Origin of the sequence: Companilactobacillus crustorum JCM 15951 (assembly GCF_001434585.1) — a bacterium.
Lineage (GTDB): Bacteria > Bacillota > Bacilli > Lactobacillales > Lactobacillaceae > Companilactobacillus > Companilactobacillus crustorum.
Window position 1 is genome coordinate 57,672 of the sequence record NZ_AZDB01000004.1, and the last position, 48,692, is coordinate 106,363.

Here is a 48,692-nt window from a genome sequence, read left to right on the forward strand (position 1 = left end):
TATGCTCGAACCAGTATATCAAGAAAAAGTTATTGGTAACTTAACTGTCCGTGAAACATACAATGTTTCTAAGATTGGTACAATTGCCGGATGCTACGTCAACAGTGGTAAGATTCAACGTGATAGTGGCGTAAGACTTATTAGAGATGGTATTGTTATCACCGAAGGTAAGCTTGCTTCGCTTAAACGATTCAAAGACGATGTTAAGGAAGTTGGTTCAGGATTCGAATGTGGTATCACAATCGAAAACTACAACGATATTAAGATTGGCGATGAAGTCGAAGCTTACATTATGGAAGAAGTTCCAGTTAAATAAAGCAAAAAATAAAGTCATGGTGTTTGAAAAAAACATATGGCTTTATTTTTTTTTATCGCATTTTATTATTTCAATAATTACCTAGATAAAACCGGCTTTTGAATAAATAGATTTAAAGACAGATGTGATATAATCAAACAGTGATGAATAAAAAGATAGCAAGTAAAACTAGAAATAGTTTTTAAAAATAATGGGATTAACAATGGAGGTACAACATGGTAAAACATCGTATTGGTCGTGTTGAACAAGAAATTCAAAAAGAAGTTAATGAAATTCTTTTAAAACGTGTTCGTGACCCTAGAGTACAAGGTGTCACTGTAACAGGTGTTGAAATGACAGGCGATTTACAACAAGCAACGATTTACTACAGCATTTTATCTGAAAAAGCTAGTGATGCTGAGAAGACACAAGATGGTTTAGATAAGGCAACTGGCCTTATTCGCCGAGAATTAGGACAAAAATTAACTTTATATAAAGTGCCTGAATTGGAATTTAAGCAAGATCAATCAGTTCGCTATGGCGAAAAGATTGATAAATTGATTGCTAAGCTACATCAAGATGAAGCCAATCGTTAATAAGTCGAAAAATTTAAAGAGCCATGAAATCCATCATCAAAGGGATTTTATGGTTCTTTTTTAGGATTGAAGTAATTCAATATTTTACCGAAGTATATCTTTATCTTGTTTAAGAAGACTAGTAAAATTATTGATGATATTATGATGAGACGGAGATTATTATGGACGGAGTAATTCCATTAAATAAAGAAATTGGACAAACTAGTTCAGATTATGTTTATAAATTAAGAAAAGTGTTACATACTAGAAAAATTGGCCACACAGGGACATTAGACCCATTGGTAGACGGAGTTTTACCCATCTGTGTGGGACAAGCTACTAAGTTAGTAAACACTCTTACAGGCTCTCCTAAAGAGTATGAGGGTGAGATCACATTAGGCAGATCTACAACGACCGAAGATTGCGAGGGGGATACTGTTGAAGAAAAGAAGCTAAGTCAACCGATTGCTGTTGAAGATTTGAATCAAGTCTTTCAACAAATGACAGGTGATATTACTCAAATTCCCCCTATGTTTTCGGCAGTTAGGGTCAATGGTAAAAAGCTATATGAATATGCTCGTGCTGGGATTGAGGTAGAACGTCCTGAACGAACTATTCATATTTATGATTTTCATATCTTAGGTGAGCCAGTGTTTGATGAAGCAACTGGCTATCAGACAATTCGCTTTCATGTCAAATGTTCAAAGGGAACTTATGTTAGAACGTTGGCAGTGGAATTTGGCAGAATGTTAGATCTACCAGCTTTTATGTCGCAATTAACTCGTGTGAAAAGTGCAGGCTTTGCTATCGGAGAAACCTTTACGATTGGTCAAATTGAAACGATGTTAGATCAAAATGATTTGAGTTTTTTGAAATCAATCGATGATGTGTTGAAAGATGTTCCAGCTCATGAATTGACTGACGAAGAATGGGAAGTACGAGTTTTTCACGGTGGTTTCTTAGATTTACCTATAGCCGATAAAACTAAACTGCTACGAGTAATGCGTTCAGGGACCACGAAGGCACTTTACAAGTATGATAAGGTAAGAGATATGTGGATTCCTGATTTAATGTTATTGAATAATAAGTAGAAGAGAGTAAAAATGCAGATTATAAATGTAAAGCATCCGCTACTCAATGAACAACGACCACAGACTGATACAGTTTTAATCATGGGTTTCTTTGACGGCGTTCATTTGGGGCATCAAAAAGTAATTAAGACGGGCGTGAATTTGGCCAAAAAGCATAATTTAAAGTCAGTCTTGCTAACTTTTGATCGTTCGCCACGGACGGTTTATCAACATGAGGAAGATTTTAAATATTTATCAACCAATGAACGTAAGGCTGAATTATTAGAGGCTTTAGGAATTGATTATCTTTATTTTGTAGAATTCAGTGATTCATTCGCTAAACTTAAACCACAAGAATTTGTCGACCAGTACATGATTAATTTGCAAGCCAAATATGTCGTGGCTGGTTTTGACTATACTTATGGGAAAAAAGATATCGCTAATATGGCAACTTTACCCAATTATTCTCGGGAACAATTTACAACAGTGATGGTTCCTGAACAAATTATTGACGATCAAAAAATCGGTTCATCAGCGATTAAAGATTTTATTACTCACGGAAAGATTGAAGAGGCCAATAAATTTTTAGGCTATATTTATCAAAATCAAGGCGTAGTTATTCATGGATTGCAACGTGGACGTACTTTGGGATATCCGACGGCAAATCTATCAGTTGATGGCAATCAATTAATTCCTTCAATTGGCGTCTATGCAACTAGAATTAAGGTTGGAAATAAGTGGTACAAAGCAATGACATCAGTTGGTTACAATGTCACCTTCAAAGAGAATACTGGTGTAACAATTGAAACCAATATCTTTGACTTTGATCAGGATATTTATGGTCAAAAGGTGCAATTAGAATGGGTAAAATATTTGCGTGGCGAAGTTAAATTTGATGATGCAGATGGGTTAGTCAAACAGTTAAAGCTAGATAAGGAAAACTCCTTATTAGCTTTGAAATAATTAAATACGTACTGAATTATGTTTGTTTTAGGACATATTCAAGTGCGTATTTTTTATAAGTAAAAGATATTTGAAAATTATAGAAATAATTTCAAAAAATGAGCGTGCATACTTGACACTAATAGGATAGATTGTTATATTTTACATTGTTAGCACTCAGGTATGAATAGTGCTAAAAAGGAGGACGGTATAATGCTATCACAACGTCAAGATGCAATCTTGAGAGAAGTCGTGCGCATATTTACAGATACCGGCCAGCCGGTTGGTTCGAAGACATTGATGAATGAACTACCTTTTCATGTAAGTTCTGCGACAATCAGAAATGAAATGGCAATGCTTGAAGAAGTTGGTTACCTTGAAAAAACTCATCTTTCTTCGGGTAGAATTCCTTCAGCAATGGGATATCGTTATTATCTTGATCATCTGGTACAACCAACTAGTGTGCCACAAGATATTGCACAAAGAATTGATGATGATTTCGGTAAAACTTATCATCAGATTGATGATATTATCGAACAGTCAGCCAAAATTTTATCTCATTTAACAAGTTACACAGCAATCACTTTGGGTCCTGAGAGCAATTCAATTTTATTGACTGGATTTAGAATTGTCCCTCTGAACTCGCATCAACTTATGGCAATTATTGTCACTAGTGATAATAATGTCGAGAATAATATTTATACAGTCGACGATGATTTTGATACTTCTATGATTGAAAAAATTGTAAATATTGTAAATGATAAATTAGTCGGACAACCTTTACCAAGGGTTATTAAGATGTTGCATAGCGATGTGCCAGCAATTCTTTCCGAATATATGTATTCAACCGATGGTTTGTTAGATATGATGGATCAGCTATTTAAAAAAGCTAGTTCCGAGAAGTATTACGTCGACGGTCAATTGAATCTTTTGAATTATGCTAATAATAATGATTTATCACAAGTACAATCATTATTTTCAATAATCAACCAGAGTACTGATTTGAGAAAATTAATTGATCCAAGCATTACCGATGATGACATCAAAGTTCGATTGGGTAGTGAACTTGGAACGGATGCATTAAAGAATTACAGTATTATTACTGCTAATTATGACATAGGACATCATGGTAAGGGCGTTATTGCCTTACTTGGTCCAACGACAATGCATTATTCACAATTGATTGGTTTGTTAGGTGAGTTCAGAGTTGAATTGGCAAAAAGACTGATTGATTATTATTCAAGGTATGATGATTCTTGAAATTTAGGAGGAAGTAATGGCAGATAAAGAAAAAGATCAAGATTTGAAGACTGCTAAAGAGGCAGCTCAAAAGACTGATAAGAATGCTGATGAAAAATCAGCTAAAAAGGATGCTAAGATTGATCCCAAAGATCAAGAAATCAAGGATCTGAAAGCTAAGAACGAAGAAATTTCTGACAATCTTTTGAGAACACAAGCTGAGCTTCAAAATATGAATAAACGTCATAGTAAAGAAGTAGCCGGTATTCTTAAATACGATGGTCAAAAATTAGCAACTGAGATTCTACCCGTAATAGATAATCTTGAACGTGCCTTGAGTGTTGAAGCTGACGATGATGCTAGCAAACAACTGAAAAAGGGTATTGAGATGGTTCAACAGCACATGGTAAAGGCGTTAGAAAATAATCATGTAACTGCAATTGATAATGTTGGTGAAAAGTTTGATCCAACTTTTAGTCAAGCCGTTCAAACTGTACCTGCTGATGATAAGCATGAAAAAGATACAGTAGTTCAAGTATTGCAAAAGGGTTATAAGTTAGAAGATCGTGTTCTTCGTCCAGCAATGGTTGTTGTTGCTCAATAAAAAAGTAAATAATAAATTAAAAATTAAAAAAAGAGGTTTAGGTTTATGTCTAAAGTTATTGGTATTGATTTAGGTACTACAAACTCTGCTGTAGCCGTTCTTGAAGGTGGCTCTCCAAAGATTATTACTAATCCAGAAGGTGCAAGAACAACTCCTTCAGTTGTTGCTTTCAAAGATGGTGAAATTCAAGTTGGTGAAGTTGCTAAGAGACAAGCAATTACAAACCCTGATACAGTTTCATCAATTAAGCGTCACATGGGTGAAGCAGGTTACAAGGTTAATGTAGCCGGCAAATCATATACACCACAAGAAATTTCAGCTTTCATTTTGCAACATATTAAGAAGTTTTCTGAAGATTACTTAGGTGAAGAAGTTACAGATGCCGTTGTTACAGTTCCTGCATACTTCAATGATTCACAAAGACAAGCTACTAAAGATGCTGGTAAGATTGCTGGTTTAAACGTTCAACGTATCGTTAACGAACCAACAGCTTCAGCACTTGCTTATGGTCTTGATAATGATAAGGGTGATGAAAAGATCCTTGTTTATGACCTTGGTGGTGGTACATTTGATGTTTCTGTTCTTCAATTAGGTGACGGTGTCTTCGAAGTACTTTCAACAAATGGTGATACACATCTTGGTGGTGATGATTTTGATCAAAAGATCATCGACTGGTTAGTAGAACAATTTAAGGCTAAGAATGGCGTTGATTTGTCACAAGACAAGATGGCCCTTCAAAGATTAAAGGATGCTGCTGAAAAAGCTAAGAAAGACTTATCAGGTGTTGCTCAAACATCAATTAGTCTTCCATTTATTTCATCTGGTGCTAATGGTCCTCTTCACTTGGAAGAAACATTGACACGTGCTAAATTTGATGAATTGACAGCCGATCTTGTTGAAAGAACAAAGATCCCAGTTGACAACGCTTTGAAAGATGCTAATTTAACAAATTCTGATATTGACAAAGTTATCTTAAATGGTGGTTCAACACGTATTCCTGCTGTTCAAGATGCTGTTGCTAAGTGGACTGGCAAAGCCCCAGATCACTCAATTAACCCTGATGAAGCCGTAGCTCTTGGTGCTGCTATTCAAGGTGGTGTTATCTCTGGTGATGTTAAGGACGTTGTTTTGCTTGATGTTACACCATTGTCATTAGGTATTGAAACAATGGGTGGAGTATTTACTAAGTTGATTGATAGAAATACAACTATTCCAACAAGTAAATCACAAGTATTTTCAACTGCTGCTGATAACCAAAGTGCTGTTGATATCCATGTTCTTCAAGGCGAACGTTCAATGGCTGCTGATAATAAGACTTTGGGTCGTTTCCAATTGACAGATATTCCTGCTGCACCTCGTGGAGTACCTCAAATCCAAGTTACATTTGATATTGATAAGAACGGTATCGTAAATGTTTCTGCTAAAGATATGGGTACTAACAAGGAACAAAAGATCACTATCAAGAGTTCATCCGGTTTAAGTGATGAAGAAATTGATAAGATGATGAAGGAAGCTAAGGAACACGAAGAGGAAGATAACAAACGTAAGGAAGAGGTTGATGTTAAGAATGATGTTGAACAAACATTGTTTGCAACAGATAAGACTTTAAAAGACGTTAAAGGCAAAGTTTCTGATGATGAAATCAAGAAAGCTCAAGATGCTCGTGATGCTTTGAAGAAGGCTCAAGACTCTGGTGATCTTGAAGATATGAAGAAGAAACGTGACGATTTGAACAAGATCGTTCAAGATCTTTCTGTAAAACTTTATCAACAAGCTCAACAAGCACAACAACAAGCTGGTGGCGAAGGTGCTACTGGTACAGGCTCAACTGATGATAAGAAGTCAGGCGACGACAATACTGTTGATGGCGACTTTTCAGAAGTAGATCCTGATAAAGATAAGAAATAATTGTGATAAAGAGCAGTGGTTTAATTACTAAAACCTTAATGGTATAGTGATAACAATAACTGCTCTTTTGAGCGTTAAAAAGAAATAGGACGATTTTGTCCTGTTACATAAAGGTGATTTAATGGCAGATAAAAATCCATATGACGTACTTGGCGTTGACAAAAACGCTTCTGATGACGATATAAGAAAGGCATTCCGTAAACTTTCTAAGAAGTATCATCCGGACTTGAACAAAGCTCCTGATGCTGAAGAGAAATTTAAGGAAGTAAATGCAGCCTACGAAATATTAAAAGATCCGCAAAAACGTGCACAATATGATCAATATGGTTCTGCCGGCATGAATGGTGGACAAGGTGGATTTGGCGGCTTCGGAGGCGGAGCTGGTTCTGATCAGTTCGGTGGCTTCGAAGATATCTTTAGTCAATTCTTTGGTGGCGGCGGTGCCGCTCGTCAAAATCCTAACGCTCCCAGACAAGGTTCCGATCTTCAGTATCGAATGGATCTAACTTTTGAAGAAGGAGTTTTTGGTAAGAAAACTAATATTTCCTATAACCGTGAAGAAGAATGTTCAACTTGTGATGGTTCAGGTGCTAAACCCGGAACTCATCCAGAAACATGTTCGAAGTGTCATGGTTCAGGTTATGTTGAAGTTGATCGCCAAACTCCACTTGGCCGTATGCGTACAAGAGTTGTTTGTGATGTCTGCAATGGTACCGGTAAGGAAATTAAAGAAAAGTGCCCTACATGTCATGGTTCAGGTAAGATCAATGAGAAGCATGAACTTAAGGTTACTGTACCAGCTGGTGTAGAAGATGGACAACAAATGCGTTTGGATGGCCAAGGTGAAGCCGGAACTAACGGTGGACCTTATGGTGATTTGTACATCGTCTTTCACGTTGCTCCAAGCAAGGAGTTTAGACGTGACGGATCAACAATTTATGCATCAGTCAACATCAGTTTCCCACAAGCTACATTAGGCGATAAAATCAAAGTTAATACTGTACATGGACCTGTAGAATTGAATATCCCAAGTGGTACTCAGACAGGAACAACATTTAGATTACGTGGTAAAGGTGCTCCAGTTTTGAATAGTAAGAGTATCGGTGATGAAAAGGTAACAGTTAATATTGTTACACCTCGTAAGTTATCTAATGAACAGCGTAATGCTTTGAAACAATTTGCCGAAGCTGGTGGCGACAAAGTCAAAGAAAAAGATAGTAACTTTTTCAATAAAGTAAGAGATGCCTTTAAAGGCGAATAAGTTTAAAAAATCGTTTTTAACTTCAAATAGGAGTTAGAAACGATTTTTTTGATGAAATATTATGGTTTGTGGCTCACTGCCGATTCCGGGACCTGGAGGGAAAACCAATATGGACGCTGGAACGCTGTGGACACGACTTGAAGTCAATTGAAGTTCGCAATTATCTTCAAGCTCGGTCTTGTCCTAAGCAATAAATTGCCGAGGACAATTTCACAGCTGAGGTCCATATTGATTTCCCCGGGTCCCTCCATCTAGTTTTTTGTTAACTGGAATGTATAATATATTTAAGTTCTTAAGTGTTGATTATATTCCTAGTGGTTTGGTTACATAGTTAATAAAATAATTTCATTATCATTTTTTTAGTAGGACTAATTAAATTTAGAAAAAGTCGTGCCCGCTGCGTTTCAGTCCAATTTTCTTGTTGTGGAGGATGGCAAAATTAGACTACATCGGTCTTGAGTAAAAACTGAAATTTAATTAGAATCTTAAATTTTTTGCAGAATTTTGTTAGCTAGAACATCGGTGTAGAATAGTGTAAAATAGAAAGAATGATAATTTTCTGATAGAAGGGAATAATTTATGGATTTAGATCTCGATAAGTTAAAAGAAAGACAAAAAAGAATTCGTAATTTTTCTATCGTAGCGCATATCGATCATGGTAAATCAACGATTGCTGATCGAATTTTGGAAAGAACTAAAACAATTTCAAAACGTGAGATGAAAGCACAGATCTTGGATGATATGGATCTGGAACGTGAACGTGGAATTACTATTAAGTTAAATGCGGTAGAACTTGAATATGAAGCAAAAGATGGGGAGACTTACATCTTTCATTTGATTGATACTCCAGGACACGTAGACTTCTCTTATGAAGTTTCACGGTCTTTGGCTGCTTGTGAGGGGGCCTTGTTGGTAGTGGATGCTGCTCAAGGTGTCGAAGCTCAAACATTAGCTAATGCTTACTTAGCAATTGATAATGACTTGGAAATTGTTCCGGTTATTAATAAGATTGATTTACCTTCAGCTGAACCAGATAAGGTAAAAGAGGAAATTGAAGAAACAATCGGAATTGATGCAGAATCCTCAGTTTTAATGAGTGCTAAAACTGGGATAGGTGTTGATGAATTATTGGAAAGAATTGTTTCTGATGTTCCCGCTCCAGAAGGAGATTTGGATAAACCACTTAAAGCATTGATTTTTGATTCTGTGTACGATAGTTATCGTGGCGTTGTTTTAGATGTACGTGTTCGAGAAGGCGTTGTAAAGGTCGGAGACACAATTGAATTGATGAGTAACAAGAAGACCTTTGAAGTTACTGAAGTTGGTGTAATGTCTCCTAAGGCGGTTAAACGTGATTATCTGATGGCTGGGGATGTTGGCTATATTACTGCGGTCATTAAGACAGTTAAGGATACTCAAGTTGGTGATACAGTCACATTGGCTGATAATCCAACTGATGAACCTTTAACGGGTTATCGCAAGAGTACACCAATGGTTTATGCTGGACTTTATCCAGTTGATAATGCTAAGTATGAAGATTTGCATGAAGCTTTGGATAAGTTGCAACTTAACGATGCGGCTTTGGAATACGAACCTGAGACTTCTCAGGCTTTAGGATTTGGATTCCGTGTCGGGTTCCTAGGACTGTTGCATATGGATGTCGTTCAAGAACGGTTGGAACGTGATTTTGACCTTGACCTAATTACTACGTCACCATCCGTTGACTATCATGTGACTAAGACTGATGGTGAGGAAATAATTGTTGATAATCCAGCAGAATTACCTGATGCAGCTGACATTAAAGAAATACGTGAACCGTTTGTGAGAGCGGAAATTATGGTTCCTGAAGACTATGTGGGTCCAGTAATGGAGCTTTGTCAGCGTAAGCGTGGGGAATTTGTAACCATGGATTATTTGGATAAATATCGAGTCAATGTAGTTTATAAACTGCCATTGTTGGAAATTATCTTTGATTTCTTTGATGATCTAAAGTCTAATACTAAAGGTTATGCATCACTTGATTATGACGTCGATGATTATGAACCAAGTGAATTAGTTAAAATGGATATTTTGCTTAATGGCGAATCAGTTGATGCTTTGAGCTTTATTGTTCATAAAGACTTTGCTCAAAAACGAGGACGTGATATTGTTGCTCGCTTGAAAGAAGTTATTCCAAGACAAATGTTTGAAATTCCAATTCAGGCAGCTATTGGCAATAAGATCGTAGCGCGTTCAAATGTTAAGGCTTATCGAAAGGATGTTACTGCTAAGTTGTATGGTGGTGATAGAACTCGTCGAGATAAGCTGTTGAACAAACAAAAGGCTGGTAAGAAACGAATGAAGGAAGTTGGTAAGGTGTCTGTACCACAAGAAGCCTTCATGTCAGTCTTAGATCTTAATCGAGGCAAAGAAGACGGTAAAAACTAAATAAGTGTTTATAATGTAATTAGTCATTGCATTATAAACGCTTTTTTTATTTGGAGGGATTTTGACATGGAAAAATTTGATACGATCATTATAGGAGCTGGTCCAGCAGGGTTGGCTGCAGCCTATAATCTTAAAAGCAATAATCAGAAAGTAGCTGTTGTTGAAAATAATCTCTGGGGTGGAACATGCCCTAACCGTGGCTGTGACCCTAAAAAAGTTCTTTTGAGTGGCGTAGAAGCCCGTGACCGGATGGTTCAATTGCAAGGTAAAGGTTTTGATGAGGTGCCTTACGTTAATTGGAAAGAACTAGAAAGCTTTAAAGAAAAATTTACTGATCCAGTTTCCAAAAACAGTCGGGATGGAATAGTTAAAGGCGGGATTACTGCGATTGATGGTCAGCCAAAATTTGTTTCAGACAATGAGATTGTGGTTAATGGGCAGGATCATTATCAGGCTGACAAATTTATTATTGCTACAGGACAACGCCCAAGCTATTTGAACATTGAGGGTAAAGAACATTTGCTTTCAAGTACTGATTTTCTTTCATTAAAAAAAATGCCCAAGGATATAACAATTATCGGAGCGGGGTACATTGCTTTTGAATTGGCTACAATTGCTAACGCAACTGGGGCAAAAGTTCATATTATTCATCATAATGATCATCCTTTAAAAGAATTTGACCAAGAGTATGCTATGGAATTAGTCAAACAGCTAGAAAATAAGGGTGTTGATTTTAACTTCAATGTTGATACTAAAGAAATTGAACAACAATCGAATGGCCAATACCTTCTTAGAGGCACAGATTTTGAATTGACAACTGATTTGGTTATTGGTGCTACTGGTAGAATTGCTAATACTGATTTCTTAGATTTGGAAAAGGCTGATGTGAAGTATTCTCGCCACGGAATTCAAGTAAACGACAAGTTACAGTCCACTAATAGTAAAATTTATGCCATTGGCGATGTCGTTGATACTAAGCAGCCTAAATTGACACCAGTTGGCGGCTTTGAAGCAAGTTATGTCAGTGATGTTATTTTAGGAAAAACTACTCAAGCAATTGTTTATCCTTTAATTCCTACTGTAGTTTATGGTAGTCCTAAATTGGCTAAAGTCGGGGTACAAACAGGTGTTAAAGTCATAAACCAGGATGTAACTAGTTGGTTCACTTATAGTCATACTAATGAAAATAAGGCTAAAATTAGGATAGTACTTAATGAAAAGTCAGAAATTATCGGGGCAACAGTTTTGAGTAACGAAGCTGATAGCTTTATTAATCTTTTAACATTGGCAATTAAACAAAAGATGACGCATCAAGATATTGAAAAAGAAATATTTGCCTATCCTACTGCAGCTAGTGATTTAGAATATTTGATTTAAAATATGAAAAAATCTCATGATAAAATATCATGGGATTTTTCATTACCAGGAGTAAGATGTTCTAGTTCATAAAATAATTTTACGTAATATGATAATATTCTAATTAATTATATTATAAAAACACTGCTTAATATAACGGATTTTAATAGTCCAAAAGATTTCATTTTTTGGTAAAAATCAAGTATGATAGTATAAATTTAAATTTTGAGTTTTTAGTTAATTTCAAATAAAAATGGCAGCCAGTATCTGTCTTGATACTAACTGCTATTTTTATTAAAGATTATTAGTCTTCATAACCGTTTAAATGTTTTGACTTGAAGTTCCAAGCATCACTGATAACTTTTTCGACGTCATCATATTTAGGGCTCCACTTGAGAACAGTTCTAGCCTTAGTTGAGTCAGCAATCAAAGTACTAGGATCGCCGGCACGACGTGGACCAATTTTGGCAGGAATTTCTTTGCCGGTAGCTTTACGAGCTGCTTCAAGAATTTCCTTGTTAGAGAAGCCATTGGATGAGCCAAGATTGAAGACATCACTGTCATGTCCAGCACGTAAATATTCCATAGCTAAACGATGAGCTTCAGCTAGATCTTCAACATGGACATAGTCACGAACGTTAGTACCGTCTTTAGTATCGTAATCATCACCGAAGATAGTTAATTCGTCGCGTTGACCAGCTGCAACTTGTAAAACAACTGGAATTAAGTGGGTTTCAGGATTGTGATCCTCACCAATTGAACCATCAGATTTAGCACCTCCAACATTAAAGTATCTTAAAGCGACAAACTTGATACCATAGGCGACATCACACCAATGCATGATTTTTTCCATGGCTAGCTTGCTTTCACCATAGGGATTAGTTGGAACAGTAGGATCAGTTTCTTTAATTGGAATATGTTTAGGTTCGCCATAAGTCGCTGCAGTGGAAGAGAAGACGATATGCTTAGTTCCAAAGTTATGCATGACTTGTAGCAAAGAAATCATTCCTGAAGTATTATTATCAAAATACTTTAAAGGATCTTTCATCGATTCTGGAACGATTGAGAAAGCAGCAAAGTGAATAACATCAGTAATGTTTTCATTTTGGAATAATTTAATCAAAAATTCTTTATCACGGACATCACCTTGATAGAATTTGGCTTTGTGATTGATAGCTTGGACGTGACCTGTAGAAAGGTTGTCTGCCACGATTACATCATAACCTTGTTCACACAAATGATCGACCGTATGTGAACCGATATAACCGGCCCCACCTAAAACAAGAATGCTCATAAAATTACCTCCAGATTGATTTATAATTACATTATAGCTTATTTATATAGTATTAATTTTAGTAAAACTAGTAAAACTGTACAATAAATTAAAAACTTAACTTTTAACGGTAGTTGTTTTAAGATTAGTTTATATTGTAAATTCATTGAAATGGAATGAAAAAAATGAAGAAATTCTTTTCAATTTTTGGAACAGTCCTGCTGCTTCTAGTAGCATTAGTATTGATTTTTAATCAGCCGATCAAAGAATATGCTGTTAAACGTATTTCTCAAAGAAACTTAACAACGTTAACCGCCAAGAAGGCTCAGGAAAATGCTAAGAAGTCAGGACAATTTGATTTTAATAAAGTAAAACCTATTTCAGCTTCCCAGGTAGCTCAAGCGTCAGTTAAGAATGACGCTGCCGTAATCGGTAAGATGGCTGTACCTTCAGTTAATTTGCGCTTGCCAATTGTCGTTGGTTTGAGTGACAATGCTCTTTCAACCGGTGGTGGCACGATGAAAAAGGATGAGGAAATGGGAAAATCTAATTATGCTTTAGCTGGTCATTATATGACTAACCAAGGTGCATTATTTTCACCCTTAGAAAATGCTCAAATAGGTGATATGGCATATATTACCGATATGAAACGAGTTTATACATACAAGATTTACTTTAAGAAAATTGTTCCGCCAACAGCAGTTTATCTGCTTGATGATGTTAAAGGTCAAAGTATTTTAACATTGATCACTTGTGCTGACGGTGGTACTAACCGTTGGGCTTTGCAGGGTTCATTAGTCAGCAGTCAGCCGGCCAATAAAGGTACTCTAGCAGTCTTTTCTTAATGATTCCTTAAAAAGTTTTGAAATGTATTTGCAAATGATATTTCAAGGCTTTTTTTTTATGTTTGATAATTGATATAATTAACTAATTGTTAGTAGGTGATGGATTGACATTAATAAATTGGGAAAAGCGAAGTAATCCCACAAAAGAAGAGATAAATAAATTTGCTGAGGAAAAGCATCTTAGTCCAATTGTTGCTGAGTTGCTTTTAGAACGAGGGTTAACTGATCCAGCTGAAATTGAAACTTTCTTGCATAGCGATGCTAAAGAATTGCAAGATCCTTTTGGCTTGCATGATATGGATAAAGCCTTAGAGTTGATTGACGAGGCGGTTGAGTCTGACGCTAAGATCGCAATTTATGGCGATTATGATGCTGATGGCGTAACAAGTACTTCAATCATGAAATTAACTTTACAAAAATTGGGCAACAAACCAATTTTCTATATTCCAGATCGTTTTAAAGATGGCTATGGGCCTAATTTGGATCGCTATAAGTTTTTAGCGGACCAGGGTATTGATCTACTGATTACAGTTGATAATGGTGTTAGTGGTAAAGAACAAATTAAGTATATGAAGGACCGCGGTATTAAAGTTATCGTTACAGATCACCATGATTTACCTGCGGAATTGCCAGAAGCCGATGCTATCGTGCATCCGACGATTCCTGGTTCTGAGTATATTTGTCCTTATTTATCAGGTGCTGGTGTAGCCTTTAAGATAGCTGACGCTTTATTAGGCGACGAGGCAATGGATTTGATTGATTTGGCTGCTATTGGAACAATTGCTGATTCTGTGGCTCTCAAAGGCGAAAATCGAGTGATTGTAACTGAAGGTTTAAAACAGATGAAACAAGATCATCATGTTGGTCTGAGTGCTTTGCTTAAAAAATGCAAAGTGAAATTAAGTGGTCTTGATGAAGAAGAAATTGCCTTTAAAGTTGCACCTAGAATCAATGCTTTAGGTCGTTTGGAAAATGCTTCTTCTGGCGTGGAATTGTTAACCACTGGGGATGCCTCATTTGCTAAGGAAATTGTTGATGAAACCGAGGAAATTAACTCACGTCGTCAAGAGTTGGTTGCTGAAGCTTTTGCGGATGCCCAAACACAAATTGTCGCCCAAAAAGATAACGGAGTAATTGTTTTAAAAGGCAATGGATGGCATCAAGGCATTTTAGGGATTGTAGCCAGTCGGACAATGGATCAAGAGAATAAACCGGTATTGGCAACTCAATTTGATGAGAATAGCGGCGTAATGAAGGGCTCAGGTAGAAGCCCAGAAGGATTTAACTTATTCACAGCTTTAGATAAGCATCGCGACTTATTTACTGCTTTTGGAGGACATGCTCAAGCCTGTGGATTTTCAATTGAGGAAGAGCAATTGGATAAATTGACCGAGTTGTTGCAAGCAGAACCAGCTGAACAAGGATTCGATCCCCATGCACCGGTCGTTAAAAAGTATGATTTGGACTTAACAATCGCTAATCTAAATCTTGATTTAATTAAACAAATTCGACAATTAGCTCCGTTTGGAATGGGTAATCCTAAGCCAGTTATTAAGTTAAAAAATGTAGCTTTAACACAAGTTAAGTCGATCGGTAAAGATGGTTCTCACTTGAAAACTATGGTAGCTAATCAAGGTTATCAAATCGATGCGATTGGTTTTGGAATGTTTGAAAAAGCCCGTAGCCTTAATCCAGAGATTTGTGATGTGTATGGTGAACTTGGTATTAACGAATGGGCAGGGCGTAAAAATTTACAATTAATGCTAGATGATTTTCAAATTTCACCACAGGCAGCAAAGATTGAAAGCTTAAAGAAGATTTATCTCGATTATCGTGATAAGCGACTTTCAACCGAGATCATGAATCATTTTGATGATATTGTCTTCTTTAACGAAACATATTATCAAGCAGCTAAGCGATCCAATGTGAAAGCTAAATTGATTCGTTACGATGAAGAATGCGATGGAAATAATATTCTAATCTATGATCGACCTCACGATATTGAATTATTTAAGAATTTTATTAAAGAGAATAGAACTCAACATACGGCACTTTTTTTCCATACTGATTTGACAGCAAGATATCTTAAACCTGATATGGAAAAGATGAAAACCTTGTTGAAATATCTTTATACGCATCAAAATATCACTGAAGATGGCATGGATTTGGTAGCAAATTACTTAAATTTGCAAAAAACTGACGTTGATTTCTATTTAAAAGTGTTTTTTGAGTTAAATTTTGTTAAAATAGTAAATGGTTTTGTTGAAAAAGCTAATGCTTCACAACAACGTGAGTTGGCAGAATCTCCGACTTATTTGAAGAGATTACAACGCAATGATGTTGAAAAAATATTAATTGAATCCAACTTTGACGATCTTTTATCCTGGATGAGTGATTACGATTGCCACTGTTAGGTTGAATGGGGAATTTAAAAAATGGATATTGATTTTAAGAAATATGTTGCTAATGTTCAAGATTTTCCAGAACCTGGTGTACTATTTCGAGATATTTCACCATTAATGGCTGATGGTAAAGCATATGCTGCGGCAACCGATAAGATTGTTGAATATGCTAAGAGCCGTGGTGCAGAAATGATTGCAGGACCCGAAGCACGTGGTTTTATTGTTGGATGTCCAGTCGCATATAATATGGGAATTGGTTTTGCGCCTGCCCGTAAAAAAGGTAAGTTGCCTCGAGAAACAGTATCAGTTTCATATGATCTTGAGTATGGTCAAGCATCATTATATATGCAAAAAGATGCTATTAAACCAGGTCAAAAAGTTCTAGTTGTTGACGATTTAATGGCAACCGGCGGTACTTTGGCAGCAACAATTAAGTTGATTGAAAAATTAGGTGGTATCGTTGTCGGTACAGCCTTCTTGATTGAATTAACTGATTTGCACGGACGTGATAAAATAAAAGGGTATGATATGTTTACTCTTATGCAATATTAATTTAAAATAGACTTGAGTGATTCAAGTCTTATCTATGGTGAGTTGGCAGAGTGGTAATGCACCGGACTCGAAATCCGGCGAACCCGTTATACGCGGGCGCGCAGGTTCAAATCCTGTACTCACCTTATATAGCTAATTTTAGAACATCTGGTGATGTTCTATTTTTTTGCCTTAGAAGTTCTGATACATATTTAATCTGGAACACCTTTGAATAATAATAAGAGGCTAGAGTGTGTCTTAATCCGTTTAATGCAGTTTGTATCAGTTGAATTTTTTTGTTAATAGATTTAAAAACGGTATTTTCGGGATCACAATATTTATTTTTTAATTTCCATTCAATTGGCTTTTTTTATTGTTTCAAAATAACTGACAATTCGGGTAGTAAGGGGATTGTTCTAACTGAACTGGGAGTTTTGGTTGGCGAAACTATTTTTTAGTATCTTGATAATCATAAATAGTTTTGACGTGTATTTCTTGCTTTTTGAAGTTGACATTATTCCAATCAAATATTTAAATACGAAAATAGTTAATGACTTTTTGCATTATAGTCATTAGCTATTTTTATATAGATTTAAATTTTATTGTTGCTACAAACATAAGGTTAATAATATCAATTAATACACCAATCTGGAACGGAGCCAGGATAGTCTCAGCCATGAAATTATTCTTAGCTGGCGATTTTTGCCGGCTTAGAATAAGACTCGTTTTGGAAACAATTTGAACTTCAATTGATTTCAAACGACGTCCATGGCGTTCCAGACTATTCCTAGCGCAGTGGAAGATGGAATCCTTCAATCTCCACGTTTTAACCAAGTATAAATAAGGGCTATTCAAATTAATTTAAAATCACAACTCCTAAAGTTAAGTAAGTAGCAAATAAAATCCAAAGCATATATGGAATTAATAAATAACTAGCCAATTTACTAACTTTGTAAAATTCGACAATGCACAAAAGTACAATTAAATCTAAGAAGATAATAATTATCAATCCTATGAAATAAAATTGATTGAAGAATACGATTGACCAAATAAAATTTAAAAGTAACTGTAGCCAGAATAATAAAGTGGGATTAAATGAAAATTTTATGCGGGATTTATTAGAAATTATAATAATATACCCAGCAACAGCAATCATAAGATAGAGCAGGGGCCAGACAATTCCAAATAAATAGTCAGGCGGGGATAATGGTGGCAGATTTAAGGCATTGTACTTTAATTTTATATTGCCAGCAAAGACTGAGGATAGCATTCCTAACAGTTCAATCAGAACAATAAAGAAGATCAATTTGAGAGCATTGCTTTTAATAGATAATTTACCCATAACAAGTATCCTCCTTAATTAGTGATTTATTTAATTATATCCGGATACCAGTAAGATACTCAATTTTTTTGGTAATTTGGTAATATAATTCGATTTAGTGGCAAATGGATTAATTTGGTAAGTGATGGCGAAGAAGTAACTTATGGAAAATCGCCAAAAAAATCAGTAAATACTGGAGTAGTTACCACCAAGAATAGTTCTATGGTTTTCTTAGCCCAAGAGTATGTTCTGCATGATGCTTATAATCTCAGAACTTTATCAATGTTGAAATCGGAAGCTCAGAAAAAATTTGGCAACGATTTAGAGGGAGTTCGAAACATCTACTTCGATTAGAAACGGGGAATTATGATGCTAATTATTTTATTAGGTGCGATCATTATCGTTAATTTAATTTATATTTTTATGTTAGGTAAAGATCTTTGGAAACATAAAGATGAAGTTATGAAAGAACCGGCTAGTAATATTTGGACGCCAATTTCACAAATAGTAATTTATTTTTTATCCACGTTTGGTATTTCAGATTTTGCGATTTCGACAGCCTTGTATCCAAAGGCTAAATGGGTTTCTATGAAAAAATTACCAGGAACTTTAAATACTCAATGCGTTATTCCGGTGTTTGTCATGTCCTTAGCTTATATTACTAATATTTCTGTAGGAATTAAGACCTTATTAGTTTGTATAGTTTGTCAAGTTGTAGGTGCTTATATTGGACCACGTTTTGTTGTTAAATTATCGGAAAGAGTTATTAGAAATTTTGTGATAGTTGGTTTATTAGTTGCGACGGCGCTGATTTTGGGTGGTAAATTTGGTATTATTCCATCAAATGGAACGGCAACAGAACTTTATGGATGGAAATTAGTTTTGACAGGAATTTTGATGTTCGCTTATGGAGCATTGAATAATATTGGAATCGGTTCGTATGCTTTAACGATGGCTACCGTTTATGCAATGGGTTTAAATCCGGTTGCTGCTTTTCCTATTATGATGGGCGGAGCTACTTTTTCAGTTTCAATAGGTAGTATGCAATTTATTAAACTAAATGATTATTCAAGAAAAATTACAATGTTTTCAGTATTTGGAATTATCGGAGTATTAATTGCCGTCTTTTTAGTAAAGAGTTTAAATACGTCTGTATTGCAATGGATTGTTGTGCTGGTTCTATTATATTCAGCAGTATCACTTTATTTAGGAAATAAAACAGAAGCCAAGAAAACCGAGGAGATCTAGCTATGATTTATTTAACAAAAGATGATATAAAGAAAGTATTCTCAATGCGCGAGGCGCTTGATGCCGATAAAGAGGCCTTGAGCTGGTATTCTAAAGGCGAAGCAAATATTCCTTTAAGAACCAATATTGATATTCCTGAATATAATGGACAAAGTCTTTATATGCCGGGATATGTTGGTGGAGAAAATCCGGCTTTAGGAATGAAGATAGTTTCAGTTTATCCTGATAACATAAAACATGATTTGCCAAGTGTGCCCGCTACAATGGTAGTTTTAGATCCAAAGACAGGGATCGTTAAGGCTATCTTGGATGGAACCTATTTAACACAATTAAGAACTGGGGCATTCCAAGGATTAGCAACCGAATTATTATCAAATGAAGATGCTAAAACAGCATTGTTAATTGGTACGGGTGGTCAAGGTATGGCGCAGTTAGAGGCTATGCTAACGGTAAGAAATCTAGAAAAAGTATATGTTTTTGATATTGATAAATCTAGAGCAAAAGATTTTTGCGACCAAGCTCGGAATAACTTCAAAAATAAATTCAATACAATTTTTGAAAGCGTCGATAACGTTAATGATGTTTCAGAAATGGTTGATATTATTACTACGGTTACAACTTCAAGAAAAGCCACTTTTGATGGTTCTAAAATAAAAAAAGGCGTTCATATCAACGGAGTAGGAGCATATACACCAGAAATGTGTGAGATTCCTTCCTCAGCTTTGATTAATGCTGATGAAATCTATTTTGATACGATGGACGGAGTGCTAGCTGAGGCTGGAGATATTATTCAGCCAATGAATAAAAATCTTCTAAAAAACGATAATATTAATGGTGAATTAGGACAGTTAATTAATGGAAATATATCAGGAAGAAAAAGTGAAGATGATATTACCATTTTTAAAACGGTAGGTACAGCTGCGCTAGATGTTATAGTAGCTGATAGAATAGTAAAGCGAGCACTTGTTGAAAATAGCGTTGTAGAAATTTGATTTTTTCTATAATAATTATTGAATCAAGATATAGTAATTTTATATATTATTTTAAAAAAAATAAAAAATCCACTGGGTAGGTGGCTTTTTCGTGTTAGAAGGGTTAGTTAATAGAAGAATCGTACTAATGAGAATTTAGATACGTTTATTGCATATTTTGGGTTTCTTCTAACAAGCTTATTATATTACAATACTAATAAAAAAGTAGTGCTTTTTTTAAAAAAATTATATGAAAACGTTTTTGAATGATATATTAATTTTTTTCATGATGCTGATTTTCCTTTAGACGTTCGATTTCTTGTCGCAATTTATGGTTATCTTTTTCAAGATTATCAAGCTTAAGGATAATTTTATCCAGCTTATCATCGCTTTTAATAGTATTCTCACTCGTTACGTAACTAGTAATAGTACTAGTTAACGTACCGATAAAGCCAATTCCAATAATCATAAGGGAAATAGCAGCCAGACGACCCGCTAGTGTTTTAGGAGCGACATCGCCATATCCAACAGTTGAGGCAGTAACAATTGCCCACCAAAAAGAATTGCTTAGTGAAACGTCTTCGGCCAAAGAGTAAGTGATAGCTGCAGTTATTAAGACAATTCCCCAAATAATGATCAGATAAATAAAACCGTTTATTTTGAAGAACTTTTTAGCGTTCTTTTGCAGTTTACCGGCAGTACCAACGAATCTAATTAAAGTAAATACTTTAGCAAAGCGAATGACATTCATAACGCGAAAAATTCTAAAGGCATTAAAAATAGTGTTGAATGGTAGAATAGCTAGCAAATCTACGATGTTATGACGAAAGAATCGTGATTTATTTTTAGCTAAATAAAGTCTGCCAAAATAATCAAAGGCAAAGATTAAAAGTGTGATAATATCGATTTCAATATAAGGCGATCTGGTAACGTTAAAACCGGGTATATAATTGAGAACCAAAATCATTAATGAAGCTAGCCCGGCTAAAACAATTACTAAATAATAGCTGTTCGAATGTAAAAATTTATGAAATTTTTTCATTTTTTATCAATCCCATTAGTAAGATGTTTTAACTGTAATATAGCACTAACGGGGAAAGTTCGTTTCATTAAAAATATTTTAGCGTTTAGATTTTTGATAGCCAGCATTGATGGCATCTTGTTCAGAACTAAAGTAAACAGCATGGCTAGATTTTATATTGTAGCTTTGTTGCCCAGGAACATGATAAATCTTTGAAAGAGAGTTACCAATGATCCAACCTTTACTGGTAGTTGTATCGACAGTAGGCGTATCAACAGAAGTGGAAGGGGTAGTTGATGTTTTGAATGTATTAGTAGTTAAGTAATTAGAGCTGACCCATTCATTCGTAGCTACGCGATAATATGTGAATCCGTCATTACCGGAAATAGTTCTGTCGAAATACCATGAGCTATTGGGCGATAAAGCACGATTAGTTATGTTATATAGAATGTTTTCATTCAAACCTTTTAGGTAAGCAACCTGATTGGTAGTAACCGCACCTTGGGTACCATAATTTATTTTTCCGAGGGTTGTGGTATTAGCACTTGCAACTGTAGGGAAGATAGAACCTACTAATAAAAGGGCTGAAGTTAACACCCCAGAAATGAGACTTTTTTTCATATTTATTTCCTCCTAAAAACCTTTGTATAAATATAATTATATCAAAGAATCTTTTATTAACATGCTATTCTTGCGCATATGATAAACTATTTATCGATGATTCATTGTTGAAAGGGGCAAATATGAAAAAAATCGTAACGGGCATTGTGGCTCACGTCGATGCTGGCAAAACCACATTATCAGAAGCTTTGCTTTATCGGGCTGGCGAATTAAGAGAATTAGGTCGAGTAGATAAGGGCAATGCCTTTTTAGATCCTGATGCATTAGAGAAAAAACGAGGCATTACGATTTTTTCTCATCAAGCTAATTTGCAATTCAATGATTTAGACTTAACACTTTTGGACACTCCAGGACACGTTGATTTTGCTTCACAGACTGAACAAGTCATGGATGTTTTGGATTATGCGATCTTGGTTATTTCAGCAATCGATGGGGTCCAAGGTTATACAAGAACGCTTTGGCGTTTATTGAAACGCTATCAAGTTCCTACGTTCATTTTTGTCAATAAAATGGACGCAAATGGAGTTGATCAGGCAAAAGTTATTGAACAGATCCAATCAATTTTATCACCTGGCTGTATTGCCTTTGATAACGAAAAAATATCTGCAGGGTCATATGAAGAGATAGCAATGCAAAACGATGAAGTTTTAGAAAATTTTTTAGATACTGGTAAATTGGCTGATAATGTTATTCGTAAAATGATTAAAGAGCGTCAAATATTTCCTTGTTATTTTGGATCGGCTTTAAAAGTTTCAGGAATCGACGATTTTTTAGCAGGATTTTCTAAATGGACCCAAGAAAATGAATATGAAACTGAATTTGGGGCCAAAGTTTTTAAAATATCTCATGACGAAAATAATGAAAGATTAACGTGGCTTCGAGTAACTAACGGAACTTTACCCAATAAAAAAATTTTAATTAAAGATCAAAAGGCTAATCAATTGCGAATCTATGATGGTTCTAAATATGAATTGCGCCAAAAAGTTTCTTCAGGCGGAGTTTGTGCAGTTACTGGTTTGATTGATACATATCCAGGACAAGGATTGGGTAATCAAACTGATTCAGCCGATCCAACTTTACAACCAATCTTGAATTATGCGGTTGATCCTAAGAAAAATGATATTCATACTTGTCTAACTGCTTTACGACAATTGGAAGATGAAGATCCGCAATTACATGTTTCGTGGTCCAATCACTTAGAAGAAATTCGAATACAGATTATGGGAGAGGTTCAATTAGAGGTTATTCAGCAACTTTTGCTACAAAGATTTAATTTAGATGTAGCTTTTGGAAAGGGAAGTATCCTTTATAAGGAAACAATTACTCAAAAAGTTGAAGGAGTTGGTCACTTTGAACCTTTACGACATTATTCAGAAGTACATTTGTTGTTAGAACCAGCTTTGGCTAATAGTGGTTTAACCTTTGAGGCTGATTGTAACTTGGATATTCTTGCAAGCAATTGGCAGCATCAAGTTTTGAGCAACTTAGGATCAAAAGAACATTTAGGCGTTTTGATTGGCGCTCCTATAACTGATATGAAAATCAGCTTAATTGGTGGAAAGGCAAGCAATGTTCATTCAGTCGGAGGAGATTTTCGAGAAGCAACCTGGCGAGCAGTTCGACAAGGTTTAATGATGCTGAAAAAAATACAAGCCTGCCAGTTATTAGAACCTTGGTATCGTTTTCGCTTGGAATTGACACAAGATCAAGTGGGGCGTGCTATGAATGATGTGCAACAGATGCACGGAAGTTTTGAAACACCTGAAGTAGTTAATACTTCTGAAGGCGAATTGACTACATTGACTGGAACAGCACCAGTTTCAGAAATGCAAGGCTACGCACAAGAAGTTAACGCCTATACTCATGGTCAGGGTCATTTGGAATGTATTGTGGATGGCTATCGCCCTTGTCATAATGCAAAAAAAATTATTGAGAAGACTAATTATGATCCTGTTTCTGACTTAAAAAATACGCCGGATTCAGTTTTCTGTGCTCATGGCGCAGGTTATCCGGTAGCGTGGAATCAAGTACCTCAGATGGCACATGTACCTTATCGTTATCCAATAGAAAAATAATCAGTTACTTATAATAGTAGAAAAATTTTTTTATAATCCTGTTGAGAGGTATGTTATGGAAAAAATAATTATATATATGGTAATAATTATTTCTTCAAATACCATCGGAGCTATTTCGGGGATGGGGGGAGGCGTCATAATAAAACCAATTTTGGATGCTTTTAGCACTGACCCGTTAGTGGCTATAAATTTTTATTCAAGTTTTGCTGTTTTTATTATGTCGATAGTTTCTACCTTAAAAAATACTAAGGGAAATAATGTGAAAATCAGCTGGACAGAAATACTCTATCTTTCAGGTGGATCGCTTTTTGGTGGCAAGCTGGGAGATTGGCTATTTATGTTTTTAAAAGCGGAATTAAAAAACGATGCAGCCGTCAATTTAATTCAAATAGTTATTGTCATCCTTAGTTTGTTATTGGCATTGATATATTCCCAAAATAGCGGTTGGGTATTTTCAAAACAGACGAAAACAAGTTTATTTTTGTTAAGTGGAGTATTTCTAGGAACACTATCAACTTTTTTAGGTATTGGCGGTGGACCAATAAATGTAGCTTTATTGATTTTTGTCTTTAACTTTGATGCTAAAAAGGCAGCTATTTATTCTATTGCCTCAATATTCTTTTCTCAATTCATGAAATTAGTTTCTTTGGTTCCCTCGATTCATAAATTGCCAATTGATCTTCATTTATTGCCCTTTATTTTGATTTCGGCGTTGATAGGTGGATATTTAGGATCAACTATCAGTAGTAGAGTCTCCAATAAATTTGTACTGTGGCTTTATAAATTAGTAGTTGTTTTTGTAATTGGTTTAAATGTTTATAATGGAGTAATGATAATTGGACGGTTATAAAATTAAGTAATATTGTGGGATTACAACAAATAAGCACTAATGACCATTGTGAAGAAGGCCATTAGTGTTTATATTAATTTTGCAGAAGCTTTTTTAGTAAATTCAATAATAATTTACAATGAATTATTAATGGAGTACTCATTGCCAGCTTGATTTAACATTTCTTGCCAAGAGGTAAAGATAGTTGATTGTTGAACTTTTTGATCCCAATTATTAATAGATAAATTTTCCAACGTTGCTTGACTAGTTACTCCTAAGCTTTCTAGAAACTCTTCAATACTGAAAAATTGGGTATTCTTCTCCATAAATTGATTGGAAAAATAATGTGTAAATTGAATTTGCTTGAGATTAGTTCTAATTTGACACTCTTGTTCAATAAGTTCCAGTCGACGATTGGCTTGCATAATAACTATTCCCCTAAAAGTTATTTATTATCCATTTTCAGTATAACAAATATAAGGATGTTTAATTAGCTAATAAGTAACATAATTTACATTAAATTGGTAAAATTTAGTTATAAGTATAAGCAAGGGGGTATTAGCTTATGTATAAAAAAATTCTTGTAGCAATCGATGGTAGTCAAAGTGCCTATAATGCTTTAAATTCGGCAATTGATTTAGCTAAACAGTTTGGATCAGAACTATATTTAGTATCGGTAGTCAATACAGCAAATTTGCCAATGAATGTTGGCGTTTCTTACGCACCTGGGTTAACTAAGGATTTGCAGGAAAGTGCTAAAAAAGATTTGAAAAAGGCTGTCGATTTAGTAAAAGAAAAAGGATTAACTTACCAAGTTCAACTGTTAGATGGTGAACCAAGAGAACAATTGACTAGATTCCCTAAGGAAAACGATATTGATTTGATTGTAATGGGTAAGACAGGTACAAGTGCTTTTACTCGAGTTTTTGTCGGTTCAGTAACACGTTATGTTTCTGAGCACAGTGATATTAATATCTTAATCGTAGTTTAAATTGAGTATAAAAAAGATCAGTACATGACTTTTAAAAGTCATCGTACTGATCTTTTTTTATTGATTGCAAGTTAGTTTTCTTTAGCTAAAAGTCGTTTAACTTCACGTTCATTGTGAGCTAGCCATCCACAAGCGGCAGCAGCTATTGCTCCTACTAGATCATCCAAAAAGACATTTATTTTACCAGTTGATTTGTCATTTAGCTTACCTAAGATACCGTGTTTTAATTTATCGACATAACCATAGTTGGTAACAGAAACGGAACCATAGAGACTGGCTAAAGTAATGGCCAGATTTTCATCAATACCATAAGTTGATTCATCTGTCTTCATAATTCTTTGCATTGGAGCCGACAATAAATTCTTTTCAGCCAAAACATCTAATTCGATTCCGGTCATGATAGCGTTTTGAGCCTCACGTTTATGGAGAACCTTGTTGATGGCATATATTGAAACTTCTTCATCTAACCCGGGAACATAGTCCTTTTCCAAGAAAATAACAATTTCTGCAATGTCTTTTAACTCAACACCACGATTCTTTAAATTTCTAATAATGTGATCATAATATTGTTTGTCTTGTTCTTCATATGAAACCAAAATAATTGCTTCCTTTCAAAGTTTATCTATTAATATCCCATTCGTTTTTAAATTCATCAAGAAAATTGATCATATACTGCTGACGCCCTGCAGCAATTTTTTTAGCGGTAGGAGTATTCATCATAGCAGCCAATTTCAATAATTTTTCATAAAAATGATTGATGATTGTTTCATTTTTAAGATTTCTATATTCAGATTTATTCATATTTTGACGAGGTTTAATATTGGTGTCATAAATAGTTTCTGAATGAGCGCCACCATAATAAATTGCCCTTGTAATTCCAATAGCGCCAATGGCATCTAGTCGATCAGCATCCTGAACTATTTGACCAGCTAATGGCAATTCAGGGGGATTATTACTGAGCGATTTGCTAAAGGATAAATTATGTGTGATGAAAATAACTTCAGATATCTGTTCGGTAGTAAAATCAATTTCTTTTAAGAAATCTTTGATTTCAAGTTCCAATGCAGCGGGGTCAGCTACTAATTTGTCATCTGCGACATCATGTAAATAGGCAGCAGCCAAAGTTATTAAAGGATCAGCAGATTCAGTCGTTAAAATTTTTTTAGCTGTTTTAACAACTCTTTCAATATGATCAAAATTATGACCAGTAGCGTCCGTTCTCATTTTTTGATATGAATAGTCTTTAATAGCAGACAATTGTTCCTCGTAAGTCATAAAATCAAATCCTTCGCAATATAATAAATACATTGTGTCACAAATTGCTGATAATTTAAAATCAAACTCTTTATGAATGAGTATTCTATTGGAATTATAGAAAAAATGAGATACAATTAAAATATAACTTAGGGAGGCCTAATAAGATGAACTATATTAATAAAGAAATACCAGATTTCAATGTTAATGCATATCAAAAAGGCGAATTAAAGACGGTTAGCAAGAATGACTTACTAGGTAAGTGGTCTATACTTTTCTTTTATCCAGCTGATTTCTCGTTTGTTTGTCCAACTGAGTTGAGTGACTTGGAAGATGCTTATGATGATTTTAAGGCTGCTAACGCAGAGATTTATTCAGTTTCAGTTGATAGCCAGTTTGCTCATATGTCTTGGGCACAAACTACTAAGACAATTGGTAAAGTAGAGTATCCGATGTTATCCGATCAAAAGCATCAATTAACTGATTTCTTTAATATTTTGGATGAAGAAAGCGGCCAAGCCTATCGAGGGGTCTTTATTATTGATCCTGAAGGAATTATTAAGTCTTATACTATTAATGCTATGGGGATCGGCCGTAATGCTCAGGAAATTTTGAGAACTTTACAAGCTGCTCAATTTGTTGAGGAGAATGGCGACGACGTTTGTCCTGCTAACTGGCATCCTGGTGAAAAAACTATAAAACCTAGTGGTAAATTAGTTGGTAAAATTTAATAATAATAATTAAGGAACTTATAATAGTCTTTCTATGTTTATTGATGAGGATAAAGATTCATCTCTAAATATGGAAGGATTTTTTAGTTTTACCCTGATATGATGATTTGTTAAAAAAGTTCTTGTTCGTTATAACAATATATAGTAATTACAAAAGAAAAAAATCTATATATTGTATCAAATGATAAATTACCCATATAGCAGGCAAGTAAAGCGCTTTACACCGATATGCTGTCCGTATGATTGAAATTGTCATTACCAAAATTAATCGAATTGGTGGTATGATTTTAGCTGTCGGTTAAATTGATATTTTTCATAAATTCAATTTGAGGGATAAATAAATTACGGTTGATTCAAAATATAATTACCACAATATATATTTTGTTTTTGATCTAAGAGGAGAAGATTCAAATGAGTATTTTTAATCCAAAATGGTATGTTGAACAGATGAAACATTGGAGTTTCAGAAGTTACATGCTATTGATGTTTGGTTTGGGAGCAATTACAGCATCAACTTTGTCACATTCAATTACCGGTATTGCAATCTGGACATGGTTAGCTGGTACTTTAGGTTTTACATGTACTGTAGCTATTACAAATGCTAAGCCATTAAATGGTGTTTTGGGATTGGTTTCCGCACTTATTTATATTTATGTTGCTATCAATGCTAAGAACTTCTCAGATGTTGTTCTTCAATTAAGTTACATTGTTTTACTAGATATTCCTGTTTTAATCAGTCCACAATGGGCTAAAGATGCCGAAAAGCATATCCATGGTTTGACAGGTGTTAAGTGGCTTTTGACAGCTGTATTCTTTTTTGTAGCATGGGGACTACTTTATTTAATGGATACACATCTATTCATCAGTCCACGTCCAGTTATTGATTCAGTTTCTGCAGCTATTGGATTTACCGGCGCTCTTCTATGTACATTGCGTTTCCGTGAACAATATTATTTCTGGACTGTTCAAGGCGTTATGTCAATTATTCTTTGGGGCGTTACAGCTACACAAGGTGATGCCAGTCCAGTATTATTCCTAACATACATTATGTACTTTATGAACGATATGATTGCATTCTTTGATTCACATATTCACTGGTTCCATAAAGATGCTACTGAAAATCGTATTCGTGATGAGAAATTGTCACAAGAACAAGCTTAATTTATTTAGTTGCAATTGATTTGCCAATTAGCTTATGATTATTGTCTAAAGATAATAGTAATTTTAAGTAGGGTAGATTATGAAATTGAAAAAGTATCTTAAAGTAATTCTTTTAGTTGTGGTAGGAGTGGCCTTAATAGGCGATATAGCGGCTGGGGGCTATATGTTTAATTATGCTTTCAGCAAGAGTGGTTATAGCAGTCAAACTAAGGGCCATATGAGTAAGAATGATAAGTGGTTCGTTGATCAAAAACAAACGACTTGGGAACAGACTACCAAAGATCATCTTAAACTGAAGGCACGTTATTTACCAGCTACTCATAAGACCAATAAAACGGTCGTTGTAGTGCATGGTTATGGAAGTGCTAGTAAGTACATGGGTTCCTATGTCAAGATGTTTCATAACGCTGGCTATAACGTTCTAGCTCCAGATAATCGTTCCTTTGGAATGAGTCAAGGAAAGTATGCTGGGTATGGTTGGAAAGATCGAACGGATTTATTAAACTGGATTAAATTAGTCAATCGAAGGATTGGTTCGAATTCACAAATTGGACTGTTCGGCGTCAGCATGGGGGCTGCCACCGTTATGTATACGTTAGGTGAACAACCTAAGAATGTCCGATTTGCAATTGAGGATTGTGGTTATTCGACCATTTCTGGAGAATTAGATTATCAGTTAAAAGAAATGTTTGGTTTGCCAAGTTTTCCTATTGTACCAACGGCTAGTTTGTACGCTGATGTATTAGCTGGTTATAATTTTTATCAGGCTAGCACTAAGGAGACTTTGAAGAAGAGTAAAGTACCGCTTTATGTAATTCATGGTTCCAAAGATACATTTGTGCCCACAAAGAACGCTTATAAAAATTATAATTATGCTCAAGGACCTAAGAAATTATGGATAGTCCAGGGTGCAGGTCATGCTGAATCAATGAAAGTCGCTGGGAACAAGTACGCTGATAATACTATTAACTTTGCTAAAGAATATTTTAAATAATATAGTTCTTCATTTTAAATACTAAAAACAGAAACAGCCAATGACTTTTTATATTATAGTCATTGGCTGTTTTTTCATTTATTTTAGGATTTGTTCTAAGGATTTTCGTGGCACATTAGTTTTCTCTACTTTTTGCCACGATATAACCTGTTGATGTTTGTCATTATAGGTAACTTTTAGGTAGTTGTTAGCTTTAATTGGACGCCCTAGGGTACTATTAAATTTGAGTAATTTTTCATTGCCATTTTTATCATAGGATTTTTGATTGTAATAGTATTCACGGTAGTCGTTGCCCGAATCATCTTTTTCAATAATTTCTTTATAGGAATTACCTACAAAAGTATAGTAGTCATCGCCAGAATAATTAGGAACGTACCAGAATTCGTAACCAAACAATGGTATTAATAAAATAATAATTATTATAAAGCTTACCCAAATTTTTTTACCCATATTGCCCTCCATAGTTCACTTGGAAATAATAGCATAGAGCGAGGAGCTTTTGTCCTAACGGTTTTGTAAGGTTTGTAAGTAGGTAAGCTGAAAAGGGTCTGGATCAATCTATTGATAAGTTTAAATTGTTAGTTTGAGATTTCAAAATTGCCTTGATAATTGTTGAATTGATCATGATAATTAATTGCTATGTTAGTTGAAGCCGAATTATTATTTAAAGAATAAAAAATTATTTGTCCCTGATAGATAAACTGACCATGGACTGAATCTGAACTTAAACCAGTTATTGAATCAATAATGGCAGGCGTTTGTCCAATATTTCGTATTTCTAACCGATTTTGATTTTTTTGACAAAAGATATATGGTCGGCTTGTTTGTTGCAATAAATAGTTACGTTGTTTTAGAACACGATGAATTTTGAAAAGGGCAATGGATATTAAAGTCACGCCCACGATAAGTATGACTGCAATAGAAAGACTAGCAATGTTTAAGATTATTTGATTAGTGAAATTCATGAATTTATTACTCCAGTTTCTGCAGATTTAAAGTATCTTACAATTTTGTAATATGAAACTAACGTTTCAGTTATAAATACGATTAGTTATTTACATTTAACTTGTCAGCAGTGATAATTATACACGATAGATGCCAGTGGTATTTATCAAATAAAAAAAGTACATGCAATAGTTATGTTGACTCCGTAGCTATAATGCACCGTTATGCAGGTAAGTGTAGCGGTATGTAAAAAGGCTCCTATATCATATGATATGGGAGTCTTTTTTGTTCTAATCTTTTTGGAATCATAAAATTTATTTCTAGAATTCAGAAAATAATTGATTGCTTTAATCATTACTTAAGATATTCTATTTAGAACAATGCAATATATAAACCAAGAAGCAATGCAATAATATAAACACCCATTTTTTTAGTTAAAAAACTTGTTCCAAATTGTTTTGAATTGCTGATAAAGCCCACGATTGCTACGATAACAACAAGTACTAAGGCCCAGCCAAGTAGTTTGATAATCATAATAAAATCTCTATCTTGAATGTAGTTATAGTTCTAAATTTTTTGGCACCGAATTACATATTCATAATAATTTCAGTATTATTATTACCATCGTCATTTTGGGGACCATCTTTTTTTACTTGATAAAGATTAAGACCCTTAGCATGTTGTTGAAATAACGAATCAACATAGAAGCTGGTAGATGCTTTTAAAAGTGAATTAGGATATTTTTTCAAATATTTATTTCCAATTTTTAAGTTGGCTGCTTTATTTATTTTATAGGTTGCCATAAATTGATGATCAAAAGTCATTTGAGCAAAACCAATCCCAGCGACAGAGTAATTTTTAGCAGCCTTTATGATTTTATATTCATTCTGCATAAAAGTTAAATACTGCTTTTCATTATTGAATTTATAGCCCTTAATACCAATGATTTTGTATCCGTTTGGCATGGTTTGGAGTTTTGTTACATGCTTAGATCCAAGGATTTTTTTGTTCATGGCAAGATATGTATCGTCATTACTGTTGGCCTTAAAATCAGATGTTGTACTGGCAGATACTGATGTGGTTCTTAAACTAATTAAAGCGATCCCTAATATGATGGTTAATAATAGTAGTAATTGTTTGTTTTTCATAATTCCCCCTATAACAGCTTTTAGCGTCATCCGTATGTTGGACGTTTATAAAACCTAATTTAACAGTTAAAAATTAAAATAAAAAAAATTCAATTTCAGATTCATGATTCCTAGTTTTCATTCATACGGTCAATTTTTGATTCTAATTTTTGAATATCTTCGTGAAGTGATTTATTTTCTTTTGTAAGATCATTTAGTTTGGACAGTATTTCATCACTATTATCATTATCGGATGAATGATTTTGAATAAAATAGGAACTAATAGAACTTGTAAGAGTTCCAATGAAGCCTACACCAACAAACATGAGAATAATTGATGCAATACGACCAATTAAAGTGTGTGGTGATATATCACCGTACCCAACTGTAGTAGCAGTAACGATAGCCCACCAAAGCGAATCGCTCAAAGATATTCCCTCAGATAGTGAATAAAGAATGGCCGAAATAATTAGTGCTAGTATGCTTATTACTATTAAATAAACAAGTCCGTTAATCTTTAAGAACTTTAGAATATTCTTTCTAAATTTTCCTGATACTCCAATAAATCTAATGAACATGAATACTCTGGATAACCGTAGTACCCTCAATATCCTGAACATTCTAAAGACACGAAATGTTGAGAATATTGAGTTGAATGGAATAATTGCTAATAAATCAACAATATTATGTGTGAAAAAGTTCCATTTATTTTTTGAATAGGCAAGTCTTCCAAGATAATCAATTGTAAAAATTGTTAGAGTTAAATCATCTATATAAAGAAATGGCGGTTTATTTATATCAATTCCATGAACGAATCCTAAGAACAAGGTTACCAGTGATAAAATACCTGCAAGTATAATTACAAAATAATATCCAGATTTAACTTTTTGATTTGACAGTATTTTCTCCATATTAATCTCTCAAATCAGCACATATATTAGGAAAATGACTATTTTCTTCTATGATAATCGGCCTCTTTCCACAAAAGAATCGAGAGTTTCAGAATTTCTTCCGGCTGTAAAAAAGAGTTTATAAGATTATTTGTCAGTACCATATTTTTCAGTTCTCTTCCTTTCTTTTTGACGTTTTTCCCAAAATATTTGCGTCATAGCAAGCTTTAGGCGTTCAGCTTGCTCACGAGTTAGATTATCGCCGTCATAATTCATATTTGTATTTAAGTTGCCATCTAAAAGTGTTTTTAGATCAATTGAATCTTTTGGGGAGATACATTTAGAAGTTTGATCTATTCCTAAAAAATAATCTGAAGATTTATTAAAGAACTTGGAAAGTATTGTTAACTCATCTGTAGAAACCTTCCGTTTTCCATTTTCTAAGCGACTTATTGAGCTGCGATCAACATTTAAGCGTTTAGCTAGTTCCTCTTGACTGATTTTGTTTTTTAGACGTAAATTGCTGACTCTACTACCAATATCCATGGAGGGTGGTGTTAATTTACTCATGATAGAGCCTCCTTAGATTCTATGTACTAATATTATCATGTGCAAATAATGCACACAATAATATATTGAAAAAAAGCATTTTTACAACTAATCGTGTGAAAACAGCACGATATAATGTGCTTATTAAGTGAGATATTAGCAAAGAACGTGATGAGAACATTGAAGCGTAAAAAAGGAATTTCATTGAGAAGAAACGGTATTTTATTCAAGTAATCAAAATAGCTAATTTAGGCTTTGTTTTAATGAAATTGCTATTGTCCAAACCTACAAAAGAACCGTCCATTATGTATGGACGGTTCTTTTGCTACTCTTGAAACTCCATGCAATAATGCAGGGCAAAAGGAGTGGTAAGAATGAAAATAAGTGGTTTTTTTAAACAGATTTTAGTGAACATTTTTATACCGCGATATTTAGTAGAATTAATAATTGTATCTTTAGCAATTAGTTTAATTATTATTTGGATTTTAAATAAAAATCAATGATTTTAAAGGCGACTGGTTTTATTCCATACTCGTTGACCAATTATTTCATGATATCCCGAAATTAATAGACTAAAGAATAGAACTAAATATATATAGGATAAAATACCGACAGTAAGGATCGATTTACGAACAGACATGGTTTGATTTTGTAGATTTGATTCCATACTGTCTATTTTTGTTTGAGTAACTAGGCGTAATTCATGTCGATAAATTATCGTAAAACAGGTTCCAAAGATCATACCGATCAAGGACAAAAAGATTGAAGTTATTATGAAAAATTCAGGATGGAATTCAAATTTAAATATAAATTTGATAGTTAGATAAAGAATACTGAAGTCGGCTAAAATATTGATTAATGGTTGAACTAGGAAGAAATAAGTATCGAATTTTTGGGAAATTAACATTTCTCGAGAATGAATAATCTTTTGAAGATAATGCCAGCAGTTAAATCCTCCTTGAGACCAACGAGCTCGTTGGAGAATTAAATCTTTAAATTTTACCAGTGCTTCTTGGGTAACGTATGCTTCATCGAGATATCTAATATTCAGACCACGTAATTCAAATTTTAAAGTTAATTCATAATCCTCCAATAAAGCGTTGCCCCAAGGTTTTAATCCTAATTTTTGATGGACTGATGAAAAGCGAAAGAACTGGCCGTTGCCACATAATGCAACTGCATGTAATCTTTGACGGATCAATTGCGTGAGGCGGTTAATAGTAAAGAATTCAATGTCTTGAAACGTTTGAAGAACAGTTAATGGCTGTTTCATTTTAATACGTAATTGGACTGCATCGGTACGGTGATTGGCAAACAATCTATTTAATTGATAAATGCTGTTGTTACTCAAAACGCCATCGGCATCAATAACGCCAACAATACAGTTTTGAGGCTGAAGATGCTTTTCTTTAATAAGATGTTTGATTAAGGGTATAGCATTATTTAAAGAATCTCCTTTACCGGTTCTAGCATTTGGCAAATACCTTTGTAAAATGCTAATAGGTCCTGAAACGGCTTTAACTTGAATTAAAGTGTCGTCAATTGAGTCATCATCAATTACTATAATTTGCTTTTGTCCTTTTAAATTCACAAGCTTTTGAAGGGTATTTTTAATTACTTTTCCTTCATTTAAGCAGGGTATTAAAATAAAATAGAAAAACTCTTTATTATCATGGGGTAGGACAGAAGCGGGTTTTAATTTTGGTTTGTTTAAAAAGTACGTGTAATACATGAGCCAACATTGGATCATAAAAATCGTAGCAGCTATAAGATAAATAAGCATAAATAACGACCCCCTATAAATTAGAATATGATTTGTCTAAATAAATACGCTCATTTTAAGATATGTTCAAACAAATAGCATACTTTGATATTTTTAAATATAATTAATATAGTTTTATAAACATGACAAAATGAAAAATATAAATTTATAAAATTAAAGTTGTAAGGGCTTAATCATTGTTATAATGTCTTTGTGGTATATGGAGGGGATAGGACATGACGACTTTGGTTGATGTGGCAAAAAAAGCCAATGTTTCTAAAATGACTGTGTCACGGGTAATTAATCATCCTGATAAAGTTACTGATGAGTTAAAGCAATTAGTTTATCAAGCTATGCGAGAATTGGATTATCATCCCAATATGATTGCTAAAGCATTGGTGGACAAGAGTACTAGAATTATAAAGCTCTGTATTTTAGAAGATATTGATACAACTGAGCCATATTATATGAATTTGATGTTGGGGATTGCTAAGACTTTAGATTTGCATCAATACTCATTACAGTTGGTTACACGTAAAAATTTTGATATAGGTAATTGCGATGGGTACGTAATTACTGGGATGCGTGAACAAGATGTCGAATGGATCAAAAAACTCAAGAAACCGGTTATTATTTTTGGCGAAAATCGTTATGGCTTAGATTACGTTGATACTAATAATAAGGCGGGAACTTATTTATTAGCACAATTAGCCCTGAAGAAGGGATATGAACGATTAATCTATGTCGGGATCGATAGTAAGGAATCTTTTGAGTATTCTCGTGAATCGGGTTATTTGCAGCAGGTTCAAGAAAAAAGAATGGTACCGGAATTGCATCGTTTTGAAAATCATAGTCATTTAGCAGAACAGTTCGTATATGATAATTGGAATAAGATAACTCAAAATACTGCCTTTATATGTGCCTCCGATCGTTTAGCAATTGGAGTTGAACGAGGTATTGTGCGTCGTGGCGGTAAAATTCCTGAAGGATTTGGAGTTACAGGATTTGATGGAGTCTTTTTAAATCAGGTCGCTTCACCCAAGATTACTACTATTAAACAGTCTATTATTGAAATGGGAAGTGCCTGTGGTGAAAATTTGCTGGATAAAATCGATAGCAATCAAAGTCAGGGTTCCCTGATTTTTGAGCCTAAAATTAGTTTGGGCGGGACTTTGCGCTCTTAAATATGTTACCGATAACATCAGAGATAGCCTTGCTTAGGTAGGGCTTACTTTTTTATACTGGTGTGTAAGGGTTTACACAAGGGGGCAACTATTGTGAATTGGTATAATAAGGCAATTGTTTATCAAATTTATCCTAAGAGTTTTCAAGATACAAATGATGATGGAATTGGTGATTTAAAGGGGATTATCAAACATTTGAATTACATTAAAGATATGGGCTTTAATACAATATGGTTGAATCCTATCTTTGTTTCACCCCAAATTGATAATGGTTATGATGTTTCAAATTATTTTGCAATTGATCCTGTTTTAGGGAATATGGATGATTTTTCAAAATTAATGGCGAAGGCCCATCAGTTAAATTTACATATCATATTAGATTTACCAATTAATCACACTTCGGATCAACATCCTTGGTTTAAAGATGCAATCAATAATAAAAATAGTATTTTTAAGGACTATTATATTTGGCACGATCAAGTTAATGGACATGAGCCTAATAATTGGGGATCATTTTTTGGCGGCAGCGTTTGGGAAAAATCACCTCAAAATTCTAAAGGATATTATTTTCACTTATTTGATAAAAGAATGCCAGATTTAAATTGGAAAAATCCGGAAGTCCAAAAATCGATGGCTGATATAGCTAAGTTTTGGTTAGAAAAGGGAGTTGATGGATTTCGATTGGATGCTTTTATTCACATTGCTAAAGCTAATCTAGATCAAAATTCTTTGCTTACTGGCGCAGATTTTCCAATTGATGATACTTTTTATGCTAAGTTGCCGGCTGTTAAAGATTATCTGGCTAGTTTTATTAAAGAAATAAAGGCGGTTAAACCAGATGCATTTATATTTGGTGAGGCATCCTCGGCAAAGGTTCGAGATGCGGCCGAATATACAAGACCTGATGGTAACTGCTGTGACGTAGTGGTCAATTCCGACAATTATGGTGAAGTGTATGATGATAGCAATCCAGATATTCCAAAGTTCTTTCAACCACGGAAGTTATCTTTAGATGTTCTGAAAGAAACTTATGTGACTTGGGAAAGCGTTTTGGCGGATATCAGTTTACCTACTTTAACATGGGGCAATCATGATATTAGCCGAGTGTTAGATCGATTGAACTTACCAATCCAAACAAATCAGATTACTAAACTGTTGGCAATGCTCTTATTTTTGCAACGAGGAGTACCCGTGATTTATTATGGAGAGGAAATAGGAATGCATGGTCTAAAGTATAAACAAGTTTCAGATTTCACTGATCAAAGAGCAATTGACTTAATCAGACAGCTTCGTTCTAAATCAATGCCTGATTCCCAAATTTTGCAATTGTTGAACGATCAAGATGAAATGACGGCTCGTGGTCCTATGCAATGGGACTCTTCTAAATATCGTGGCTTTTCGAAAGTTAAACCTTGGAATTGGGCGCTTACTGATGCTACAAATGTTGATCAGGAAATGCAACAGCCAGAAAGTATCATGGCTTTTTATAGAGAACTATTACAGTTGAAAAAGCATGCCTGTTTTACAGTGGGCAACTATCAACTTTTAATAACTAATCCAAAGATTTATGCATACTTAAGAATGACAGCAAGTAAACAAGGCTTAGTAGTGGCCAATTTTTCCGATCAAAAGCAAATTTTCGATTTGCCTAAGGCTAAATGGCAAAAGGTGTTAGCTAACGATGGTGTAAAAATAACGGCTTCAACAATAGAATTAAGTCCTTGGGGATGCTGTGCTTTGGAATCAAAAAGATAGAGGGGTAGGAAAAATGGCAAGTCAAACGGATATTAAGTTAAGAAAGATGCAGATTTACAGCATTTTCGTAAGAAATCATACAAAAAAAGGAACACTCAAAGCACTTGAACCTGATTTAGATCGAATCAAGGAATTAGGAACGGATTGTATTTGGCTCATGCCAATTTTTCCTATCGGACGCAAAGATCGTAAAGGAAAGTTAGGCTCGCCATATTCGATTAAGGGTTATCGTGCGATAGATCCTAAATTGGGGACTTGGCAGGACTTTTTACATTTGGTAGAGGCAATTCATGATCACGGTATGAAGGTAATGTTAGATATTGTCTATAATCATACGTCTCGTGATTCAGTCTTGCTCCAGGTTCACCCAGAGTGGTTCTTGCGTGATCGTGACGGCAATTTGAAGAATAAGAATGAAGATTGGACTGATGTTGCCGAATTAGACTATACCCACAAAGCTTTGTGGAATTATCAAATAGAAACTTTAAAACGTTTTGCTAAAATTGTTGATGGCTTCAGATGTGACGTGGCTCCTCAAGTTCCAATCGAATTTTGGAAAGAAGCTCGAAAAGAAGTAGCAAAGGTAAATCCTAAAACAATTTGGCTGGCTGAATCAACAAGTAAGGATTATATTAAAGCTTTAGCCGAGAAGGGTTATCACGCTTCATCTGATTCGGAATTATACAGTGCTTTTGATATGACTTACGATTATGATATTGATTCAATTTGGAGAAGTTATGTTAAGGGCGATATACCTTTGAAAAAGTATGTTGAGGCCTTAAATACTCAGGGAGTAATTTATCCTGCTAATTATATTAAGATGCGCGCTTTGGAGAATCATGATCAACCAAGAGCACACGCACTTTTTATTAATGAAAATGATGTTTATAATTGGACTGCCTTTTCAGAATTTCAACAAGGGTCAACGCTAGTTTATGCAGGTCAAGAAGTAGGTATGCAACATACCCCTAGTTTATTTGATCAAGATAAACTTAATTGGGATGATCCTAAGATGAACTTGAGTGTTTTGATGTTAAAGATGCATCAGCTTAGCCAAGATGATATTCAAGTAAAGGGTGCTTATAAAGTGACACCTATTGAAAATGATGTAATTGAAGTAACTTATCGTTTGGGCGAATTGATTAGAATTGGTATCTTTAGTTTGAAGGGAATGTCAGCTGAAGTGCCAGTAGCTTTACCAAGCGATAGTTACACAAATATGATCAATAATTCACTGATTCATGTACAAGATGGCCTTGTAACGCTGGATTATGATCCTATTATTATTCAGGGAAAGACTAATGCATAGGCATTTATAGCATAAAAGAGTAGTTGATTCGTTTGTGAATTGACTACTCTTTTTTTGGACAATTTTGAAACGTGTTATCGGTAACATTGAGAAAGCGGTTGCAAAGTAGGCGCTTTCGAACAATAATGGAAATTGTAATAAAAAACTTATATTTTTATAGGGGGCTTTGGTAATGAAGAAGAACTTCTGGAAGCGTTTAGGAAAACGTGTCGCAGTTGTTGCATTAGCAGCTGGCGCAGCATTTACGCTGGCAGCTTGCAGTAACAGTTCATCCTCAGGCAAGGATGTAAAAATCACAATTCTTCAAGGAAAGGTTGAAAATAATAAGCAATTTAAACAAATTGCTAAAGAGTATGAAAAGAGTCATCCACATGTAAAAATCGAAGTTACATCAATCGGTGGCGGTACTCAATACGATCCAGTTTTGAAGACTAGAATTTCATCTGGTAATGCACCAACAATCTTTAGTTTGGCTGGTCCAGCTGATGTACAACAATTTAAGGCACACGAAGCCGACTTGTCAGATACTAAAGCAGCTAAGGCAGCTCAACCAGGAACTTTGGATGCTGTTAAGACTGGTGGTAAGATCGTTGGTTTACCATTTAACGTTGAAGGTTATGGATTTGTCTATAACAAGAAAGTCTTTGAAAAGGCTGGAATTGATCCAAACAGTTTAACAACAGTCGACAAATTAGAAGCAGCTGTTAAGCAATTGGATTCACAAAAGGAACAATTAGGTATTAAAGGCGTCTTTGCATTACCTGGTAAGGAAGCTTGGATCATGTCTGATCACTTGCTTAACCCTTATGTAGCTCAAGACTACAATGGCAATGCTTTGAAACTTTACAAGTCAAAGAAGATGGCATTTTCAAAGAATGCTGATATGAAGACTATGCTTGATTTACAAAAAGATTATTCAATCAAGCCAGTTATGCAAATGGATTATTCCGCACAAGTTAACCAATACTTCTCACAAGGAAAAGCCGCTATGATTCAACAAGGTGACTGGATCTATCCTACAGTTGAAGGTATTGATAAGAACTTTGCTAAGAACGATATTGGTATGATTCCTATTCCTGTACCTGGTGAAGAAGGTAAATTACCAGTTGGTACATCACTTTATTGGGCTGTTAATAGTCAAAAATCTACAGCAGAACAAAAAGCTGCTAAGAACTTCTTAGATTGGCTATACACATCTAAAGCTGGTAAGAAGGACGTTGTTAATACATTGCACTTTGTACCTGCATACAAGGGTTATGATAACTACAAGATGAGTGATCCTTTGACATCAGTAGTCTTCAATTACTCACAAAAGCATCAAACAACTGGCTGGGCATTCCCAGGTTACACAGGTACTTCATGGGATCCAGATGTTGCACAACCAAATCTACAAAAGTACTTATCTGGCAAACAAAGCTGGGATAAGACCGTTAAGAATATGACCGACGGTTGGGCTAAACAACAAAATAAGTAAAAAGTAACAAAAGAGGGCAATGAATATGAAAAATAGAAGTCTTTCGTTTTGGTTGTTTTTAACACCAACCCTCGTTGCGTTAGCTTTGGTAGTATTTATTCCGGTAATTGAAGGATTGTTTTATTCATTTACTAATTGGGACGGTTTGACTTTTACCAAGATGGTAGGATTTCAAAATTACATAACATTGTTCCACGATAAGGCGTTTATTAACGCCTTTTGGTTTACAGTGGGGTTTGTAATTGTCACTGTCATTATGCTGAACGTAATAGGCTTGGGCTTAGCATTATTAGTTACACAAAAATTTAAGGGAAATAATTTCTTACGTACTGTTTTCTTTATGCCAAATATGATTGGTGGTTTAATTTTAGGTTTCATCTGGCAATTCATTTTCACACAAGGTTTTCAAGCTTTAGGTGATGCTTTACATATGAATTGGCTTCAGAACTGGTTGACGAATGAAACAACTGGTTTTTGGGGATTAGTTATCGTTACTGTCTGGCAAATGAGTGGTTATATTATGATCATTTATATTGCATACTTACAAAATATCCCTAATGAAATTATTGAAGCAGCAAAGATTGACGGAGCTTCAGCATGGCAACGTTTCACTAAGATTACGTTCCCAATGATTGCTCCAGCATTTACAGTTTGCATGTTTTTAACATTATCAAACGGTTTTAAGATTTATGATCAAAACTTGTCATTAACAAATGGTGGTCCTTACAATTCAACACAAATGTTAGCAATGGATATTGTTAATACGGCTTACAATTCAGCCAACTTCTCATTGTCAGAAGCAAAGGCCATTGTATTCTTCGTTATTGTTGCTGCTATTTCCTTAGTCCAAGTTGCTTATAACCGTAAGAGAGAGGAGGATCTCTAATGGGTAAGACTAGTAAAAAAGTTATTGGTATCGTTGGGCTCTTACTAGGTATTTTATGGTTGTTTCCATTTTACTTGATCGTAACAAACTCATTTAAAACGCCAAAAGGGATCTTCGCTTCAGTTCTCTCATTGCCACATCCAAGTACAGGTGCCAATTATGTTAATTCGTTCAAGGCTTTGGATTTCATTACATCCTTGACTAATTCATTAATTATTACTATCTGTAGTGTTCTATTGATTATCTTAGCTTCTTCAATGGCTGCATATGCTTTGCAAAGAAATCATAGTAAGTTGAGCAGTGGGTTATTAATGCTCTTCATCTCAGCTATGTTGATTCCTTTCCAATCAGTTATGATTCCATTGACAGCTAACTTTGGTGCTGTGCATTTTCTAAATATGTGGGGCTTGGTCATCATGTACCTAGGTTTTGACTGTAGTTTATCAGTCTTCTTGTATCAAGGTACTTTGGCAAGTATTCCTATTGCAATGGATGAATCAGCTGAACTTGAAGGAGCTAGTCGTTGGCAGATCTTTACTAAAGTAATCTTCCCAATGCTCAGTCCCATCACAGTTACCGTAGCAATTCTTAATATCATTGCTATCTGGAACGATTATCTATTGCCATCACTAGTATTGCCACAAGCTCAATATACAATTCCACTTCAGATGTTTAATTTCTTTGGTGAATATACTAAACAATGGCACTTGGCTTTGGCTGGTATTACTATTTCCATCATTCCTGTTATTCTCTTCTATCTATTTGCTCAAAAATGGATTATCAAGGGTGTTACAGATGGTGCTGTTAAATAATTAAAGAAGGGACGGATCATTGTGATTAATTTAAAAACGAAAAATGGTCAAAGATTAATAGCTAGTGGAAATTGGCTCTGGTCATTGTTTACAATTAACTTTTCATTTTTTATGATTAATTTTCCGGTTATCTTGACTGCAATAATCCTGTTCAATTTAAAATTTTCTACAACTTATAGTTTTCTCTTAATTATTCTTTGGTTAATGCTTTCAGTTTTTACTATTCCTAGTTTAATTGCTGCTTATGCAACAGTTCAGGAATGGCAGGTAAATGGTAGTGTGAGTTTCTTTAAATACTTTTTTCAAAAATGGTTTGATTTTCAGAAAAACTACCGGCTCAATTTTGGATTAGGTTTTGTTGCTAGTATTTTTATTCTGTTAAATAAATTTACTGTGGGCAATCCTCAATGGCATATGGCCGTACTGATATTAACATTTGTTTATTTGATGTCTTTGGTAGCGACAAGTTTCCAATTAGCGACTCAAAAATTTGAAAATATTTTGACCTTATTCATTGAAAAACCTTTTCCAATTATTATCTCAGTAATAGTATTTTTAATCTTGATCTTAATGAATTTCATTTTGCAATTGGCCTTTCTAAGCGTGGTATGCAGCGTGTCGTTAGCAACATATATTTCATACAGATTACTAGGTGGTCAAATGGCTAAAAAGGATTGACTTTGGGTGTGGTGGACACATCTAGATTGATTAGTAAGATTAAACTTATTAGTTAACTGGAAGTCAAAAAATAAAAGGAGCGTTAAAAATGGTAAAAATAAATTTGGAACACATTTACAAACGCTATCAAGGTAATACTGACTATTCAGTTAGTGATTTCAACCTAGACATTAAAGATGGTGAGTTTATTGTCTTCGTTGGACCTTCCGGATGTGGTAAATCCACCACATTGCGTATGATAGCGGGTTTGGAGGATATTAGTAAAGGCGACTTTAAGATGGATGGCAAGGTCATGAACAAGGTATCGCCAAAAGATCGTGATATTGCGATGGTTTTCCAAAATTATGCTTTGTATCCACATATGTCCGTCTTTGATAATATGGCTTTCGGATTAAATATTCGAAAGAACGATAAGGAAGATACTAAGAAACGTGTTGACAATGCTGCTAAGATTCTTGGATTGACGCCTTATCTAAAACGTAAGCCTGCTGCCTTATCTGGTGGACAAAGACAACGTGTTGCCTTAGGTCGTGCTATTGTTCGTGATGCAAACTTGTTCTTGCTTGATGAACCATTATCAAACTTGGATGCTAAGTTGAGAGTTCAAATGCGGACTGAAATTGCTCAATTGCATCAACGTTTAGGACGTAATTTCATTTATGTTACTCATGATCAAGTCGAAGCTATGACTATGGCTGATCGTATCGTTATCATGAATGATGGAATGATTCAACAAGTTGGTACACCATCAGAACTTTACAGCAAACCAGCTAACAAATTTGTTGCCGGATTCATTGGATCTCCTGCAACTAACTTCTTTGATGTCAAACTTGAAGATGGAAGAATCGTTAACGATCAAGGTTTAAATATTGCTGTTCCTGAAGGACAGATGAAAGTATTGAAACAAAAAGGTTATGTTGGTAAAGAAATTACCTTTGGTATCCGTCCAGAAGACGTTCATGCTGAAGAGGTTGCAATTCAAGCTTTCCCTGATGCAATTATTGATGCTAAAATCAAGGTTTCTGAATTACTAGGTGCAGAATCAATTCTTTATTCTAATGTTGGTGGCACTGATTTTATTGCTAAAGTTGATTCACGTGATCATCATCAACCTGGCGATGACGTTCAAATGGCTTTTGAAATGACAAAGGCTCATTATTTTGACAAAGATACAGACGAAACAATTCTTTAAGGATTATAAAAGGTAATTAGGTATATTTACCTAATTACCTTTTTTTATAGGAGGTATTGCAAATGCAAAGAATTTTTGAGGTTAGTCCTTGGAATGTTTTAACTCACAAATTAGACAAAAAAAATAAACGACTTCAAGAGAGCTTAACCAGTTTGGGCAATGGCTATATGGGTATGAGAGGCAACTTTGAGGAAGATTATTCTGGAGATAGCCTTCCAGGTATTTATTTAGCCGGTATTTGGTACCCAGACAAGACTCGTGTTGGTTGGTGGAAGAATGGCTATCCTAAATATTTTGGAAAAGTTATTAATGCTGTCAATTTTATAAAAATGAACTTTTTGATCAATGATTCTAAATTAGATTTAAATAAAGATACCATTAGTGATTTTACTTTAGACTTAAATATGAAAAATGCTACTTTAACCCGCTCTTTTGTAGTAGATAAGGATGGCAGCAAAGTTAAATTCAATTTTGAAAGATTCTTAAGTGGTGCTCAAAAGGAACTGTCAGTTCAAAAAGTTACCTTTGAAAATCTTTCTGCACAACCAGTTGAAATTAAAGTTATTTCCTCCCTAGATGCTAATGTTAAAAATGAAGATGCCAATTATGATGAACATTTTTGGAAAGTATTGGAAATAACTGATGATAGTATTATTGCTGAAACTAAACCAAATGATTTTGGTACGCCTAGGTTTACTTCCGGAATGCAGGTACATTACGTTACTGCATTGCCAGAAATCGAACGCAAGGTTGATAAATTAGAAACTAGTCGAACATTTGCAACAACTTTAAAGTCACAAGAAACTGGCACAATTGAAAAACGAGTTGTTGTTGTAACTTCACGTGATTATAAAGTTGTTGATGATTTACGCGATGCAATGGAAGATATTAATGCTAAGGCTTCTCAAGTTTCATATACCGATTTATTAACGGCACATGAACAAGTTTGGAATCAGCGTTGGAATCAATCAGATATTAAGATTGATGGCGACGATGAAGCTCAGCAAGGAATGCGTTTTAATCTCTTTGGTTTGTTCACGACTTATTCGGGTGAAGATTCACGCTTGAATATTGGTCCTAAAGGATTTACTGGTGAAAAGTATGGTGGGGCCACCTATTGGGATACCGAAGCCTTTTGTATTCCTGTTTATCTAGGTGTGTCTAGTCCAGAAGTTTCTAGAAATCTATTAATGTATCGTTACAATCAATTGAGCGGTGCTTATGTAAATGCTAAAGAACAAGGCTTGAAGGGTGCTTTATTCCCAATGGTGACATTTAACGGAATTGAATGTCATAACGAATGGGAAATAACCTTTGAAGAAATTCACCGTAACGGCGATATAGCTTTTGCAATTTATAACTATACTCGTTATACCGGTGATAAATCTTTTGTATTAAATGAAGGTAGTGAGATATTGACAGAAATTTCTCGATTCTGGGCCGATCGGGTTCACTTTAGCAAGCGGAATGGAGAATATATGATCCACGGCGTTACAGGTCCGGATGAATATGAAAATAATGTCGATAATAATTGGTATACTAATTTTCTTGCCAAATGGACTTTGAAATACACACTTCAAATTTTAGGCGAAGTATCTAAGGAACAATATGAAGAATTAAATGTTTCAGATGCTGAAATAAAACAATGGCAAGATATTGTAGACAAAATGTATTTACCATACGATGAAGACTTGGGAATATTTGTTCAACACGATGGATTTTTGGATAAAGACATTGAACCAGTTAGCTCAATTCCTAAGGATCAATTGCCTATCAATCAGCATTGGTCATGGGATAAAATCCTCCGTTCGCCTTATATTAAACAAGGCGATGTCTTACAAGGTATTTGGGACTTTATCGATGATTTTTCTGAGAGAGAAAAGAAACGCAATTTTGATTTTTATGAACCATTAACGGTTCATGAGTCAAGTTTGTCGCCTGCAATTCATTCTGTTTTGGCGGCTGATTTACATTACGAAGAGAAAGCGGTTGCATTATATGAAAGAACCGCTAGACTAGACTTAGACAATTATAATAATGACACTGCGGATGGCTTACATATTACTTCAATGACCGGTGGCTGGCTTGCAATGGTTCAAGGATTTGCAGGAATGCGGGTTCATGACGATGGATCATTGAGCTATAAACCATTCTTGCCCAAGAAATGGAATAGTTATTCATTCAGACAAGTATTTCGAGATCGAGTAATTGAAATTTCTGTTGAAAAAGATGGATCGCATTTCAAACTTATTTCTGGAAAACCACTTCAAATTAAGGTTTATGATGAACCACTTATGTTGAAATAATTGTAAAATACAGATGCCTGAATAGTAAATTTCAGGCATCTTTTCATCAAGAAGGAGCGCTAACTAAAAATGGTTGATTTCGAACAGATTAAAGGTTTTGTATTTGATTTAGATGGAGTAATTGCTAATACTTCGGCTTATCATGCAAAAGCATGGCATCAATTGGCCGATGAATTAGGCGTTGAATGGACCGATGATTTGGCTAACCAACTAAAAGGTGTTGGTCGAATGGATTCATTGAATCTTATTTTAAAATCCGGTGGCAAAGAAAATGACTATACAGAAGATGAAAAGAAAAAATTTGCTGCTGAAAAGAATGATAACTACTTAAAACTGTTGGAAACTCTTGATTCATCAGAGATTCTCCCAGGCATGGGCGAATTTATAAAGGATATTTCTGAGCGTCATTATTTAATTTCATTAGCATCATCATCCAAAAACTCACCAAGAGTTCTTGAAAAGTTGAATTTAGCTAAATATTTTAATGAACGTGTTGATCCGGCAACATTGAAACATGGGAAACCAGATCCAGAAATTTATCGTCGCGGTGCCGAAATATTAAATTTGAAGCCAGAAGAATGCATTGGTTTAGAGGATGCTATTGCGGGCGTTAAATCAATTAATGGTGCAGGTGAAACTTCACTTGGTATTGGGGATTCTAAATTATTGCATGAAGCGGATATTATTTTCAAAGATACTTCTCAAGTTACTTTGGAAAATATTAAAAATGCAATGCTGATTCCCAGCAGATAAAGAAACTTTTTACAAAGAGATGGGCAAAAAAATGGTAGTTGAAAAGAGTGGTTTTGGGAAAATTGGTACACAACCAGTTTATCTTTACAAAATAACTAATAAAAATAAAACAAGTATTAGCATATTAAGTTATGCTGCTACGTGGCAAAATTTTGAAGTTGTTGAAGACGGCGTCAAACATTCATTGGTAGAACATTTTGATAATTTAGAGGATTATATCAAAACTCCTTATCAAGTTGGTAAAACAATTGGACGTGTTGCTGGAAGAATCAAGGATGCTAAGTTTGAAATAAATGGTGTTAAATACCAATTGAAACCTAATGATGGCAGAAATTTATTGCATTGTGGAAATCAGGGATTGCAATATCAAAATTTTGATGCTGCGATTGATTCTGATAATTCAGTTGTTTTGAGTCATACAATTGAAGGCGAAGATGGGTTTCCCGGTACGATGAAGGTCAATATCCGATACAGCCTCAATGATGACGATGAGGTATCTATTACTTACAAGGCTCAAACTGATCATGATACTTTATTCAATCCAACTTGCCACGTCTACTTTGATATTGGCAGTGAAAATATTCGTCAACAGCAATTAAAAATTAACGCTAAGAAGTTTGTTGATGTGGATGAAGATAAAATCCCAACTGGCAAATTTTTATCGACATCGAATGCTTATGATTTTAGAAACTTCAAAAAAATAGGCCAAGGTCTCAAACAATTGAAACCATTGGATAAATTTGAATTTGATAATGCCTTTGTCGTAGGTAATAAGGCGGCCACTATCAAGTCGAATGAGCGTGCGATTGACCTTTATACTGATCGCAGGGGATTAGTTATTTTTACAGCTAATCCTAAAGATGTTCAAAAGTCAGATCAACATGATTACAGTTCTTTAGCAATGGAATTACAATCATTGCCGGATGCCATTAATCATGATGACTTTGGCAACACAGTTTTGAATGCTGGACAAAGTGTCAGTTATACAAATAAATATAAATATCGAAAATTATAAGATTAGAGGGGTTTTATGAGGATAGAACATGTCGGTCTATTTGTAAGAGATATCAATAAAACAGTCGAGTTTTACGAAACATTGGTAGCGTCAAGAATCTTGTGTAAATG

At 34.6% G+C, this 48,692-nt stretch carries 47 protein-coding genes and 1 tRNA gene (1 of these 48 only partly in view); 34 read left to right on the forward strand and 14 right to left on the reverse strand.

Going from position 1 to position 48,692, the window contains the following annotated elements; all coding sequences use genetic code 11:
• From infB to FD26_RS02150, 10 genes are all read left to right on the forward strand, one after another.
• Positions 1 to 316 carry the 3' end of a translation initiation factor IF-2 gene (gene infB / locus FD26_RS02105; protein WP_057866785.1) on the forward strand. Its footprint begins 2,597 nt before the window's first position, so the window shows 316 of its 2,913 coding nt (coding positions 2,598-2,913); the start codon falls outside the window, past its left edge; the stop codon is at positions 314 to 316.
• 215 nt (positions 317 to 531) lie between these two features.
• On the forward strand, positions 532 to 891 hold the full coding sequence (gene rbfA / locus FD26_RS02110) for a 30S ribosome-binding factor RbfA (RefSeq protein ID WP_057866786.1): 360 nt from the start codon (positions 532 to 534) through the stop codon (positions 889 to 891).
• 161 nt (positions 892 to 1,052) lie between these two features.
• The gene (gene truB / locus FD26_RS02115; protein WP_057866787.1) at positions 1,053 to 1,961 is read left to right on the forward strand and encodes a tRNA pseudouridine(55) synthase TruB; all 909 of its coding nucleotides are present in this window, start codon (positions 1,053 to 1,055) and stop codon (positions 1,959 to 1,961) included.
• A gap of 12 nt (positions 1,962 to 1,973) precedes the next feature.
• Positions 1,974 to 2,903, forward strand: coding sequence for a bifunctional riboflavin kinase/FAD synthetase (locus tag FD26_RS02120; protein ID WP_057866788.1), 930 nt, complete (start codon positions 1,974 to 1,976; stop codon positions 2,901 to 2,903).
• A 192-nt stretch (positions 2,904 to 3,095) separates the two neighbouring features.
• Entirely contained in the window at positions 3,096 to 4,142 is a 1,047-nt protein-coding gene (hrcA, locus tag FD26_RS02125) for a heat-inducible transcriptional repressor HrcA (protein WP_057866789.1), read from the forward strand.
• 16 nt (positions 4,143 to 4,158) lie between these two features.
• Positions 4,159 to 4,725 (forward strand): nucleotide exchange factor GrpE, encoded by a 567-nt coding sequence (gene grpE / locus FD26_RS02130; RefSeq protein WP_057866790.1) that lies wholly within the window; start codon positions 4,159 to 4,161, stop codon positions 4,723 to 4,725.
• Between the two features lie 45 nt (positions 4,726 to 4,770).
• Positions 4,771 to 6,633 carry a molecular chaperone DnaK gene (gene dnaK, locus FD26_RS02135; RefSeq protein ID WP_057866791.1) on the forward strand — a complete coding sequence of 621 codons (1,863 nt, stop codon included), beginning with the start codon at positions 4,771 to 4,773 and terminating at the stop codon, positions 6,631 to 6,633.
• Positions 6,634 to 6,754: 121 nt separating this feature from the next.
• Entirely contained in the window at positions 6,755 to 7,894 is a 1,140-nt protein-coding gene (gene dnaJ / locus FD26_RS02140) for a molecular chaperone DnaJ (RefSeq protein WP_057866792.1), read from the forward strand.
• A gap of 579 nt (positions 7,895 to 8,473) precedes the next feature.
• A complete protein-coding gene (lepA, locus tag FD26_RS02145) occupies positions 8,474 to 10,321 on the forward strand; it encodes a translation elongation factor 4 (protein ID WP_057866793.1) in 1,848 nt (615 codons plus the stop codon).
• Positions 10,322 to 10,387: 66 nt separating this feature from the next.
• A complete protein-coding gene (locus FD26_RS02150) occupies positions 10,388 to 11,698 on the forward strand; it encodes a dihydrolipoyl dehydrogenase family protein (protein ID WP_057866794.1) in 1,311 nt (436 codons plus the stop codon).
• 283 nt (positions 11,699 to 11,981) lie between these two features.
• On the opposite strand, the gene galE is transcribed toward FD26_RS02150, so the two are convergent.
• On the reverse strand, positions 11,982 to 12,971 hold the full coding sequence (gene galE, locus FD26_RS02155) for a UDP-glucose 4-epimerase GalE (protein ID WP_057866795.1): 990 nt from the start codon (positions 12,969 to 12,971) through the stop codon (positions 11,982 to 11,984).
• 164 nt (positions 12,972 to 13,135) lie between these two features.
• On the opposite strand from galE, the gene FD26_RS02160 reads away from it, so the two are divergent.
• From FD26_RS02160 to FD26_RS02175, 4 genes are all read left to right on the forward strand, one after another.
• The gene (locus tag FD26_RS02160) at positions 13,136 to 13,795 is read left to right on the forward strand and encodes a class A sortase (RefSeq protein WP_103429318.1); all 660 of its coding nucleotides are present in this window, start codon (positions 13,136 to 13,138) and stop codon (positions 13,793 to 13,795) included.
• A 104-nt stretch (positions 13,796 to 13,899) separates the two neighbouring features.
• Complete coding sequence (recJ, locus tag FD26_RS02165; protein WP_057866797.1) at positions 13,900 to 16,209, forward strand: single-stranded-DNA-specific exonuclease RecJ; 2,310 nt, start codon at positions 13,900 to 13,902, stop codon at positions 16,207 to 16,209.
• A gap of 21 nt (positions 16,210 to 16,230) precedes the next feature.
• Positions 16,231 to 16,749, forward strand: a complete 519-nt coding sequence (locus FD26_RS02170) for an adenine phosphoribosyltransferase (RefSeq protein WP_057866798.1) — start codon at positions 16,231 to 16,233, stop codon at positions 16,747 to 16,749.
• A gap of 36 nt (positions 16,750 to 16,785) precedes the next feature.
• Positions 16,786 to 16,874: transfer RNA gene (locus tag FD26_RS02175), tRNA-Ser, on the forward strand.
• A 710-nt stretch (positions 16,875 to 17,584) separates the two neighbouring features.
• Here FD26_RS02175 and FD26_RS02180 read toward each other — a convergent pair.
• Entirely contained in the window at positions 17,585 to 18,070 is a 486-nt protein-coding gene (locus FD26_RS02180; protein WP_057866799.1) for a TspO/MBR family protein, read from the reverse strand.
• A 114-nt stretch (positions 18,071 to 18,184) separates the two neighbouring features.
• On the opposite strand from FD26_RS02180, the gene FD26_RS02185 reads away from it, so the two are divergent.
• Genes FD26_RS02185 through FD26_RS02195 form a run of 3 tightly spaced genes read left to right on the forward strand, consistent with a single transcriptional unit; the run spans position 18,185 to position 20,289 of the window.
• Positions 18,185 to 18,403: a phospholipase D-like domain-containing protein gene (locus FD26_RS02185; protein WP_057866800.1), complete on the forward strand. Its 219-nt coding sequence runs from the start codon at positions 18,185 to 18,187 to the stop codon at positions 18,401 to 18,403.
• Between the two features lie 15 nt (positions 18,404 to 18,418).
• A complete protein-coding gene (locus tag FD26_RS02190) occupies positions 18,419 to 19,297 on the forward strand; it encodes a sulfite exporter TauE/SafE family protein (protein ID WP_103429319.1) in 879 nt (292 codons plus the stop codon).
• Between the two features lie 2 nt (positions 19,298 to 19,299).
• Positions 19,300 to 20,289, forward strand: coding sequence for an ornithine cyclodeaminase family protein (locus tag FD26_RS02195; RefSeq protein WP_057866802.1), 990 nt, complete (start codon positions 19,300 to 19,302; stop codon positions 20,287 to 20,289).
• 253 nt (positions 20,290 to 20,542) lie between these two features.
• On the opposite strand, the gene FD26_RS02200 is transcribed toward FD26_RS02195, so the two are convergent.
• A complete protein-coding gene (locus FD26_RS02200; protein ID WP_057866803.1) occupies positions 20,543 to 21,310 on the reverse strand; it encodes an ion channel in 768 nt (255 codons plus the stop codon).
• Positions 21,311 to 21,388: 78 nt separating this feature from the next.
• Positions 21,389 to 21,910 (reverse strand): sunset domain-containing protein, encoded by a 522-nt coding sequence (locus FD26_RS02205; protein ID WP_057866804.1) that lies wholly within the window; start codon positions 21,908 to 21,910, stop codon positions 21,389 to 21,391.
• Between the two features lie 122 nt (positions 21,911 to 22,032).
• Between FD26_RS02205 and FD26_RS02210 the strand changes: the two genes are divergently transcribed.
• Positions 22,033 to 23,985 carry an elongation factor G gene (locus FD26_RS02210; protein WP_057866805.1) on the forward strand — a complete coding sequence of 651 codons (1,953 nt, stop codon included), beginning with the start codon at positions 22,033 to 22,035 and terminating at the stop codon, positions 23,983 to 23,985.
• Positions 23,986 to 24,040: 55 nt separating this feature from the next.
• A complete protein-coding gene (locus FD26_RS02215; protein ID WP_057866806.1) occupies positions 24,041 to 24,835 on the forward strand; it encodes a sulfite exporter TauE/SafE family protein in 795 nt (264 codons plus the stop codon).
• A 113-nt stretch (positions 24,836 to 24,948) separates the two neighbouring features.
• On the opposite strand, the gene FD26_RS02220 is transcribed toward FD26_RS02215, so the two are convergent.
• A complete protein-coding gene (locus FD26_RS02220; RefSeq protein ID WP_057866807.1) occupies positions 24,949 to 25,239 on the reverse strand; it encodes a hypothetical protein in 291 nt (96 codons plus the stop codon).
• Between the two features lie 140 nt (positions 25,240 to 25,379).
• Here FD26_RS02220 and FD26_RS02225 point away from each other — a divergent pair, with 140 nt between their 5' ends.
• Entirely contained in the window at positions 25,380 to 25,805 is a 426-nt protein-coding gene (locus tag FD26_RS02225) for a universal stress protein (protein WP_057866808.1), read from the forward strand.
• A gap of 71 nt (positions 25,806 to 25,876) precedes the next feature.
• Here FD26_RS02225 and FD26_RS02230 read toward each other — a convergent pair whose 3' ends face one another.
• Together FD26_RS02230 and FD26_RS02235 are read right to left on the reverse strand one after the other, a co-directional pair.
• Positions 25,877 to 26,401: a phosphatidylglycerophosphatase A family protein gene (locus FD26_RS02230; protein WP_057866809.1), complete on the reverse strand. Its 525-nt coding sequence runs from the start codon at positions 26,399 to 26,401 to the stop codon at positions 25,877 to 25,879.
• A gap of 22 nt (positions 26,402 to 26,423) precedes the next feature.
• Positions 26,424 to 27,080, reverse strand: a complete 657-nt coding sequence (locus FD26_RS02235; protein WP_057866810.1) for an HD domain-containing protein — start codon at positions 27,078 to 27,080, stop codon at positions 26,424 to 26,426.
• 146 nt (positions 27,081 to 27,226) lie between these two features.
• On the opposite strand from FD26_RS02235, the gene FD26_RS02240 reads away from it, so the two are divergent.
• The 3 genes from FD26_RS02240 to FD26_RS02250 all read left to right on the forward strand — a co-directional run bounded on the left by FD26_RS02240 (position 27,227) and on the right by FD26_RS02250 (position 29,945).
• Positions 27,227 to 27,790 carry a peroxiredoxin gene (locus FD26_RS02240; protein ID WP_057866811.1) on the forward strand — a complete coding sequence of 188 codons (564 nt, stop codon included), beginning with the start codon at positions 27,227 to 27,229 and terminating at the stop codon, positions 27,788 to 27,790.
• A gap of 411 nt (positions 27,791 to 28,201) precedes the next feature.
• Positions 28,202 to 28,951, forward strand: a complete 750-nt coding sequence (gene pnuC / locus FD26_RS02245) for a nicotinamide riboside transporter PnuC (protein WP_057866812.1) — start codon at positions 28,202 to 28,204, stop codon at positions 28,949 to 28,951.
• Positions 28,952 to 29,030: 79 nt separating this feature from the next.
• Positions 29,031 to 29,945 (forward strand): alpha/beta hydrolase, encoded by a 915-nt coding sequence (locus FD26_RS02250; RefSeq protein ID WP_057866813.1) that lies wholly within the window; start codon positions 29,031 to 29,033, stop codon positions 29,943 to 29,945.
• Between the two features lie 78 nt (positions 29,946 to 30,023).
• Here the strand turns inward: FD26_RS02250 and FD26_RS02255 are convergent, their stop codons facing one another.
• The 7 genes from FD26_RS02255 to FD26_RS02280 all read right to left on the reverse strand — a co-directional run bounded on the left by FD26_RS02255 (position 30,024) and on the right by FD26_RS02280 (position 35,239).
• On the reverse strand, positions 30,024 to 30,395 hold the full coding sequence (locus FD26_RS02255; RefSeq protein WP_057866814.1) for a YxeA family protein: 372 nt from the start codon (positions 30,393 to 30,395) through the stop codon (positions 30,024 to 30,026).
• 128 nt (positions 30,396 to 30,523) lie between these two features.
• Positions 30,524 to 30,910: a hypothetical protein gene (locus FD26_RS02260; protein ID WP_057866815.1), complete on the reverse strand. Its 387-nt coding sequence runs from the start codon at positions 30,908 to 30,910 to the stop codon at positions 30,524 to 30,526.
• Between the two features lie 352 nt (positions 30,911 to 31,262).
• Entirely contained in the window at positions 31,263 to 31,424 is a 162-nt protein-coding gene (locus FD26_RS11010) for a hypothetical protein (protein ID WP_156401759.1), read from the reverse strand.
• 53 nt (positions 31,425 to 31,477) lie between these two features.
• Positions 31,478 to 32,038: a hypothetical protein gene (locus FD26_RS02265; RefSeq protein WP_057866816.1), complete on the reverse strand. Its 561-nt coding sequence runs from the start codon at positions 32,036 to 32,038 to the stop codon at positions 31,478 to 31,480.
• Positions 32,039 to 32,148: 110 nt separating this feature from the next.
• On the reverse strand, positions 32,149 to 32,928 hold the full coding sequence (locus tag FD26_RS02270; protein ID WP_057866817.1) for a potassium channel family protein: 780 nt from the start codon (positions 32,926 to 32,928) through the stop codon (positions 32,149 to 32,151).
• A gap of 126 nt (positions 32,929 to 33,054) precedes the next feature.
• Complete coding sequence (locus tag FD26_RS02275; protein WP_057866818.1) at positions 33,055 to 33,477, reverse strand: helix-turn-helix domain-containing protein; 423 nt, start codon at positions 33,475 to 33,477, stop codon at positions 33,055 to 33,057.
• Between the two features lie 484 nt (positions 33,478 to 33,961).
• On the reverse strand, positions 33,962 to 35,239 hold the full coding sequence (locus FD26_RS02280) for a glycosyltransferase family 2 protein (protein ID WP_057866819.1): 1,278 nt from the start codon (positions 35,237 to 35,239) through the stop codon (positions 33,962 to 33,964).
• A gap of 215 nt (positions 35,240 to 35,454) precedes the next feature.
• On the opposite strand from FD26_RS02280, the gene FD26_RS02285 reads away from it, so the two are divergent.
• The 11 genes from FD26_RS02285 (at position 35,455) to FD26_RS02335 (ending at position 48,582) form a co-directional block, all read left to right on the forward strand.
• On the forward strand, positions 35,455 to 36,402 hold the full coding sequence (locus FD26_RS02285; protein ID WP_057866820.1) for a LacI family DNA-binding transcriptional regulator: 948 nt from the start codon (positions 35,455 to 35,457) through the stop codon (positions 36,400 to 36,402).
• A gap of 93 nt (positions 36,403 to 36,495) precedes the next feature.
• Positions 36,496 to 38,157, forward strand: coding sequence for a glycoside hydrolase family 13 protein (locus tag FD26_RS02290; protein WP_057866821.1), 1,662 nt, complete (start codon positions 36,496 to 36,498; stop codon positions 38,155 to 38,157).
• Between the two features lie 13 nt (positions 38,158 to 38,170).
• Positions 38,171 to 39,466, forward strand: coding sequence for an alpha-amylase family glycosyl hydrolase (locus tag FD26_RS02295; protein WP_057866822.1), 1,296 nt, complete (start codon positions 38,171 to 38,173; stop codon positions 39,464 to 39,466).
• Positions 39,467 to 39,638: 172 nt separating this feature from the next.
• On the forward strand, positions 39,639 to 40,940 hold the full coding sequence (locus FD26_RS02300; protein ID WP_057866823.1) for an ABC transporter substrate-binding protein: 1,302 nt from the start codon (positions 39,639 to 39,641) through the stop codon (positions 40,938 to 40,940).
• 25 nt (positions 40,941 to 40,965) lie between these two features.
• Complete coding sequence (locus FD26_RS02305; RefSeq protein ID WP_057866824.1) at positions 40,966 to 41,826, forward strand: carbohydrate ABC transporter permease; 861 nt, start codon at positions 40,966 to 40,968, stop codon at positions 41,824 to 41,826.
• Positions 41,826 to 42,638, forward strand: a complete 813-nt coding sequence (locus FD26_RS02310; RefSeq protein WP_057866825.1) for a carbohydrate ABC transporter permease — start codon at positions 41,826 to 41,828, stop codon at positions 42,636 to 42,638. Before FD26_RS02305 ends, FD26_RS02310 begins: the two co-directional genes overlap by 1 nt.
• Before the next feature lie 21 nt (positions 42,639 to 42,659).
• Entirely contained in the window at positions 42,660 to 43,316 is a 657-nt protein-coding gene (locus tag FD26_RS02315) for a hypothetical protein (RefSeq protein WP_057866826.1), read from the forward strand.
• An 88-nt stretch (positions 43,317 to 43,404) separates the two neighbouring features.
• A complete protein-coding gene (locus FD26_RS02320) occupies positions 43,405 to 44,508 on the forward strand; it encodes an ABC transporter ATP-binding protein (protein WP_057866827.1) in 1,104 nt (367 codons plus the stop codon).
• 62 nt (positions 44,509 to 44,570) lie between these two features.
• Positions 44,571 to 46,814, forward strand: coding sequence for a glycoside hydrolase family 65 protein (locus FD26_RS02325; protein WP_057866828.1), 2,244 nt, complete (start codon positions 44,571 to 44,573; stop codon positions 46,812 to 46,814).
• Positions 46,815 to 46,883: 69 nt separating this feature from the next.
• Complete coding sequence (gene pgmB, locus FD26_RS02330; protein ID WP_057866829.1) at positions 46,884 to 47,567, forward strand: beta-phosphoglucomutase; 684 nt, start codon at positions 46,884 to 46,886, stop codon at positions 47,565 to 47,567.
• Between the two features lie 31 nt (positions 47,568 to 47,598).
• Complete coding sequence (locus FD26_RS02335; protein WP_057866830.1) at positions 47,599 to 48,582, forward strand: aldose epimerase family protein; 984 nt, start codon at positions 47,599 to 47,601, stop codon at positions 48,580 to 48,582.
• Positions 48,583 to 48,692 lie beyond the last annotated feature (110 nt).

What these genes read in the sequence shown, in the direction of transcription:
- rbfA (WP_057866786.1), top strand. Translation starts at nt 532, where the DNA reads ATGGTAAAACATCGTATTGGTCGTGTTGAACAAGAAATTCAAAAAGAA.
- truB (WP_057866787.1), top strand. Translation starts at nt 1,053, where the DNA reads ATGGACGGAGTAATTCCATTAAATAAAGAAATTGGACAAACTAGTTCA.
- FD26_RS02120 (WP_057866788.1), top strand. Translation starts at nt 1,974, where the DNA reads ATGCAGATTATAAATGTAAAGCATCCGCTACTCAATGAACAACGACCA.
- hrcA (WP_057866789.1), top strand. Translation starts at nt 3,096, where the DNA reads ATGCTATCACAACGTCAAGATGCAATCTTGAGAGAAGTCGTGCGCATA.
- grpE (WP_057866790.1), top strand. Translation starts at nt 4,159, where the DNA reads ATGGCAGATAAAGAAAAAGATCAAGATTTGAAGACTGCTAAAGAGGCA.
- dnaK (WP_057866791.1), top strand. Translation starts at nt 4,771, where the DNA reads ATGTCTAAAGTTATTGGTATTGATTTAGGTACTACAAACTCTGCTGTA.
- dnaJ (WP_057866792.1), top strand. Translation starts at nt 6,755, where the DNA reads ATGGCAGATAAAAATCCATATGACGTACTTGGCGTTGACAAAAACGCT.
- lepA (WP_057866793.1), top strand. Translation starts at nt 8,474, where the DNA reads ATGGATTTAGATCTCGATAAGTTAAAAGAAAGACAAAAAAGAATTCGT.
- FD26_RS02150 (WP_057866794.1), top strand. Translation starts at nt 10,388, where the DNA reads ATGGAAAAATTTGATACGATCATTATAGGAGCTGGTCCAGCAGGGTTG.
- galE (WP_057866795.1), bottom strand. Translation starts at nt 12,971, where the DNA reads ATGAGCATTCTTGTTTTAGGTGGGGCCGGTTATATCGGTTCACATACG.
- FD26_RS02160 (WP_103429318.1), top strand. Translation starts at nt 13,136, where the DNA reads ATGAAGAAATTCTTTTCAATTTTTGGAACAGTCCTGCTGCTTCTAGTA.
- FD26_RS02170 (WP_057866798.1), top strand. Translation starts at nt 16,231, where the DNA reads ATGGATATTGATTTTAAGAAATATGTTGCTAATGTTCAAGATTTTCCA.
- FD26_RS02180 (WP_057866799.1), bottom strand. Translation starts at nt 18,070, where the DNA reads ATGGGTAAATTATCTATTAAAAGCAATGCTCTCAAATTGATCTTCTTT.
- FD26_RS02190 (WP_103429319.1), top strand. Translation starts at nt 18,419, where the DNA reads ATGCTAATTATTTTATTAGGTGCGATCATTATCGTTAATTTAATTTAT.
- FD26_RS02195 (WP_057866802.1), top strand. Translation starts at nt 19,300, where the DNA reads ATGATTTATTTAACAAAAGATGATATAAAGAAAGTATTCTCAATGCGC.
- FD26_RS02200 (WP_057866803.1), bottom strand. Translation starts at nt 21,310, where the DNA reads ATGAAAAAATTTCATAAATTTTTACATTCGAACAGCTATTATTTAGTA.
- FD26_RS02205 (WP_057866804.1), bottom strand. Translation starts at nt 21,910, where the DNA reads ATGAAAAAAAGTCTCATTTCTGGGGTGTTAACTTCAGCCCTTTTATTA.
- FD26_RS02210 (WP_057866805.1), top strand. Translation starts at nt 22,033, where the DNA reads ATGAAAAAAATCGTAACGGGCATTGTGGCTCACGTCGATGCTGGCAAA.
- FD26_RS02215 (WP_057866806.1), top strand. Translation starts at nt 24,041, where the DNA reads ATGGAAAAAATAATTATATATATGGTAATAATTATTTCTTCAAATACC.
- FD26_RS02220 (WP_057866807.1), bottom strand. Translation starts at nt 25,239, where the DNA reads ATGCAAGCCAATCGTCGACTGGAACTTATTGAACAAGAGTGTCAAATT.
- FD26_RS02225 (WP_057866808.1), top strand. Translation starts at nt 25,380, where the DNA reads ATGTATAAAAAAATTCTTGTAGCAATCGATGGTAGTCAAAGTGCCTAT.
- FD26_RS02235 (WP_057866810.1), bottom strand. Translation starts at nt 27,080, where the DNA reads ATGACTTACGAGGAACAATTGTCTGCTATTAAAGACTATTCATATCAA.
- FD26_RS02240 (WP_057866811.1), top strand. Translation starts at nt 27,227, where the DNA reads ATGAACTATATTAATAAAGAAATACCAGATTTCAATGTTAATGCATAT.
- pnuC (WP_057866812.1), top strand. Translation starts at nt 28,202, where the DNA reads ATGAGTATTTTTAATCCAAAATGGTATGTTGAACAGATGAAACATTGG.
- FD26_RS02250 (WP_057866813.1), top strand. Translation starts at nt 29,031, where the DNA reads ATGAAATTGAAAAAGTATCTTAAAGTAATTCTTTTAGTTGTGGTAGGA.
- FD26_RS02255 (WP_057866814.1), bottom strand. Translation starts at nt 30,395, where the DNA reads ATGGGTAAAAAAATTTGGGTAAGCTTTATAATAATTATTATTTTATTA.
- FD26_RS02260 (WP_057866815.1), bottom strand. Translation starts at nt 30,910, where the DNA reads ATGAATTTCACTAATCAAATAATCTTAAACATTGCTAGTCTTTCTATT.
- FD26_RS11010 (WP_156401759.1), bottom strand. Translation starts at nt 31,424, where the DNA reads ATGATTATCAAACTACTTGGCTGGGCCTTAGTACTTGTTGTTATCGTA.
- FD26_RS02265 (WP_057866816.1), bottom strand. Translation starts at nt 32,038, where the DNA reads ATGAAAAACAAACAATTACTACTATTATTAACCATCATATTAGGGATC.
- FD26_RS02270 (WP_057866817.1), bottom strand. Translation starts at nt 32,928, where the DNA reads ATGGAGAAAATACTGTCAAATCAAAAAGTTAAATCTGGATATTATTTT.
- FD26_RS02275 (WP_057866818.1), bottom strand. Translation starts at nt 33,477, where the DNA reads ATGAGTAAATTAACACCACCCTCCATGGATATTGGTAGTAGAGTCAGC.
- FD26_RS02280 (WP_057866819.1), bottom strand. Translation starts at nt 35,239, where the DNA reads ATGCTTATTTATCTTATAGCTGCTACGATTTTTATGATCCAATGTTGG.
- FD26_RS02285 (WP_057866820.1), top strand. Translation starts at nt 35,455, where the DNA reads ATGACGACTTTGGTTGATGTGGCAAAAAAAGCCAATGTTTCTAAAATG.
- FD26_RS02295 (WP_057866822.1), top strand. Translation starts at nt 38,171, where the DNA reads ATGGCAAGTCAAACGGATATTAAGTTAAGAAAGATGCAGATTTACAGC.
- FD26_RS02300 (WP_057866823.1), top strand. Translation starts at nt 39,639, where the DNA reads ATGAAGAAGAACTTCTGGAAGCGTTTAGGAAAACGTGTCGCAGTTGTT.
- FD26_RS02305 (WP_057866824.1), top strand. Translation starts at nt 40,966, where the DNA reads ATGAAAAATAGAAGTCTTTCGTTTTGGTTGTTTTTAACACCAACCCTC.
- FD26_RS02310 (WP_057866825.1), top strand. Translation starts at nt 41,826, where the DNA reads ATGGGTAAGACTAGTAAAAAAGTTATTGGTATCGTTGGGCTCTTACTA.
- FD26_RS02320 (WP_057866827.1), top strand. Translation starts at nt 43,405, where the DNA reads ATGGTAAAAATAAATTTGGAACACATTTACAAACGCTATCAAGGTAAT.
- FD26_RS02325 (WP_057866828.1), top strand. Translation starts at nt 44,571, where the DNA reads ATGCAAAGAATTTTTGAGGTTAGTCCTTGGAATGTTTTAACTCACAAA.
- pgmB (WP_057866829.1), top strand. Translation starts at nt 46,884, where the DNA reads ATGGTTGATTTCGAACAGATTAAAGGTTTTGTATTTGATTTAGATGGA.
- FD26_RS02335 (WP_057866830.1), top strand. Translation starts at nt 47,599, where the DNA reads ATGGTAGTTGAAAAGAGTGGTTTTGGGAAAATTGGTACACAACCAGTT.